Raw genomic sequence first — 53,503 nt, forward strand, 5'->3', positions numbered from 1 at the left:
TCTTTGAAGCCAATAAAATAGTAACTTTAATAAATATTTAGAGTTTAATCCTGGGATGGAAATAAGGCTATAAATCTTCACATAAGGGATGAACACAAAATAAACCTTCAGTACCATGGATACAAAACTGGATAAAAGAACAGAAAAACTGGAAAAGTATGATTCTCGGGGAGTTCAGACCCTCTTCAGAACCCTTTCAAGAAATCATTACAACCTTTTAAAAATGGTTGATAATAAGGCCAGAATCGTTCTGACTGTAAATTCAATCATAACTTCTTTACTAATAGGAATTCAAGTGCTAAATGTCGAGAGTGCGGGGGTGAAGGAAAATTATGGAATAAGGATTTTAGTTATAGGTGGTTTATTATCGATGGTCATGGCTTTGTTGAGTATGTTACCGCATCGGTATCTTGGAAAATCCTTTAGGAAAAGTAATTACCAGGGAACCTTATATGCCGCCAATTTTTCCAAACAGTCATTGGAAGAATTCAGAAAGGAATTTGACCGAATAATGATAGATGGACAAAGCCTTTATAATGAAATGATCAGTGACTTGTATTTTCTGGGGAAAATTATCGCAAAAAAGCAAAGACTTTTAATGTTTTCCGTTATGATATTTCTTATTGGTTTGACAGCAGCCATTATTTATTTTTTAATGAATGAATTCATCTAAATAGAAGGGTTCCTATTCTCTTTTCGTTAACCTTTTAAAACTTGATGGCAAAGGAAAGCCATAAATCACTCTTGTGGTGAAACCGAAAATCGCGATGAAGAAATGGAAGAAGAAAATCTGGTTACTACAAAGGAAGTACCTGATGCTAATGAGGTCATAGAAGGCTGGGGCGATGCCTGGAACAGCAATGATCCTGCACAGGTGAGGGCAATGACTGCAGATGACGCTATATTGGTGTTGAATGGCAACGAATTCCCACAGGATAGTTTAAGGGGGTGGATTGATGCGGCCACTTCGGCTATGCAGGATCTCGAATTGCGAACCGTGAAGAAAGAAGTTACAGATTATGTGGCTTACGATACTGGCATTTATTCTCATACCTATACCGATGACACAACTCAATACGCAGGATCTTATACCTTTATCTGGGAGCGATCTGATGAAGAAAATGACTGGAAAGTAAAGGTGATGAATATTGCCGAAGCTCAGCCAGAAGAGGATTAGGCAAATGTTTGTAAATAAAACGTTAGATCCTTAAAGCAAGCTGTGCATTTGCCGGAATATAAGATCGAAATATGGATTGTATCAGGCAGAGAAAAATTGCTGGGATAAAATTAAAAACTGAAAGCGGGGAATTCTTTTAAAAAGTTCCCCGCTATTTTATTGACTTTCTTCTGAGCAACCCGGGACTGTTTGTAGTCGAACATAACTTGTACGTCTTTGCGAGGAAGCCCGTCACCCGGAGTGAAATACCCCATTTCTTAATTCAGCTTAGGCCTAAGCTGATAAAATTGAAAAAGTATATTTCTACTAATGCCCTTAGTACAGATCGGGAGTTACATCAATATGCAATACAAAGTCGCCGTTCTTATCATAATAATTATAGCTCATCGTGATATTATTATCTCTAAAATCTTTAAGGTCGGGGCTGGTTTTTACATTTTCAATGATACCCGGTCTTATATATTTTTCCACGGTATCTGAATCTACCTCTTTCTTCGACATATTTACAAGCGTATAATGATATTTGAAGATCTGGTCGCTCACGGTAGAGGCACTATCCAGCCTGGAATATTCATCAACCATCTTGGGGGAAATATTATTCACCTCCCTGGCAGCATCGGTTAACTGTTCTTCCAGGTTTTTGTCATCAAAGAAAAAATACTGAACAGCAAAGAAGGCTATTACAAAAGTAATGGCAAAAGAGAGGGTTTGTATAATTAAATCCCTTTTTGATTTTTCCATAGGTCCTGAATAAAATTGAAGTACGCTTTTTGAAAAATCTAAAGTATAATTTTTTATTGAAAAGCCTCTTTTTTTTGGTGAGCTAAAATAAATAATCCTGAACTTGAGGGGATTAACTGCTTCCTGCAGGTACGATCAGGTTACAGGATAAAAAATAAAGAAAGAATTAAGACGGCTTAAGAGATCATTAGACCATCATTAATTCTATCACCCTTTTTAAACTCCTTTGAGATTCGGGTTCTAAAACTTCGATATAATGTAGGTAATCTTTTAAGTGAGCCGGGTCAAATTTATTGCTATCGGTGATGAAATCAGTCAAATAACCATCAAAAGCGGGTCTGAATACCGGTTTTTCCAGGAATTTAATAATGTCCTGGTGCCGGGAATCTTTTATGATCTTCTCGTACAAAGGCTGGATAATTTCCTTTTCTCCCTCGATGAGTTGAAAAAAGCTTCTTTTGTTATACAGCAGGATACCAGTTATTTCCTGGCCTTTGTTATAAATATTTGTTTCGTTCATTATATCGTTTACTCCCTGCTGTTGAAGGTCTATGTTTGCTGTGCTGACGTAGGAAATAGCATATCTCATAATACATAATTTTAAAAATTCAGGACGGAGAATTCTATCCTTTAAAGATATTGATTGGTGATGCTGATGAAAAAAATAAAAAACCTTCCTAACGTATTAGATTACGACTTAAAAGACCATTTATATAAAACACCTTCCCAATTGGCATAAAAATAACCTCATATTGGAGGATTTATAAACAATTGAGAGCTAACCCTTTCTTATCAAGAAAATATTTTTAATGCTATTAACACTCCCGCCTTTTTTACCTGTTCGGTATCTTAATTGGAATGGTTAATAACCTGTTCATTACTTAATTGGGGTGAAATCAAATCAGCTTATATTTTTTTTAATTTAGTTATATCTATAAACAACAGAATTATAGAGTGCTTAGCGATGAGATTTTGGAAAATGTACGGAAGCAGCTTTGCCATTTCGATTAGATGTTAAACAAACCGGCTATACCTACTGCGTTGGTTGTTGTTATAAGATTAATTTTCCGGATCCCGGGTCACAAGGTGCTTCTTGTTAGACTATAATTAGTGCGAACAGACAAGAAATACCTTAGCGATACTTTTCCGGAACTTACTATAGCCCCAATGAAAAATAAATTCGATTGTTTGGTAATTGCCTCGCAGTACAGCGGTGCCAGAGAGGTGTTTGATCTTTTAAAACAGAATATAATAACCGGAACAGCTCCTGAAATACATCAGAATAAAGCTATCCTGGAGTGTAAATCGGCTAAAGAAGGTGAAAATCTACGGATAGGGATCTTTGAATTTGAAAGCCTGGAAGAACTCTGCAAAACCGATATTTCTGAATATTTATTGCTGCAGGCGAAGATTTATCTGATGCTTAGAAATCCTGTGTGGAGGAGTTTTGCTTCCTACCGGAAAAACAGGGAAGAAGGAAAAGAGCGTTCCAGTTTTATAGAAGCTGTAAAATGGGATAGCAGTCCGCCGGAAGTTGGGCTTGGTCCACAGAATACGAGGTATATTATCGCAGGAAAATATTCTGAAGGGATAAGATCTTTGCTGAAACAAACCGATGAGCACGAGCTTCAAATCCTGGAGTATGAGGAACTTCGGCGTGCCCCTTTTAAGATTTTGCAGGAACTAAAAGAAAGCCTTGGTCTTCAATTCAGGGTTTCCTCTGAAGAAATCGCACTTAATTTAAGCAAACAAAAAGTTGCCGGAAGAAGGTTGGGGATATTCAGATCTTTTCGGCATAACCCCGCTGAACTTGATGAGGAAACCGCGAAATATATTTACTATACCTATTTTAAAAGAGATATCGAAGAAGCGGAAGCATTGCTGTCAACCAGTTTTACCTCCTGGAAGTTTGCAGAGAAAGCTCTGGATGGGAGTTATATCGCCAGGTTTTGAAGGGCAGTTTGTGCGGGAGTAAAATGGCTCCTGGATTATGCCTTAATTAAAAAATTGGGATTTTCTAAGCTCTAAGCCTTGGAAGATTTGCTGTGGATCTTCTAGCCAAGCATAAGCCTTTCTCCCTTTTTAGCCGCCGATTCATAGATCTTTTCCAGGATCACGATATCCCGTAACCCATCTTCTCCAGGGACGAGAACCGGTGTTTTGTTTAAAATTGCCCGGGCGTCATCATCCATCTGCACCGCCTGCTGATTTTTACCGAAAGGAGGTAAGATGGTGCCATCACTGGCCTTACCTTTTACCCCGCTATAACTTTGAAAAGGCCTTAAATAATACCATCCGTTTTCGCAATTTATTTCCAGATTATTCAGGTTTTCGCCAAAACTGGTCTTGCATTTGGCGGTGATTCCGTCAGGGAATTCGAGCTCAAAACTGGTGGTTTCATCTACCTCTGTGAAGATCTCCGGACGGTTTGTGCTATGAGTTGCGCTAACCGCAATCGGTTCCATTCCGGTGCTGTACCTGGCTGCATTTAAAGGGTACACGCCCATATCATACATCGCCCCGCCTCCCATTTCTTTTTTCAGTTTCCAGGGATTCATCGGGGAACCATAATAGCCAGCTTCGGCTTCAAGACTTTTAATTGCCCCAAAAGGTTTGGTGTCTGCCCATTTGATTAACTTTTGCGTGTTGGCCTCGTGCTGCATGCGATAACCTATAGAAAGTTTCACCTTATTTTTCTCACAGGCATTAATTATGTTCTTGCATTCTTCTGCAGTACGCGCCATGGGTTTTTCACACCAAACATGCTTTCCGGTTTCAGCAGCTTTTATTGCATATTCCGCGTGCAAGCCGGTTGGCAGGACGATGTAGATTACATCGATCTCTTCATTATTGGCGATATCCGGCATATTTTCATAATTGTAAACATTGCCGTCTTTTATACCGTATTTTTTTTGCCATACCGGAATTTTTTGCGGACTTCCCGTAACTATTCCTCTTAATTCACAAAACCTGGTTTCCTGAAGAGCTGGTGCCAGCTGGCTGCTGCTGTAATTTCCCAAGCCTACAAGGGCTACGCCGAGTTTTTCTTTATTCTTCGGAATCAAATAATCCGGCAAGGGCAGGGTAGTAGCCGCAAGAAACAACCCCGACTGTTTAATGAAATGTCTTCTATTAGGCATAGTGGTGGGTTTTTGAAGTTATAATTTATAAAAAACGAGGCTCTTTTTCTCTGTATTGGGCTGGTTTTTAACGATTATTTAATCTAAATGCCTGATGGATTTAGTAAATTAAGCTTGCTTACTTTAAAATAATTTTATTATGAAAAAAATACTCTTCCTTACCGGCGATTTCGCTGAGGACTATGAAACTATGGTGCCTTTTCAAATGCTTGTCATGCTTGGCTATACCGTTCATGTAGTTTGCCCGGATAAAAAGAAAGGCGATAAAATAAAAACCGCTATCCATGATTTTGAAGGAGACCAGACCTATACTGAAAAGCCGGGTCATCTGTTTGAGCTCAATTATTCATTTGATGAGGTCATCGCTTCAGACTACGATGGGCTTATTATTGCCGGTGGACGTGCACCCGAATATCTGCGACTTAATAAGCGGGTACTGGAGATTACCAAATATTTCTTTGATCAATATAAACCTGTGGCGGCTATCTGCCATGCAATCCAAATACTTACCGTAGCCAATCTGGTAGAAGATAGAACCCTTACTGCCTATCCCAGTATAGGCCCCGAAATTGAACTTGCCGGTGGTAAATATAAAGAGGTAAAACCCACCGAAGCTGTAGTTGATGGTAACCTTGTTACTTCTCCAGCCTGGCCCGGTCACCCTGCATTTATAAGGGAATTTGTGAAATTGCTCGGAGCAAAAATTCAACTTTAGTATTATTTGACTTTACAGGGCAGAAATTGTTTCTTATTATTTCTGCTCTGTAACTTTTCTCTTCATCCCGGGAAGTTTTAAATTCTATTTAAAAGTATCGACTCTTTTTTCAGAAAAAACAGAGAAAACTGAATCTTCCCATCTTTCTGAAAGGTATTCATGCTAATGCCGACTTTAAGAAACCTTAACATTCTTGTTTAGTTCCGTAACCAGTTTTTATTTGTAGTAATAGAATTACTGGCACGCGCCTTGCAACAACTCTTAAGAAAATGTGAAAGTCCTATTGTTAGGACTTCTACAGGTTTTTACAAAAAAAAAAAGAAATGATATTGAAAATAAGAAGATCAACATCAGAATTACTCCCTGTACTAAGGAAAGGAAAATCCTGGTTTTACAATAAAGCCCATTATGTTTTCATCACTTTTTTTGTTTTTATCCTGCTGGCTTTTACCATTTGGCTGATTTCCCTTTTCTCCTGATTTTCAGTTCAATAATTCATGATAAATTGTTGCTTATTTCCACATATCTCCACGAAAATGTTGCTTAGGTTTTGTAACAACTGCATTTTTGTGTTAGCTCCTTTCAACAAATCAGATGAAATAATTTATTCAGTAATTTGGGATTTACTTTATCCAGAATCGGGAAGCAATCCGTTATTATATCCCCTGAATTCTACAGGTTTCTTCGAAAAATAAATTTTGGTTTTATTCATCTTATGGGAGTCAGAAGAAAAGCTTTGTTTTTGGAAGAGAAGTATTCTACTGCACCCAATCAAAAAAACCTGGAAGCACGGTCTAACTTGCAAATAATTTTTAACTTCGCCGGCTTGAATTTTAAAACTTTTGTGAATAGCAAGGGACTACGCCAATTTAGACTTCGATTAAACAACCAAAAAATGAAAAAGAACCTACTTTTTTTTACGATCTTATTTATGACTTTCGGCTTTGTCCGGGCACAGGAAAATCCGGAGCAACTTGAAGAAGTGACACTAACTGCAGGTCGAATTGACCTTCCTTTTTCAAAAAATTCCAGAACTATCAAGATTATTTCTTCAGAAGAAATAAAAAACAGTGGAGCCAATAATCTTGCTGATCTCCTTCAGCAGGTAACCGGAGTGGATATTCGTCGCAGAGGTACCGGCGGGGCACAGGCCGACCTTTACATACGCGGGGGAAGCTTTGACCAAACTTTACTGCTTATAGACGGGATTAAGGTAGAAGATGCGCAAACGGGACATCATACCCTGAACCTGGCTTTGCCAATGGAAGTTATTGAGCGAATTGAGATCATTAAAGGCCCGGCCGCCAGGGTCTATGGGCAGAATGCTTTTACAGGTGCCGTGAATATTATCACCAAAGATGCTGTGCAGAATGAAGTGTCGATAGAGTTGGAGGGCGGGTCTTATTCGCAGAAAAATGCTTCAGTAACGGTAAGCAGTAACCTGGAGAAATCTTCGCATATCGTAAATTATACCCGTCAACTTTCAGATGGTTATCGCTACAATACCGATTATGACAATCAGCAGTATTTTATAAAAAGTAAATTCGATACCAGGAGCTTACCCATAGAAATGATCGCTGCTTTTGCCGATCGGAAATTTGGGGCTAACGGGTTTTATGCTTCTCCTGAAGCTGTAGATCAATATGAAGAAACCCAGGCCAGCTTGCTTGGTTTTTCAAGTGAATTTAAAAAAGGAAATCTTAGCCTGAAACCACGGGTGTACTGGCGTAGGAATGAAGATGAATACATCTATTTGCGACAGGATCCATCGGTTTACCGGAATTTGCATATCAGTAACAAGGTGGGAGCCGAAATAAATGCCTCATATGTTTCCAGGCTTGGGGTGACCGGGTTTGGAGTAGATATGGCCAAAGTTTTTCTTTCCAGTAATAATCTTGGAGATCGGGAACGTTTTATGACCACTGTGTTTTTAGAACATCAGTTTAACTTGCTAAACGATCGTCTTGATATCACCCCCGGCGTAGCAGTAAATTATTTTTCTGATTTTAAATTTCACGCATTTCCCGGAGTAGATATAGGTTACCAGTTGGCAGACAGATGGAGAGCCTACGGAAATATGGGGTACACATACAGAATTCCTACCTATACCGATCTTTATTATGCTTCCCCAAACACCATTGGGAATGTAGATCTTGAACCAGAAGAAGCTATTTCAGAGGAAATTGGGCTTAAGTATATCGCTTCACAATTGCAGTTTTCTGTTGCTTTATTCAATCGCGATGCGCAAAATCTAATAGATTACGTGAAGGAAAATGAAGATGATCTCTGGCAGGCAAAAAATGTTCGGGATGTAAATTCAAAAGGAGTAGAAGCCAATTTTTCTTATGGGTACACCATTAAAAATCACCGGCAAAACCTTGAACTTGGATATACCTACCTAAAGGATGATGTAAAAGATCTTAATCTTGATTTTTCACAATATTCTATTAATTCTCTCAGGCACCATTTTACGGCGGCATACACCTCACAATTTATAAAAAATCTGAGCCACACTGTTATTTACAAGTATGCTGAGCGTACTTTGGGTGAATCTTACAGCGTAGTTGATTTCAACATTAGCTTAGGCCTGGACGAATTTGAAATCTATGCGACTGCCAATAATATCTTCAATACTGAATATACTGAAACCAACCTGGTACCTATGCCTAAAGGAAATGTGCTTTTTGGATTAAGGTTTACTTTCAGATAGTTGGATATTACTGCTTATTTGTCCTGACTTTGGTCGGAATCCTGGACTGTAGTTTTTTACATGGGTATAGGAAGTCAATAAAAGACTTTTAAAAACTTCAGGCGGTTTTCATAATAGGTTTTTCGGGAGGCCTGAAAGATTGTAAAATAAGATATTGATCTTTAATAAGGGTAAAAGAGGAAGGATAGAAATTAAGAATCGTCCCGGTTTTGTTTCTTACTGAACTTTACCAGAAGGTATAAGGTAACTCCTCCAATTGAAGAAGCTAATACAGCGACAAATATCAAGATATAATCCAATATAATAATTTTAAATACCCAATATTAAGAAACCTGCCGGTTTAATAATATGATGATAATTAGAAAACCGATACTTTCTTTTCAAATTTAGAAACTTTGAATACGCCAAGGCCGGATGCCGCCGTTAAATGAATGATAAAACTTAGAAGTAATTTGTAGCTAATCTATAAAATAAGGTCTTTTATCGAAAGGCCTGATTTTTACTAATATTTTCAGGTTTATTCTGAAAAGATTTCAGAATTAAAAAACGGGCGAATTGTTTTCAGGCTCAGAATCGCTTTGTAATCTTCCTGATCCAGAAATTTATCATTAAAACTAATCACTTGTGGGTAGGAAAGTGCTTTTTCTCTATCTGCTGGATATACTGAAGAAGTAAGCATAACCACAAAAATATTCTTGTAAGCATATAACTCATTGATCTGATCTAATACTTCCCAGCCACCCATTACCGGCATATTTATATCCAGGAAGATAAGAATGGCATTCCTCTCATCAATAACTCCTTGGAGATAATTCATTAACTCTTTCCCGTTCCAGAAAGTTTTTAAGGGAGAATCCACCAGTTTAACCAATTGCCTCTTCTGCAACTCGGTAATAAGTTGATCGTCTTCAGCGATAAGAATTTCAAGGGGAAATGTTTTGGTCATCTAGCCGGAAATTTACGACCTGCAGGTAAATCTGAAGGCCTGTAAAGGTATAAAACCAAAAGAATTAAATATAAATTTTTTTAGAAAGATGCAAATAAACTGACCAAGATCAGTGCAAAGGATCTTTTGGTACAATAATTTAAATTACTCCACCCTTGATCTCTTTTTTAGGTTTTCCTGGCTAAGGATTTAGCAGTCAATATTTATTTTAGATAATCAATATATACCCAAAATATGATTCCTGAAATTTTAATAAGGAAGCACTCGATTCATTAAACTATATAAACCGCTACCAAGCCGATTATCCTAAGTTTATAAGGCTGTTAGCTGTTAAAATCAGGTTGTTATTTATAACAAAACCGGATCAAAATGGTTTTTGTAAATTAGTAAACTAAACTTTATACTATGAAAAGGACAATCAATCTGGTTTTAATCGGGTTATTACTTTTTTCCGCAGGGAATCTGTTTTCCCAGGAGACTAAAATTATGGTAAGAGCTCAGGCAAAAGATGCCAAATTTATTGGAACCTCCATGGGTGGGGCTAAAATCATCATTAGGGATGTGGAAACCGGGAAAATTCTTGATGAAGGTCTTACCAAGGGGATTACGGGTGATACTGAGGTTATCCTGCTCTCACCCAGAGAGCGCTATAAAGAAATAACTACTGAAAAGACGGCTGGTTACGAGGCCAGTCTGAAACTGGATAAACCCACTTTCGTAAGTATAGAAGCCCAGGGGCCAATGAGTAAAAAACAGGCTAAAGTGGTGTCTTCAACCCAATTGTGGGTTATTCCGGGAAAAGACATTACAGGCGATGGCATCATTTTAGAAATCCCCGGATTTGTGGTAGATGTTTTATCGCCCCAAACGCATGAAACGATAAGTGCAGGAACCGAAATAGAAATAAGAGCTAATATAGTAATGATGTGTGGATGCCCCGTAACCGAAGAAGGCACCTGGGATGCATCTGGTTATGAGATTAAGGCACTTATTTCTTCCGAAGGGAAGGAGCACAAGGAAATCAATCTAAACTCTACAGATAAAGCGAGTACCTTTTCTGAAACTGTAAAGCTTGTAGAAGGCGATTATGAAATTGAAGTCTATGCCTACGATCCCAAAACCGGTAACACCGGTCTGGATAGGGTTAATATTATTGTGAATTAAACCGGATTTTTAATTGTAAAGCAGCCCCAGCTCTTCTATTGTTTTCAAAACCCCATTTTCATTATTACTATAACGGGTCACAAAATTACTGGCCTGTTTGATCTCGGGATGGGCATTCTTCATCGCGTAGCTGTATTTAGCGTTTTTCATCATTTCAAGGTCATTCAGGTAATCACCGAATACCAGGGTCTCTTCAGGCAGAATATTCAATTCCCGTTGAATATCCCTTATAGCATTTCCTTTGTTGGCGTCTAAAGCAGTAATATCTATAAAGACTTTTGCGGCAATGGCAACTTTAAACCTGTCGGTATAATTTACAAAATGCGGGTAAGTGTGTTCTTCAACTCCCTTATCATTGCAAAGGGTCACCTTTAAAATAACATCATTAACACTGGTAAGATCTTCAACGGGTTTTAGACGTTGATAAAACTGAGAAATATGAGCGATAAAATCCTGATCTTCAGTTTCCACATAAGCCGATTCTTTTCCGCAAAGTACCAGTTTGGTGTTATCCAGTTTACGGCCCATTTTAATAAAACCAATGGCGTCCTGATGATTTAGAGGATTAACGTAGAGTTCTTGGCCCTTATGAGAAACGTAGGTGCCGTTTTCTGCGAAGAACATCATCCTGTCCTTAATTGATTCGAAGTTAGATTCAAGATTATAGAATTGCCGGCCGCTGGCAACAGAGAACATAATACCCTTCTCAGAAAGCTTTTTTTCGATCTCCCAAAAATCAGGATGGATTTCGTGCTGATCATTCAGCAGAGTTCCGTCCATATCGGTAACGATTAGTTTTATATTCTTCTGGCCGTTAAGAGTTTCCATATTTTATTTTCTATTCTGCATCAAGCCGGTAAATATAGGATATCATTTGCCTAGGATTGTTAATTTTATATCAAATTTGTTTATATGAGTTTTAGATAAGAAAAAGATGCTTCGGAAACAAGAGTTTTCGAAGCATCAATAATAAAAAATGAGAATTAGCCTAAAATAAGATGGCGTCTACTATCCCTCCAACTATAGCGAGGATAATGGCCAGCCAGAGCGAGGGGAGAAAACCAACGGTTTTAAAATCTTTACTGAATTTATCGGCAATCTCGATAATTATCGCGTAGGCGATTACCCGGGTAATAAAGCCAAGACCCAGGAAATAAAATATTCCAAGGGTTGCCACATTCAGAATACCGGTGAGTAACCAGCTGAGTAAGAAGCTAAGTACTCCAATAATCAGGGCGACTATAATTGCGGTTTGAAAGCCTTTGAGTTCTACTTTGGGCATCATTTTAGCCGCAGCAAGTAACACCAGGGCATCAATGATAATATGGATTAGCCATTGAAACATATAGTTTGGTTTTAAGGTTAGTATTACTAAAGATACAAAAAACCCTTTAAGAAAATCTTGAATATTATAGCCTGTCTTCCAGGGTGGCAGGCTCTTTTTTCAAAAGCACTTCATAGAGCGCCTTCAAATTGGCCAGAAGCTCCCGGCGTTCTATTTTATTGGTGGTCTTATATGAATGGCTTCGGGCCGCAAATCCGGTGTAGGGAAGGTCCAGGCCTTTTGCGATAAAAATAGTACGGGGCAAATGGAATTTTTGTGTCACTACAATAGCGTCTTCTACTCCAAAAACGGCATTGGATCGGTACATACTGTCATAAGTATCCAGCCCGGCATGATCGAGGAGAATTTTGCTTTCGGGAATTCCCCGTTTCATTAAGTAATTCCCCATCGCGTTAACTTCATTGTAATCGTCGGTGCTGTGATCACCGGTAACCAGGAAGCGTTTTACCTTTTTATTTCGATATAGTTCAAGGGCGGTATCTACCCGGTCTTTTAAGATTGGAGATAGTTTCCCGTCAGAATGTACACTGGCTCCAAGAACAATAACCGTTTCTGAAGAGGGAACCAGGGAGATTTCTTCGAAAATGAGATGCTGGGTATCTCTTTCAATATAGGCTTTAAGACCCAGGACAATCAGGATGGCAATAACTAAGGAAAGTACTGAGGCGAGAATCACCTTTTTAACTTGTTTCATTTTCTCCGGCGGTTAAATAATATAAAGATAGTTCATATTATTTACCTATAGTTTTATTTTATTCCTTAACGTTTACCAGGCTTCTAACATTGTTTACCTTTGTTCTAAAATAAAAGCACAGGAATATGGGCAATATAAAGGCGTTGGAATGGCGTTATGCTACTAAAAAATTTGATGCTGAAAAGGAATTAACCAGCGAAAAGATCGAGATCCTTAAGAAGGCTTTTAACCTTACAGCTACCTCTTATGGTCTGCAGCCATTGAAGCTGGTGATTGTTAAAAACAAGAAGCTACAGGTGCAGCTACAGAATTTTTCTTTTAACCAGAAACAGGTGGGCACGGCTTCTCACGTATTAATTATCTGCATCGAAAAGAAGGTAGGGAAGGAGTTTATTGAAAACTACTTTAAACTGGTGAAGCACGTTCGGGAAACCCCTGACGAAATTCTTGCGCCTTTTAAAGAATTTTTAATCGGGGATTTTGAAGCAAAAGCTTCCGCCGAAATCACAGCATGGGCGATCAACCAGGCGTATTTAAGTCTTGGTAATTTACTTACGGTTTGTGCGATCGAAGAAATTGATGCCTGTCCAATGGAAGGTTTCCAGCCGGATGAATACGATAAACTATTAAACCTTGAAGAACGAAATCTTAGATCGGTGCTGGTGCTTCCGGTTGGTTACCGCGCCGGAGATGATATGTTTTCCAATTTTAAGAAAGTGCGTAGGCCCCTTGAGGATGTGATAATTGAAATAGATTAATAATTTACATATCTGGTAATTTCCAGTCCATATCCAATCATTCCCACCCGTTTAGTTTGCTGTGAATTTGAAAGCAGCTTGAACTTATGAATCTCCAGATCGTGAAGTATCTGGGCGCCTATTCCAAAATCTTTATTATCCATATGAATTGGTGGAGCTTTTGTCTGACCTTGCTTTTGAAGATCTTTCAGTTCAGAAAGCCTGTTTAGAAGGTTGAGAGACTGGCTGGCAGGATTGATAAAAACAATTGCTCCGCGCCCTTCTTCATTAATGGCCTGGAACATACTGTCCAGTTTTTTATCGGCATCATTGGTAAGGGTTCCCAGGATATCGTTGTTAACGAGAGTAGAATTAACACGCACCAGAATCTCTTCATCAGGCTTCCAGTTTCCTTTGGTTAGAGCGATATGCACCTGATTGTTGGTGGTTTGAAGATAAGCTCTTAGCCTGAATTTTCCGAAACGGGTTTCTAAATCGAAATCCTCTTTTTTCTCGATGAGCGAATCGTGCTGCATTCTGTAGGCAATAAGGTCTTCAATAGAGACCACCTTAAGATCAAAACGTTGGGCTACTTCTATAAGTTGCGGCAGCCTGGCCATGGTGCCATCTTCATTCATGATCTCTACAATCACTCCGGCAGGTTCGAAGCCTGCAAGACGAGCAAAATCTATTGCGGCTTCAGTGTGGCCTGTTCTTCTTAAAACCCCGCCTTCCCTGGCTTTAAGCGGGAAAATATGCCCTGGCCGGTTTAAATCGGTGGCTTTGGTAGATGGGTCTATTAGTGATTTTACGGTTTTAGCCCTGTCTGCAGCTGAAATTCCTGTGGTTACACCCTGGCCTTTGAGATCTACAGAAATGGTAAAAGCCGTTTCCAGGGGATCGGTGTTTTTGCCAACCATCATCTCCAGCTTAAGGTCCCGGCAGCGTTCTTCGGTTATTGGTGCGCAAATGAGTCCGCGTCCGTGGGTGGCCATAAAATTGATCATTTCAGGGGTTACCATTTCAGCGGCCGCAACAAAATCTCCTTCGTTTTCGCGATCTATATCATCAACAACGATAATGACCTTTCCTGCACGGATATCATCTATGGCATCTTTGATATTGTGTAATTTAATATTTTGCTGGGTTGAAGTTTTCTGCGGCATTCTTGCGGTATTTGGCTGTAAAGATATTTATTCTATTTCGGTTTTCCGGCGCAATAGTCCGGCTTTTTTAAGGCCTTTCTTAAAGGGGCCAATTAAATTATCGAAGGCAAAGAGACCCTGATCAGTAGTGGCCCTGTATGTGAGATAGATTCCAAGAGGCAACATGATGAGGGTGGAGAGCCAACTGGCAATAAAGGGACTTACACTACCGTCTTCAGCACTGTTTTTGGCAAAGATCCCGATAAAATGATAGGTAAGAAATATAAGTATAGCAACTACCATAGGTAAGCCCATGCCTCCCTTGCGAATTATAGCGCCAAGTGGGGCGCCCACAAAAAATAGAACGATACAGGCAAATGCCAGAACATATTTTTCGTGCAAAGCGATCTCAAACTTGTTAAGTTGTTTTGTCGCAGTCCTGAATTCGTTTTTCTTCATGATAAGATGAGACATAGAACCATTCACACTTCCTAATGCCAGGTTTACGATTTGTACAGCCTCATTATTGTCATATTCCTGCAGGATGGAATTTTCTATCACTCTTACGGTATCTACCGGCTGAAGATTGGTGTTTATATTTCGCAGTCCTGTGCGACTAAACATATTTTTCTTAAACTCTTTAATATTGGTATTATAACTGGTGGAAAAAGAATCTATACTTTGGTTTAATTCTGAAATCTTGAGCATTCCCTGGGTATTGCTATATGATTCATCTTCCAGATCTACATTGTTGATGTCTGAAAGATCCAGGTTAATGGTATATTCCCTAAAGTGACTCTTGGCAAAAGGTTTATTTCTTCGTTTTGAAAGATCTGAAGGTTGTATTTCATCGTAGTAGTTCCCATCTTTTAGGATAAGAGATAAAACATCAGAATCTGTACTCCCTACGAGTTCCCCTTCAACTGCTTTAATCACGGTAAAATTCCCGCTTTTTGCAGTTTTTTGATGGATGATCACATCGTCGAGGTATTGGTCGTTGGGCCCGCTTTTCTTATCTACTTTAATATTGATTGTTCCCACTTCATTAAAAACACCTTCGGTTATAGCCATCGCGGGTTTAAGTTGAGCAATATTTTTCCGAAGATTTATAGATTTGAATTCAGCGGCTGGAATAACGTTGTTTGCAAAGAAAAATGCTGTTAGGCTCACCAGGAGGATAAAAAAAGTGAGGCTTCGCATTGCTCTCTGCAGGGAAATTCCGGATGATTTCATAGCTGCAAACTCATAATTTTCGGCGAAATTACCGAAAGTCATAATTGAGGTAAGCAGGATGGTAAGGGGCAAAACCAGGGGGACTAGTTTTGGTGAAAAATAGAGCAGGAATTTAAGAATTATATCAACATCCAGGTCTTTACCAGCCAGTTCACCTATGTACAACCAAATAGTTTGGAGTACAAAGATGAACATAAGAATGATAAAAACTGTAAAAAATGTTTTGAGGTAGCTGATTAATATGTACCTGTCTAATATTTTCAATTTAGTCGAGCCTGTTTATATAATAGGAATCGTAACGATCTTCGTCAAAGGTAAACAGGTTTTGTGAAAGCGGTTGATTGGTTTTAAAACTTTTTACCGTAATCGTTATTTTGGTGTCGTTATCCTGGGTTTGAATTAGGTTATAGATGTGTTTTGTCTGGCCGTCTATTCCCAACAGGATATTTTTTACCTCAGCATTACTGTCCTTTGGCGTAAGTTTAATGTACTGTATCTGTCTTCCTTTTACGTTTTGAGCGACATCCCATTCGTAATTATAACCTTCTTCATAGAAACTAAACATCTTTGAAGGAGTAATGTTATTCTCGTTTTCTTCAACATAGGTAGAGATGTTTATCTCTTCGTCTTCCGGGATTATGGTATAGATCTTTTTTCCATCAAACATCTGGGTGGTACCCATTAGATTGAGAAGATATTTCTCTCCCTTAATGCTTACATCCCCACGGGTTTCCTGATTTACATTCTCGGCGGTGTTTTCAAGTGAATATTTAAAGTCTATTACCATATTATCGTAAGCTTTCACTTTTGAGGAAACCTCATTTAAAAGCTTTTCGGCTTTTTGTGAATTCTGGGCGCTAAGGTTAATGCTTACCAGGGCTGCGATAATAAATACTAATTTTTTCATTACTTTTTTATGTGTTTGGTTCTTCATTTAATAACTGATCCAATGCAACGAGATCAGTAACCAAAACCTGGCGGGCTTTACTCCCTTCAAACGGGCCAACGATTCCTGCGGCTTCCAGCTGATCTATAATCCGGCCGGCACGATTGTAGCCAAGTTTTAATTTGCGTTGCAATAAAGAAGCCGAGCCTTGTTGAGCTGTCACAATCACTTCTGCGGCCTCCCGAAAGAGTTTGTCTCTCTCGCTCACATCTATATCAACTCCTGTGCCACTATCTTCTCCTTCGTATGCGGGAAGTTGGTAGGCATCTGGATAGGCCTTTTGGGAACCAATAAATTCTGTAATCTTATCAACCTCTGGGGTGTCTACAAACGCACATTGCAATCGTTTCAATTCATTACCCTGGGTAAAAAGCATATCTCCCCGGCCAATTAACTGATCGGCGCCCTGGCCGTCCAATATTGTCCTGGAGTCTATTTTAGAAGTAACCCTGAAGGCGATCCTCGCAGGAAAGTTAGCTTTTATAATACCCGTAATCACGTTCACCGATGGACGTTGGGTTGCGATTATTAAATGGATACCGATAGCACGGGCCAGTTGAGCCAGCCTGGCAATAGGGGTTTCTACTTCTTTACCGGCTGTCATGATCAAGTCGGCAAACTCATCTACCACCAATACGATATAAGGAAGGAACTTGTGGCCATTTTCAGGGTTAAGCTTGCGGGCTTTGAATTTGACATTATATTCCTTGATGTTTCGCACCATCGCATCTTTAAGTAGTTCATACCTGTTGTCCATCTCGATACACATGGAATTCAGGGTATTTATTACCTTGTTGTTATCAGTAATAATAGCGTCTTCAGTGTCTGGTAATTTTGCCAGGTAATGGCGCTCTATTTTATTGAATAGGGTAAGCTCGACCTTTTTCGGATCTACCAGCACGAACTTCACTTCTGCAGGATGTTTGGAATACAATAACGAGGTAAGAATAGCATTTAATCCTACCGATTTACCCTGACCTGTGGCTCCGGCCATAAGCAGGTGAGGCATTTTTGCCAGATCTACCACAAATGTTTCGTTGGAAATAGTTTTCCCAAGGGCCATAGGAAGCTCCATTTCTGCATTTCTGAATTTTGAAGAAGCGATCACCGAGCGCATAGAAACTATAGAAGCATTTTTATTCGGAACCTCGATCCCGATGGTCCCTTTCCCCGGGATGGGAGCGATAATTCTTATTCCAAGAGCCGAAAGTGAAAGTGCAATATCATCTTCCAGATTTTTGATCTTGGAGATCCTGATGCCTGCTTCAGGTACGATCTCATAAAGGGTAACCGTTGGCCCTACCGTCGCTTTTATTTGAGCGATCTCTATTTTGTAATTCTTTAACGTATCTACGATACGGTTTTTGTTTCCTTCTAGTTCTTCCTGGTCTACGGTGATAGTGCCGCCGTAATCCTTTAATAATTCCAGAGTAGGGAAAGTGTAGTTGCTAAGTTCCAGGGTAGGGTCAAATTCACCAAAATCCTCTACCAGTTTTCTGCTTTGCTTATCATCCTCCACTTCTTCTTCGGGCGGAGTTTCAACTTCCATAGCCACTTCATCATGAGATTCAGTTTTATCCTCTTTAGAAACCCGGGTTTCTTTCTTTTTTTCCTTAGAAGGATCCGGATCTAGCTTCACTTCAGAAGTTTTTGGTTCCGGTTTATTTAAGACCTCTTCTTTCCAGCTCAACTCCTCATCGGTCTCTGAGGCTTCAGGGGTATTGGTTTTAAATTCGTTTTGTAAGCTCTGGTGCTTTTTACTTATAAATCCGCCCACCATTTCGGGAGTAATTTTCAATCTTAAACTTAAATAGGCGATAAGTAAAAACAGCATCAGCAAAGCTGTGCCGAAGAAACCAAGGTAATCCTGAAGGAAATCGTTGGTTTCGAAACCAACTCTTCCGCCTAAAAGCGCATTGCTTTCAGCAAAAAATCCAAAAAATATGGAAATCCAAAGCATTACCAGAACGCCCCAAAACCAGTAGATCCCAAGTCGTAGGGATTTCAGATTAAAAAAGAGGGATATCCCACTTATGCCGATTAAACCCGCAAAAACGAACGCGGCCAGCCCGAAACCTTTGTAAATGAAGAAATCACTCACCAAAGCTCCAAATTTGCTTAACCAGTTTCTGGCTTCTATTTCCCTGTTTCCAAATTCGGAAAGCGTGCTTTGGTCGGCATGCCAGTTGAATAAAAAGGAAGTAAAAGCTATGATTAGGGCAATGCCAAATAACATTAAAAAACTCCCTAAAACCACTTTTTGCTGCCTGTTTAATTTGAGCGAGACCTTGTTGCTTTTGTTTGTGGTGGTTTTTTTGTTTTTAGTTTTTTTTCTGGCCATATAAGCTTTGAGAGATTTTGGGCAAAAATACAAATTAGATCATCTAATGTACGGAAAAGCTATTTTGTATTTAAAATTAACATTTTAGATATATGATTAACTCAAAAATTCCAGAAATATGACACTGTGGATTTTAAATCTTTTTGATGAAAGAGAGAAGATAGTATTTAATAAGCTGGAAATAAATTAATTATATAAGTTTTAGTTCTTCAGAATTAAGCTTGAATATAACTTCGGAGGATTTTAAAGAAAATGAAAGAAGGCTTTCCTAAAGAGTGGAAAGAGAATAACCGAAAGGAAAGTAAAATGTGATAAAGTAATTATCAGCTCTAAAAAATATAGGGTAAATAAATAAAGCCACCGATAATCACAGCAATTAATGCGGCAAAGAAAACTCCACCGGCTGCCACATCCTTAATATGACCTATTTTACTGTGGAGGTCTGGATGCACGAAATCTGCCAGGGCCTCTATGGCACTGTTAAGGCCTTCGGCAGCCATCACCATCCCGATGGCTGTAAATTGAAACAGCCATTCGGTTTTAGTGATTTCAAAATAAATTCCTGAAATCGTTACAATGATGGCTATCCCAAACTGAACCTGTATGCTGGCTTCGTGCCGAAGTAACAGCCAGGCTCCTTTTATGGCATAACCACCTCCTCTTATGCGTTTTCCGAGAAAAGAATCCCGCATTATAAAAGGTTTTTTAGTGCCGCAAGATAATCTGGTTCTTCGGCGATCTCCGGCACCTGTTGGCTGTGAATTACCTTTCCGTTCTCATCCAGAACAATTACGACCCTGGAAAGCAAGCCTTCCATCGGACCGTCTATCATTTCAAGTCCGTAATCTTTCCCAAAATTCCTATCTCGGAAGTCTGAAAGATTTATCACATTTTTTAAACCTTCGTCATTTACAAACCTTTTTTGAGCAAAAGGTAAGTCTCTCGAAATACATAGCACAACAGTGTTGTTGAGCTCAGTAGCTCTTTGATTGAATTTTCTTACTGAAGTGGCACAAACCCCTTGGTCTACACTGGGGAAAATATTCATAATTACTCTTTTGCCCTTGAAATCCTCCAGGGTAGCGGTTGATAGATCGTTCTTTACTAATTGAAAATGCGGGGCTTTTTCTCCTTTTTCAGGAAGACTACCATAGGTGTTAATACTCTCTCCTTTTAATGTTATCTGAGACATATTATATTTTATTGGTTAAGGGAGATAAATTTAGGACTTATGCGACAGGCTTTTACTAAAATTATCATAAAAACAAACAGGCCGCTTCTTTCGAAAGCGGCCTGTTCTTAAGGGTTTTGAAGAATGCTTATTGATCTATAGAACCAATTACCTTCTTCATAAATCCGTTGGCTGCATCTTTTTCGTCAAGGCCGTCAGCAATCATTTTCTGCACTTCTACAGCTCCACAAAGGTTGGAAACCAGTTCCCCGATCACGTCCATTTCATCATCTTTAACAGAGCGGTGTTCGGTATAGTTTTCCAGGACCTCTATAGCATTTTCAAGCTTTTCCAGCTCGTTATTGCGCTGTAGGTGCCTAATTATTGGTAACTTCATTTACTAAGTCTTTTAAGGGCTCGAATTTATTGGTCTGAACCTGGTTTTTGAAACTTCCGTTCTTAAAAGTCGCGAAAGTTGGCAGGTTGTCCACCTTAGCCAGTTTTCTAGACTCCGGAAATTTTTCAGCATCTACCATAAGAAACGTAGCGTTCTCATTTTCTGAAGCCAGTTTCTTGAACTTAGGCTTCATCAAGCGGCAGTTGCCACACCATCCGGCCATATATTGTACAACTACGGTGTCGTTGTTCTCAATAATCTCGCCCAGGTTATCCTGATCTAATTCTTTTACCATAACAGTATTTGAGTTTTTTTAGTTTAAGCTTAGGTAAGAGGCAACTCCATCGCGGTCAGCGTTCATCGCTTCTTTACCTTCTTCCCAATTTGCCGGGCAAACCTCACCTTTTTCCTGTACGTGCGTATAAGCATCTATCAATCTAAGGAATTCAGCAACGTTTCTACCTAGTGGCATATCGTTTACTCCTTCGTGGAAGATCTTTCCTTCCTCATCGATTAGGTATGTGGCACGGTAAGTTACATTGTCGCCTTCTAAAGTAAGATCTCCGGTTTCTTCGTCATAAGATTCTCCGGTGATATCCAAAATACCAAGACGTGAACTTAGGTTACGGTTAGAATCTGCAAGTATTGGGTAAGTTACACCTTCAATACCACCGTTGTCTTTTGGAGTATTTAACCAGGCGAAATGTACTTCAGGAGTATCACAAGAAGCTCCTATAACCATTACATTTCTTTTCTCAAATTCTTCCAAAGCTTGTTGGAATGCGTGTAATTCAGTAGGGCAAACAAAGGTGAAATCTTTTGGGTACCAGAAAAGCAAAACTTTTTTATTGTTTTTCTGAGCCTCCTCAAGAACGTTGATCTGGAAGGTATCTCCCATATCATTCATTGCGTTTACGCTAAGGTTTGGAAATTTTTTTCCTACTAATGACATATCTGTTTAATTTTTAAAGTTTAATTTATTGGTTTATTCCGGCTGCAAATTTACAGAATGACTTCAAAGTTAATACAGATTCAAATTTTTATTGTTTATCTGGCTATAAGTTTTGTTTATGCTGAAATCATCAATGAATAGAAAAGCTCTATTTGTTAGTTAGGCTGATTTTTCTCTCAATTGTTTGATCTTGATTCCGAAGGCAGCGAAGAAGAGTGTCATAAACGGACTCAAATAATTAAAGATTGCATAGCCGAAGTAAGAAGCTACCGGCACACCCAGCACCCCGCTGTGATAAGCGCCACAGGTATTCCAGGGTACTAAAACTGAAGTTACCGTACCAGAATCTTCCAGCGTACGGCTAAGATTTTCGGGAGCAAGGCCTTTATCCCTATAGGCTTTAGCAAACATTTTACCGGGAACCACAATGGCCAGATATTGATCTGAAGCGGTAGCGTTAAGTGCGAGGCAGCTAAATACCGTACTTGCAAAAAGTCCGAAGGTGGTATGGAATAAATTCAGCAAAGCTTTACTTATACGGGCAAGAGCGCCAATGGCATCCATAATTCCTCCAAATACCATCGCGCAAATGATAAGCCAGATGGTACCAAGCATTCCCGCCATTCCCCCAGCCGAAAACAGGTCGTTAAGATTTTCATTATCGGTTTGAACCGCGGTATCTACGGTAATAGCCTGCATCACTCCTTTATAACCGCTTATAAAAGTGAGATCGTCAGCTCCTGCAATTTGTGCGACTATTCCGGGTTGGAAAATTAGTGCAGCTGCCGCTCCCAAAAGGGTTCCCAATAAAAGTGCAATGAGTGGGGATACCTTTTTAACGATCAAAAGAATTACCAGAAGAGGTACCACAAAAAGCCAGGGCGAAATCGTGAATGAATTTTTTATAGACGCAAGAATAGAGGAGGTGTCGGTAATTCCGGTTGGTTCCAGGTTTAAGCCAATAATTACAAACACCGTAATTGTAATAAGAATTGTGGGTACGGTGGTAAGGGTCATATACCGAATATGTGTAAAAAGATCGGTTCCTGCCATTGCCGGTGCAAGGTTAGTGGTGTCGCTTAAAGGGGACAGTTTATCACCAAAATACGCCCCCGAAAGAATAGCCCCTGCCGTCATTCCTACCGAAATTCCCAGGGCTTCAGCAATACCAATTAAAGCAATACCAACCGTAGCCGAAGTAGTCCAGCTACTCCCGGTTGCGACCGAGATCACCGAACAAATCACCACGCAGGCTGCAAGGAAAATAGTAGGATTTAAAATCTGTAATCCATAATAGATCATTGTGGGAATAATACCTGAAATGAGCCAGGTTCCGGCCAGTGCTCCAACCATGAGAAGAATAAGGATTGCTCCCGCAGTGCTCTGGATATTAGAAGCCACCTCATCTATCATTTTGTCATACTTCGTATTATTGAAGTACCCAACAATAGCTGCAACCGCACCGCCAAGTAAAAGTATAAACTGGTTAGAACCGCTCAAAGCATCATCTCCAAATACATAAACGTTAAATGCAAGCATCGCAATAAGGGCAAAAACCGGGATAAGGGCTTCCCAAATATTAAGTTCTCGGTTTTCTACAATTTGTTCATTTTGAGGGCTGGTAGGTTGGTTTTCCATTCGGGCTTTTTATAATAAAATCTTCCGGAGAATTTTAAACCCGGGAAGATTTGATTAAAATTTAAGTTTCTGCCCGTAATTTTACGATTTTACTGCAAAACCGGCAAGTTTTAAGCAAGTCGATAATTAAAAATTATACCCCATACCAAACTGAATGCCTAAACCTGAAAGTTTGGAGTGGTGGTCTTCTTTCTCAAAGGGAATTAATGCATAATGCCGAAAATTGGGATTAATGAACATCTGGAAGTTCCTGATATAATGGTTTACACCTATCCCAAGGCTAAAACCAATACCTGATTGGGAATCAAAACTATTGTCCGAATTTTGAAAATCCAGAACCGGTCCGCCATTGAAAAAGAAATAATCCAAAAATCTGTAATTAAGTAAAACGGGAATAGAGGTGATTTGAAGTCTTTCTCTTCTGGAAGTTTGCTCAGGTATTGGGGCCGAAGTTATTTTTATATCTCCCGTATAGAAACCCACTCCGCTTTCAAGACCAAGACCGTTAGGCAATCTCAGAATATATCTGATACCAAGTTCATAACCGGTTTCCGGATCATAACTGGCACCACCATCAAGACTTTGATTACTGTTCAATTCGTAGGAAGAAATACCATAATATCCGCGAATTTCACTTCGGTTCTGAGCTGAAATATTAGGTATAGTAGTGATTAGAATAAGAAGGATAAGGCTGAATTTTATAGTCTCCATTACAAGTGAAATTAAGAATGCGAACTGCTTATTTTTTATTTAAAGGTAATGAACTAAAATAAAAGACCCCATCGCGCAGTAACGATGAGGTCCTTATTAATCAATGATTTTAATTCAATTAAGCGGTTCCCTTCTTAAGAACTCCTACTTCAAGCATACATTCCTTCATCGTTTGAAAGGTTCTTTCAATATCATTGTCTAAACCAATGCTGAAGCGAATAAGGCCATCGCTTAGTCCCATTTCCTTTTGTTCTTCCTCTGGAATTTCAGAAGAAGTGGAACTTCCTGGTGCGCTGAACAGTGTTTTATAAAAGCCTAAACTCACTGCCAGGTAACCCAGATTCCTTTTCTGCATCAACTCCATAAGTTCGTTGGCTTTTTCAAGGCTTCCCACATCGAGAGTAAGTAAACCACCAAAACCATAATCTTCATTCATCATCTTTTTGAAGGTCTCGTGGCCGGGGTGCGATTTTAACCCTGGATAAACGGTTCTAAGCCCCTCTTCCTGGAATCTTTTGGCAAGATACATTGCATTGTGGCTGTGTTGCTTTATTCGGATATGAAGCGTTCTTAGATTCTTCAGAATAGAAGCAGCTCTCATACTGTCCATTGTTGGACCTAAAAGCATATTCGCACCGTCGTTTACACTTCTAAGAGAATCTATAAATTCCTGACTTCCGCAGGTAACTCCGCCAACGGTATCACTACTTCCGTTTATGAATTTTGTCAAACTATGTATTACGATATCGGCGCCAAGTTCTTTGGGACTAATAGAGAGGGGAGAAAAAGTATTATCTACCACGAAAGTAAGTCCATGTTTTTTGGCGATTTTAGCCAATTCCGCAAGATCAGCCACTTCCAGCAATGGATTGCTTATGGCTTCGCAATACAAAACTTTAGTGTTTTCGGTTATGGCAGCTTCAACCTTTTCGGCGTTGGTGATATCGACAAAAGCGGTGTTGATATTCAGTCTTGGTGCGAAATTTTTCAGAAATGCATAAGTTCCGCCGTAGATAGTACGGCTGGAAACAATATGGTCTCCGGCTTTACATAACTGAAGCAGCGCAGGGGTGATAGCGCCCATTCCGCTGGCGGCAACGTTTGCAGTTTCGGTGCCTTCCATAGCCGCAAGAGCTTCACCCAGATAAAGGTTGGAGGGAGAAGAATGCCTGGAATAAAGATAACACCCGTCTGCATTCCCTTCGAAAGTGTCAAACATTGTTTTTGCTGAAAGGAAAGTATAAGTAGATGAATCGGAAATAGAAGGATTCACGCCTCCAAATTCTCCAAAGTATTGTAAGTCCTGGATTTTATCTGCTGGTTTGAATTTCATGGTGTTTTAAATTTTTAGATTATATCAAATAACAACTATTTCGGAATAAAAATCAACTGTAGTGTCAAAATTCAGTAAAATAAACTATGATAATACATATAATAAGAATAATAATCTTAATTTGTGTATGTTTGGTTTTAAGAATAGAAAATTTTTCCGAATATGAAACTTGATGAAAAGGACCTACAGATCCTAAAGCATTTGCAACGGGATAGCAAAATGACAAATAAGGAGATTTCGGTGAAATTGGCCCTGTCAATAACCGCGGTCTATGAACGCATCAAGCGCCTGGAAAGGGAAGGGGTGATCTCAAAATATGTTGCCCTGTTAAATCCTGATAGAGTTGATAAAGCCTTTACGGTTTTTTGCCAGATAAAACTTATTCAGCATACCAAAGATTATCTTACCCGTTTCGAAACTGAAGTCACGAGCCTGCCCGAGGTTTTGGAATGTTTCCACGTGAGCGGTGAGTATGATTATATTTTAAAAGTTCTGGTGAAAGATATGGCTGCCTATCGTGAATTTATGGTGACCAAACTCACCACTCTGGATCATATAGGTAGTACGCAAAGCACCTTTACCATTGAAAAGGTAAAGAATACCACTGCAATTAGCCTTTAATTCTTAAAGTTTTGCCAGGAACCTGCTCTGCATTGGTCATTGGCGTGAATAGTTGTACTTTTGTGTTCAATTTGTTAAAAATTCAAACATTAAATTATGAGTAAATATGATGTTGCAGTTATAGGTTCTGGCCCCGGAGGATATGTGGCCGCTATACGCTGCGCGCAACTGGGAATGAAAACTGCTATCATAGAGAAATATTCAACTTTGGGGGGAACCTGCCTGAATGTAGGTTGTATTCCGAGTAAAGCCTTACTGGATTCTTCGCATCATTACCACGATGCCGTAAAGCATTTCGAAGACCACGGAATTGAAATTCCGGGTGAGGTAAAGGTAAACCTTGAAAAAATGATGGAGCGTAAATCATCGGTGGTAAGTCAAACCTGCGACGGAGTGAAGTACCTGATGGATAAAAACAAGATTGATGTTTTTGAAGGTGTTGGTTCTTTTAAGGATAAAACCCACATCAATATTGAAAAGAACGATGGCGAAACCGAAACCATTGAAGCTAAAAAAACCATTATTGCTACTGGTTCAAAACCGGCCAATCTTCCGTTTATAGAACTTGATAAAGAAAGAATTATAACTTCTACTGAAGCTTTAAAATTAAAGGAAATTCCTAAGCATATGATTGTGATTGGTGGTGGAGTGATTGGCCTGGAATTAGGTCAGGTTTACCGCCGTTTAGGAGCTGAGGTTACTGTAGTAGAATTTATGGACAGAATTATCCCTACTATGGATAGTGCACTTTCTAAAGAACTTCAAAAAGTACTGAAAAAACAAGGCGTGAAATTCCATACTTCTACTAAAGTGAAATCTGTTGGGCGCAATGGTGACGAGATCATCATCAAAGCAGATGATAAAAAAGATAAAGAAGTAGAGTTTAAAGGAGATTACTGTCTGGTTTCAGTGGGTCGTAAACCTTTTACTGACGGATTAAATGCCGATGCTGCCGGAGTTAAAGTGACCGATAAAGGAATGATCGAGGTAAATGAACATTTGCAAACCAACGTAGAGAATATCTATGCTATTGGGGATGTTGTTCGTGGCGCTATGCTGGCCCATAAAGCCGAAGAAGAAGGAACCTTTGTGGCTGAAACTATCGCAGGGCAAAAACCGCATATCGATTATAACCTTATTCCCGGGGTGGTTTATACCTGGCCAGAAGTTGCTGCGGTAGGGAAAACCGAAGAAGAACTTAAGGAAGAAGGCGTAAAATATAAAGAAGGGAAATTCCCAATGCGTGCTCTTGGACGTTCCAGAGCCAGCGGAGATCTGGACGGATTCGTAAAAATCCTTGCCGATGAAAAGACCGATGAGGTGCTTGGCGTACATATGATAGGCGCCCGTACTGCCGATCTTATTGCTGAAGCGGTAACCGCGATGGAATTCCGCGCTTCTGCTGAAGATATTTCAAGAATGAGCCACGCGCATCCAACCTATGCTGAAGCCGTTAAGGAAGCTGCTCTTGCTGCTACCGATAACCGCCCTTTGCACGTATAGTTGATCCTGAAGCCAAAATTTTAAAACCCGGAAATCGAGAGATTTTCGGGTTTTATTTTTATTTCCGGTGTATTAAATTGGTATCTGTTCTTTACCTATCTTTATGGGGTTAAATTAAACATAGAAAAAATGTCAAAAGAAAAATCACCCTCGAAGAATTCGGCTAAAAAAGAGCCGGTTTTGAGTTTAAAGGAAAAACGTGCCGCCAAGGCCGTAAAGAAAAAGAACCGAACTTAAGAAAAGATAAAAAAATCCCGCACCTGTGGGATTTTATATTTTTAGATAAAAGTAAGCTAGTTCTGAGATAAACGCTTAGTGAATATTAATCACATAAGTTGCCTGATAAACTTCTTCTGGTTCCAACTGCTCGATACCTTCTTTTGTTTTCAGGTTTTGGTCGGTGCCTTCCACATCGGCGATACCCAGCCAGGGTTCTATGCAAACGTATGGTGCATTTGGTTTAGCCCATATTCCAAGGTTTTTAAAGTCTGAATATTCCACGCTTAAAACAGCTCCCGAATTTTTGCTTTTAAGGACCACTTTCTTTGAGGGAATATTTTTGAAAATAAGTGCGTCATTCTCAAAGAGGTCCTTCTTCAACCAGATTTTATTCTCATTATCAAGAATTCCTTCGGTTCTTTCGCTCACCAGACCTTCTTTATTAAGCAAATAACTGCGTAGATCTAGCTTTTGGTCAAATTCCAGGTAATAATCTTCGTAATCCTCATTCTCTGATAGCGGAGCATTAAATGCCGGATGACCGCCCAGAGAGAAATACATAGTCTTTTCATCTAAATTAGAGACCTGGTGAGACACTTCCAGGTTTTTTCCATTTAATTTGAATGCGATTTCAAAATTAAATTTAAACGGATATTGCTTCAGACTTTCTTCTGAAAATTGTAATTCAAAAACCAGTTCATTTTCGGTTTTTGATTTTAACCGAATATTTTTGTTGTAACGCACAAATCCGTGTTTGGGCATTTTATAGGTTTTGCCTTCAAAAGTATATTCGCCGTTTTTCAACACGCCAATTACAGGGAAGAGGTTCGGTGCCTGACTAGCCCAGATTTCGGGATTGCCTTGCCAAAGATGTTCAATGCCGGTTTCCAGGTTTTTGATGCTTGAAAGTTCGGCCCCTACAGGATTTACTGTTATACTTAGAAATTCATTTTTTATTTGATGCATCTTATTTCTTTCTTCTTCGGTTAGCATTTTTATCGCCCCTGGTTTTAGGCTTTTTATATTTCTTCACGATTTCCCTTCTATAGGATCCGCCCAGATTTTCTTTTCTGTTTTTCTCCTTTTTCTCGTGGAAAGCAGGGCCCGGAGCATCGGCATCGGAAGTTTTTGAAGGATTGTTGGCTTCAAAGATTCTGGGTTGTTCTTCAGGGATCAGTTCCGTAGAGATCTCAACTTCATCCGGAAGCTCCTTTCTAGGAACTTCCATTTTCATCAAAGCTTCAATGTTTTCAAGATATTCGGTTTCGGCTTCGGTGGTTAATAAAATGGATTTTCCTTCTTTTTCTGCCCGACCCGTTCGGCCGATACGGTGCATATAATTTTCGGGATATTTCGGGGTGTCGAAGTTGATTACGTGGCTCACCGATTCAATATCCAGACCCCTGGCCATCACATCGGTTGCAACCAGGATCCTGGAAAATCCGCTGCCGAATTGCTTAATGCTTCGCAGCCTGTAATTCTGCGTTTTATTGGAGTGAATTACCGTACACTCTTTGGGAAAATGCGATTCAAGTTCCTGGTGAAGCCGATCGGCCATCCGCTTGTAGGCTACAAAGATGAGCACCTTGGAATAGGTTTCTTTATCCTGAAGAATATGTTTCAGGAAATTGACTTTGGTATTAAAATTCGGGATTCTGTAGCCGGTTTGTTCGATGTTGTCCAGGGGAGTTCCACTGGCTGCAACCGAAATTTTCTCCGGACTCTTAAAATTAGATTCGATTAAAATCTCCACATTTTCAGTAATTGTAGCCGAAAACATTATGTTTTGTCTGTTCTCCGGAAGCAATTCGAAAATATTATTGATCTGAAATTTGAAACCCAGGTCCAGCATGACATCTACTTCATCGATCACCAGTTTCTGGATAGATTTTAGCTGAAGCGCCCGTCTAAGAACCAAATCGTAAAGCCTTCCCGGTGTAGCCACTACGATATCCTGACCTTGCATAAGATTTTGTTGTTGGGTATTCATATTCACCCCGCCATAAATCCCTGCTATGCGAACATTCATATAAGCGGTAAGCTTCTCAATTTCCTCCAATACCTGAACTACCAGCTCCCTGGTAGGTACCAGAATGAGCACTCTGGGATTTTTTTGCTCTGAGTATTTAAGCATCCTTAAAATAGGAAGCATATAGGCAAAGGTCTTTCCTGTTCCGGTTTGGGCGATTCCCACCATATCTCTACCCGACATAATGGTAGAAAAAGTTTGTTCCTGAATAGGGGTTGGGGAAGTAATCCCGAGATCATCCAATGCATTTCGCAAAGGCGTAGTAATATTTAAATCCTGAAAAGTCACAGTTTGAAGTTTTTATGGGCCAGCAAAGTTAGTGAAACTCTGTTTTAAAATTGCCGAAGGCAGCATTTAAAACAGTTAGTTGAACTAATCCCGACGGAAGTCGGGATCCCATTGACCCCATCAGCCTGTAAAGTGTTCCTGTCTCCATTTTATTTTAATGCCGAAGGCATCATTTAAAACAGTTAGTTGAACTAATCCCGCCGCAGGGCGGGATCTCATCGGTTCTGCAAGTTTTTTATAAGGTTTTATTTTTTCTATTTATAGTAACCCTGCAAGGGCTCCAAGCCCTTGCAGGGTTTTCGGACTACCGCAATAAAATTGTTAAGGAAAATAACAAAATCAGGCTAAAAAGCTTTAGTTTCTATATTTTTGGACATAAGCTTAACCAACTATGAAAAAGATACTTGCCTTTACAGGCTCCAACAGCAGTACGTCTATCAATTTGCAGTTATTGAACCATATCACGGGACGCATTCAGGGTCACGAGATCAAAACTATTAGTCTAACCGATTATGAATTGCCGATTTATTGCGCCGATATTGAGAAGGAGCGGGGGATACCTGTAAATGCAAGTATTATTAAAAACCAGATATCGCAGCACGATGGTCTGGTAATTACTGTCAATGAACACAACCGCAACATCTCTGCTTTTTTCAAAAATGTTATCGATTGGCTTTCACGGCTTGACCGCAATTTTCTGACCGGAAAAAAGATTCTACTTATGAGCACCTCTCCGGGAGCCCGAGGCGGAGCTGCAGCCCTGGAATATTGCAAGACTATTTTTCCGCGTTTCGGAGGGCAGGTAGTGCAAAGTTTTAGTTTACCCTCTTTCCGAGATAATTTTCAGGATGGAAAAATATTAAATGAAGTTCTGGAATTAGGAATCGAAGATGTGTTAACCAGTTTCTCCCAGGATGTGGAAGAAAGTCCGGATAACAACATTGAGGAATAATTATTTTTGGTTTATATCAAAAACCGACTGGATTAATTTCCACAATATTTAAAAAGCTTTGACAGAACCTTCATTCTTTAGCTTTCGTCTTTTTACCTTTGCCTTCCAAACCTAATTATTCGTGCGCAGCGTAAAACAATTTACATTAGAAAACCCCAAAGATTTTAAACAAAAGTTACTTCATTGGAGCCGGCAGTTTCAGGAGGTGGCATGGCTGGATAGCAACGATTACATCCAAAAGCATGGTGAATTCGATGCGCTACTGGCAGTGGGAGCCTTTACCGCTATCAAAACCGATTATCATAATGCATTCGATAAACTTCAGGAATATCAGGAAACTACTAAAGACTGGATCTTTGGTTATTTGTCATACGATCTAAAAAACGATGTGGAAAAGCTTTCCAGTAACAATTTCGACGGCTTAGGCTTTCCTGACCTGTATTTTTTTCAACCTCAGAAATTGTTTCTGCTTAAGGGAGAACATCTTGAGATGCACTACCTGAGAATGGTAGACGATGAGATGGAGGATGATCTTGTGGAAATAAAGCAAAGTGCTCCTGCCAGTGTTCAGCAGGAAAAAGTTGAAGAATCTTCTGCCAAAACCTCCAAAATTCAGGCCCGAACTTCAGAGCAGAACTACCTTGAAAAAGTCGGGCAAATGCTGAAACACATTCAGCGGGGAGATATCTACGAGGCTAATTTTTGCCAGGAATTCTTTTCAGAAAACCGGGTGATCGATCCCGTGCAGGTTTTTCAGGATCTCAATGCTATTTCGGGACCTCCATTTGCAACTTTTTTGCGGCTGGAAGAGCATTATTTGCTTTCAGCATCACCTGAGCGCTACCTGAAGAAAACAGGTTCCAAACTTATTTCCCAACCTATAAAGGGCACAGCGCGGCGATCTGAAGATTCCGAAGAGGATTCAAAAATAGCCGAAAATCTAAAGAATGATCCTAAGGAGCGTTCAGAAAACGTGATGATCGTGGACCTGGTGCGCAATGACCTTTCCAGGATCGCCAAAAAAGGAAGTGTGGAGGTGGAAGAGCTGTGCCGGGTATATCACTTTAAACAGGTACACCAGTTAATCTCCACGATTTCTGCAGAACTCGAAGAGAATATCCCGCCGGTGGAGGCTCTGCGCGTCACTTTCCCTATGGGGAGTATGACCGGCGCGCCAAAGATTTCCGCTATGAAGATCATCGAGGAACTGGAAGATGCCAAACGCGGACTATATAGCGGCGCAGTGGGATACTTCACTCCAAACGGCGACTTCGATTTTAATGTGGTGATTCGTAGTATCCTTTATAATTCTGAAAAAGAATATGTTTCTTTTTCGGTTGGTGGAGCGATAACGGCGCAGTCAATTCCGGAGAAGGAATATGAAGAATGTCTTTTAAAGGCAAAAGCGATGCGGCAGGTGCTTTCTTAAATCAGGCTTTTGTATCTTTGAATTGATATGGAAAAAGCCTTTAAGAATCTTATCAGAAACGAACTTTCTTACCTTTGTAATTCCAGGTTATTGCTGGCAGTTAGTGGCGGGTTAGATAGTGTAGCACTTCTGCATTTGTGCAAAGAGGCCAAACTGGATTTCGCTGTTGCCCATTGCAATTTTAATCTCCGTGGAAAAGAAAGCGATGCAGATGAACGCTTCGTTAAAGAGCTGGCAAAAGAGACGGAAACCGAGGTCTTCTCCCAGAATTTTGATACCGAAAAATATGCTGAGGATAAAGGGTTTTCTATCCAAATGGCTGCGAGGGATTTGCGTTACCACTGGTTTGAAGAGTTAAGACTTCAGCATAAATTTGATTTTGTACTCACCGCCCATCACGCCAACGACGATTTAGAGACTTTTCTTATAAATCTTGTTCGGGGGACCGGGCTGGAAGGCCTTTCGGGAATAAAAACGGAGAATAAGAAAGTAATTCGCCCCTTGCTTCAATTTTCAAGGAAAGAGATTGAAGCTTACGTGAAAGAGCAACATATAGAATGGCGGGAAGATAGCAGCAATGCCTCTATCAAATATCTTCGGAATAAAATAAGGCACGATATGGTGCCGCTTTTTGAGGAACTTAACCCTGAGTTTTTAAAGTCTTTTTTGCAAACCCAGTCTCATCTAAAGGAAAGTCAGGACCTGGTGGAGGACTACATCAGCCTTATCTATCCCGAAACGGTAAAGAAGGGAAAGTTGGGTTATGAACTGGATATTGCTTTCCTTCAGAAGATCCCAAATACCAAATCGGTTTTATATCAATTGTTGAAATCTTTTGGTTTTACTGAATGGAACGATGTTCATAATCTCCTGAGGGCTCAACCGGGTAAGATGGTTTTTTCGGCTACACACAGGTTGATAAAAGACCGGGAGAAGCTTATACTTACTGAACTACCTTCAGAAACCCACAATCAGGATTTTCTGATTGAGGAAAATGAAGAATTTGTGATGCTGCCTATAGGTACTTTTACATTTTCTGAAGTTAAGGAAATAGAGGAGAAGGCAAAAAATTGTATTTATGTTGATCCGGAGTTGCTTGAGTACCCGTTAGTTGTGCGCAAATGGCGAAAAGGAGACTACTTTTATCCTTTTGGAATGAAAGGAAAGAAGAAGCTTAGCGACTTCTTTAAGGACAAAAAATTATCCATACCCGAAAAGGAAAACAGCTGGTTGCTGTGTTCGGGAGAAAAAATAGTTTGGGTGATCAATCAACGCGCCGATAGCCGGTTTGCAATAGGTTCACCAGATCAGAAAATATTAAAAATCACCTGTAATTTATGAGGTACCTGGCAAGTCTGTTTCTATTAGTTTTTTCATTCACAACGGCTAATGCACAGTTTTTTGACGACAATGATCAAAATTATCAGTTTTCAAATCCAATAAGCTGGGAAGCTGAGGTAGAACAGGAGAACGATAGTATTTACAACCTTATTTTTACCGCCAAGCTGGAAGAAGGCTGGCACCTGTATTCTCAACAGGAAGCCGACATTGATATCGCACCAATCCCCACTAAATTCACCTATAATAATACTCCAGAAACCTATGAACTTATAGGTGAGACCGAAGAGCCCGAAGCCGAGCCTTATTATGATGAAGTCTTTGGCGCAGATATTATTTATTTTGAAGATGAAGTGGTCTTCACTCAAAAAATTAAGGTGATTAATCCTGAAGGACCTGAAGTAGTTGCTGAGGTTTATTTTTCGGTTTGTGATGATGAGCAATGTTTGCCCCCGGAAACAGAGCGTTTCACCATATCCCTCCAGGACAAACAAGTAACCGCTGGTTTTACCGATCTTGAGATTTCTGACAGGGATCAGGAACTCGCCGATGCCCTGGATATGAATCTTAAGGGGATGGAGGCTTACCATACCGAAGAGGAAGACGGGGGGAGTAATTTTACCAATATATTTTTATTAGGATTTCTTGGAGGTCTTATCGCCTTGCTGACTCCCTGTGTATTTCCTATGATTCCCTTAACGGTTTCATTTTTTACCAAAGGAGCGAAAAACCGAAAAAGAGGAACCATTAATGCTATATCATATGGATTTTTTATTGTTCTTATTTATCTTTTACTGAGCTTACCCTTCCATCTTCTGGATAGTGTAAATCCAGAATTACTGAATAATATTTCCACCAATGTTACGCTGAATGTTCTCTTCTTCGTCATCTTTATAATTTTCGCTTTTTCCTTCTTTGGATATTATGAAATAACCCTGCCCAGTTCGTGGAGCAGTAAAATGGATGATAAAGCTTCCAGTGTAGGAGGATTCATCGGGATTTTCTTTATGGCACTAACCCTCGCCCTGGTTTCGTTTTCATGTACCGGACCAATTCTCGGTTCTTTGCTTGGAGGTTCGTTAACCAGTGATGGTGGTGCTATGCAGCTTTCAGTAGGTATGGGTGGTTTTGGCCTAGCCCTGGCTTTACCATTTGCTCTTTTTGCCCTTTTCCCTAACTGGTTAAATTCGCTGCCAAAGAGTGGTGGATGGCTTAACACTGTTAAGGTTGTCCTTGGTTTTATAGAGCTGGGACTTGCCTTTAAATTCCTTTCCAATGCCGATCTTGTACAGCACTGGGGGCTTTTAAAACGTGAAATATTTATTGGGATCTGGATCCTTGCAGGTTTAGGTCTGGTGGCTTATCTCTTCGGATTGCTTCGCTTTCCACACGATGGACCTAAGCAAAGAATAAGCAAAGGCCGTTTTGGAGTAGGAGTGCTTGTACTCCTGTTTGTGATCTATTTAATTCCCGGACTAACTAATACCAGCCACGCAAATCTGAAATTGCTGAGTGGATTCCCACCTCCATTATTTTATAGTGTGTATGATAAAGGCACCGAAGCACCCCTTGGCCTTGAAGCTTACAAAGACTGGGATAAAGGTCTTGAAGCAGCAAAAAGAGAAAATAAACCAATAATGATAGATTTCACCGGCTGGGCCTGCGTTAACTGCCGTAAAATGGAGGAACAGGTTTGGAGCGAACCTGAAGTTTTTGAGACTATTAGAGACGATTATATTCTTATCTCCCTGTATGTAGATGACCGTAAAGATTTGGAAGAGGAGGAGCAGTTTAATTACATAAGGCCAAATGGCAGTATTAAACCAATAAAGACTATTGGTGATAAATGGGCCACTTTTCAAACCATCAATTTCCGTAATAACTCACAACCTTTTTATGTGCTGGTAGATCCTGAGGTGAATATGTTGCATGAACCCGTAGGTTATATGCCAGATGCCGATAAATATTACAAATGGCTGCAGGAAGGACTGGAAAAATTCAAGGAGACTTCTAAAAATTAAATTTTCTTCTTGTTTATGCGGGTAATTTCTATCTTTAGGAACTTAAAAAAATATTCTTAAGATGAATTTACTCCGAAATTTTTTTATTGTATTGTTTATCAATGGTCTTAGCCTGCAACTTGTTGCTCAAACCGAGGAATTTAAGGTAAAAGAGCATTACAATAAAACAGAAGTAACTATCCCGATGCGGGATGGTGTTAATTTGCATACCACTATATATTCACCCAAAGATACTTCTAAAGACTATCCAATTCTTATGCAGCGAACTCCGTATAGTTCGCGTCCCTACGGGGAAGATCAGTTCCGTTCGCTTATAGGACCCAATAAATTCCTGATGGAGGAAGGCAATATTATTGTCTATCAGGATGTGCGGGGCCGATGGATGAGCGAGGGGAAATATGATAATATGAGGGCTTATATACCCGAAAAAACCGGAAATCAAACCGATGAATCTAGCGATACTTACGATACCATTGAGTGGCTTATAAATAATATTGAAAACAATAACGGTCGGGTTGGTACCTGGGGAATTTCTTATCCCGGGCATTACGCGATAGCTTCTTTACTGGATGCCCATCCCGCCCTTAAAGCTGCTTCTCCCCAGGCAGGGATCGGGGATTTTTATTTTGATGACTTTCATCATAACGGAGCTTATCTTCTAAGCTACTGGAGAGCAACCGCACTTTTTGGATATCAGAAAGATGGCCCTACTGATGAAGCCTGGTATGAACTTCCCGGTCTCGGTACCCAGGATCAATACCAGTTTTTTCTGGATGTTGGGCCATTGAGCAATCTTGATGAATATTACAGAGAAGACAATGAATTCTGGCAGCAGTTAAAGGAACATCCTAACTACGATGAATTCTGGCAGAGCCGCGGGATCATTCAGCATTTAGAAGATATAGAACCGGCCGTGATGGTAGTAGGCGGACTTTTTGATGCTGAAGACTTGTATGGTCCCTTTGAGACCTATAAAAATATTGAAAAACGAAGCGATAACTACAACACTATGGTGATGGGGCCATGGAGCCACGGAGACTGGGCACGCTTAACCGAAAGACAGGCTGTAGGAAATGTTTATTTTGGTGATAATATTTCAAAAGATTATCAGCAGAATATAGAGACTAAATTCTTTAATCACTTTTTGAAAGGGGAAGCAAATGATAATTCCGGCTTGCCTGAGGCTTACTTATATGACACAGGAGACCGCGAATGGAATACCTACGACCAGTGGCCTCCAAAGGGTGAGGAAAAAGTGTTTTTCCTGGGTGATGACCAGAAGCTCACTAATGAGGCTTCAGAAACAGAGAAAAGTTTTGTAAGCGATGTAAAGAAACCGGTTCCTTATAACGATGAGATCAAGGCGGTTTTCACGCCACGAGAATATATGACCGGCGACCAGCGCTTTGCTGCGAGAAGGCCCGATGTGCTTATTTTTGAAACCGAACGTCTCGAGGAAGATATGAAGCTTGCCGGAGAAATTGAAGCCATTTTACAGGTAGCCACCACGGGTACCGATGCCGATTGGGTAGTGAAGGTGATTGATGTTTATCCTATGGATTCTGAAAATTATGAGGAAACTATGCCGCATCTAAATATGGATAACTATCATATGATGGTGCGAAGTGAGGTAATGCGCGGGCGTTTCAGAAACAGTTTTGAAAATCCTGAGCCTTTCACTCCAAACCAAAAAACCGAAGTGGCTATTAAACTCCAGGATATAAACCATACCTTTAAGAAAGGTCATAAATTGCAAATTCAGGTGCAGAGTACCTGGTTCCCACTTATAGACCTTAATCCACAAACCTTTGTGCCTAATATTTTTGAAGCTTCAGAAGAAGATTTCAAAACGCAAACCCATACTGTTTATGGTGATTCCAGGATTAAATTCACCGAAGTAAAAAATTAATTTCTTAATGAATTTCAGAATAAAAAAACAATATATAATTATACTTCTGTTGACGGTTTTTGTTGCCTGCGGAGAAGAAAAAAACAATTATTCGGAAGCTGAAAAAGAAAAAGCTTCAGCTGAACTCAATCAGTATTTTGAAAAGGAATTTCAGAAGGATGTAGATGATTCCCCCATGTTGCAAACGCGTCTGGGCTATAAATCAAATTATGATAAATGGGATGATTTTTCCCACCTGAAATATGCCGAAGATCTCAAAAAAGCAAAAAAACGCCTTGAATATCTTAAAACGGTTGATGTTGAAGCCCTGAACGAAGAAACCCGGTTAAGCTTCAGGTTGTATAAACAGCAAATTGAAAATGAGATCGCCGACTATGATTATCGCTTCTACAATTATCCTGTAAATCAGATGCACGGCTACCAGTCAGAATTGCCTGCTTTTCTTATCAACATGCACCGCATCGATTCGGTGAGTGATGCCCGGGATTATATTTCGCGTCTGGAAGGTTTCCCGGGTTTGATAGAAGATATCATTGGGAATATTAAAATAAGGGAGCAGAATGGAATAGTTCCTCCAAAATTCGTCTTTGATAGAGTATTGGAGGACAGCAGGAATATTATTAAAGGGAAACCTTTTGGAAAAGCCAGTGAACAAAGTGTGTTTTTAAAAGATTTTTATACAAAAGTTCAGGCGCTGGATATTTCCGCGGAGGAAAAACGAAAGCTTATTAGCGATGCAGAACAGGCGCTTATCAATAAAGTGAAACCCGCTTACGAAAATCTGATCGCTACTTTGGAAAATCAGCAAAAGCGTGCGACTATTGAGGATGGAGTATGGAAATTCCCAAAAGGAATCGAATTTTATAACAATGCCTTAAAGAGATTCACTACCACTAATCTTACTGCGGAGGAAATTCACGAGATGGGAAAATCTGAAGTAGCCAGGATCCATGCCGAAATGGAGGTTCTTATGGAGGAAGTTGGATTTGAGGGGTCTATGCAGGAATTTTTCGATTTTATGCGGAATGATCCGCAATTCTATTACGAAGATTCTCCAGAAGGGCGGGCAAAGTACCTCGCTGAAGCCACCGATATTATCAACACTATGAAAGGACGACTCGATGAGCTCTTCCTAACCCAGCCCAAAGCCGATATTGTAGTAAAGGCAGTAGAACCTTTTAGAGAACGTAGTGCAGGTAAGGCTTTTTATCAGCAACCAGCAAAAGATGGTTCCCGGCCCGGTACTTATTACGCCAATTTATATGATATGAAAGCTATGCCAATCTATCAGATGGAAGCTTTGGCTTACCATGAGGGAATTCCCGGCCATCATATGCAGTTGGCTATTGCCCAGGAACTGGAAAATATTCCTGAATTCAGAAAGCACAGCTTCTATACGGCCTATATTGAGGGATGGGGACTCTATAGCGAGCTTGTTCCAAAAGAAATAGGCTTTTATGAAGATCCATATTCAGATTTTGGAAGGCTTGCCATGGAACTCTGGCGATCCTGCCGCCTGGTTGTAGATACCGGAATTCACGCTAAAAAATGGACACGGGAAGAAGGTATTGACTATTATAAACAAAACACCCCGAATGCCGAAAGTGATGCCGTTAAAATGGTGGAAAGACATATTGTAATGCCCGGTCAGGCCACGGCTTATAAAGTGGGTATGAATAAGATCCTTGAATTAAGGGAAACCGCCATGACAGAATTAGGTGATGATTTTGATATCAGGGAGTTCCACGATCTGATATTATTAAATGGGGCTATGCCATTAAATATTCTGGAGGAAAGAGTGATGGACTGGATAGAAGAGAAAAACTAATTAATCAGAAATATTGAGAACGATCACAGAAGAAGAACTGAAGACCATCCAATTGGTGAACAAACAGCAAAACAAGCTTGAAATTCTCAATTATGGAGCGGCCATTCTTAGTTTTATAATTAAGGATAAAAAGGGAAAACCCACCAATGTGATAGTTTCTCCCAAAGCCACTGAATTTGTAAAGCCGGTTTATAAAAGCCATAATAAATGTTTTGGGGCATCTGTAGGGCGTTATGCCGGCCGGATCTCCGGCGGAAAATTTAAATTGGATGACCAAACCTATGAGCTTCAACAAAAAGACGGAGTTCATCTTCACGGCGGAGATTATGGGTTTCCTTATAAAATTTGGAAAATAGAAGAACAGACATCCGGAGAAAACCCATCGGTTAAACTTTCTTACCTCAGTGAAGATGGGGAAGAGGGCTACCCCGGAAATTTAAAGGCAACAGTAAAATACACCCTCACCGAGGAAAATGAAATTTTAATTGAATACACCGCCTCCAGCGATAAGAAAACAGTAGTTAACCTTACAAATCATGCTTATTTTAACCTTAATGGGGAAGGTAGTGTGAGTGATCATTTTCTTCAAATTTCAGCAAAAAAGATTCTAAAGGTGGACGATCAAATGTTGCCAACAGGAGATCTGGTAAAACTTAAAAATCAACCAAAAGATTTTAGCCAGAGCAAACTTATTGGAAATCGCCCGTTAGACGATAGTTTTGTACTTATTAATGACAAAGATGAAAATGCGGCAGTGCTGTTTGCTCCACTAACCGGAATAAAAATGGAAATCAAGACCAATCAGCCAGCCTTGGTGGCTTATGTCCCTGAAGAATTACCGAATGATCTGGAGTATAAAACCCTGATTTCAGAGAAGTATCCCTCTATTTGTCTGGAAGCGGAAAATTTCCCCGATTCTCCTAATTTCAGAAATTTTCCATCCAGCATACTTAAACCCGGAGACTTATACTATAACCGGATTTCCCTGAACTTTAAGGTAGTTTCCTGATATATAATAATAACCGTATTTATTACTGTTATTAAATATTAAATTTTATATTTAACAAAAATTTCACAAGCTTTCTGGGGCATTAAAAGCTATACATAATAATAGAATAAGGTATGGAGTTTGGATTTTTAGATCAGGTGGTTTTTGTTGTTTATGCATTAAGCATCGTTGCGATTGGATTGTGGGTTTCCCGGGGGAAGGGAAGCACTTCTGAAGATTATTTTCTGGCAGGTAAATCGCTCCCCTGGTGGGCTATTGGAGCCTCGTTGATAGCTGCAAATATCTCTGCAGAACAATTCATAGGAATGTCGGGCTCTGGTTTTGCTATAGGCCTCGCCATCGCTTCCTATGAATGGATGGCGGCTTTAACCTTGCTCATTGTAGGTAAATTTTTCCTGCCAATTTTCATAAAGAAAGGGTTGTATACTATCCCCGAATTTGTGGAGGTCCGTTACGGTACAAGTCTCAAAACCATTCTTGCCGTATTTTGGATTGCGCTCTTTATTTTTGTTAATCTTACCTCGGTACTATACCTGGGAGCTACTGCGCTGGATACCATTATTGGAGATGGCGATGGTTCCATTTTCCTTTATTCAATTTTCGGACTTGCTCTTTTTGCTGCAGCTTACTCTCTCTATGGAGGGCTGTCGGCGGTAGCCTGGACCGATGTTGTCCAGGTTATTCTACTAATAATTGGTGGTTTGATAATGACTTATATAGCTCTGGATAATGTTACTGATGGGGGCGGAGTAATAAATGGAATGGTTTCTATTTATGAACAGGTTCCAGACAAGTTTTCGATGATCCTCGAAAAAGGCGAGATTATCACGCCCAATGGAAAAGATGCTTGGTGGGACCTTCCGGGTCTGGCCGTACTTATTGGTGGGATGTGGGTAGCCAACCTTTATTACTGGGGTTTTAACCAGTATATAATTCAAAGAACCCTGGCGGCAAAAAGCTTAAGGGAATCTCAGAAAGGTATTGTTCTGGCTGCTTTTCTAAAGCTGGTTATACCTCTTATAGTTGTAATACCCGGTATTATCGCTTTTGTAATGAATACCGGACCAAACGGAGAGATCTCTTCTGCATTTACCGACATTTCTTTCTTTTCAGGGAATGGAAATGTAATTAACGATAATGCAGCTCCCTGGTTGATCAAGGAATTTATTCCGGCAGGACTTAAAGGCCTCGTTTTGGCTGCCCTTGCTGCGGCCATCGTATCTTCTGTAGCTTCTATGCTTAACTCTACGGCAACCATTTTTACAATGGATATATATAAGCCCTATTTCCAAAAAAGAAAATCTGAAAAAGGTCTTGTTAAAGTTGGTCGTATCTCTGCTTCTGTTGCCCTTATTATCGCGGTAATACTGGCGCCCCAATTAAAGAATCTTGGGCAAGTATTCCAATACATTCAGGAATATACCGGAGTTGTGAGTCCGGGAATTCTGGCAGTATTTATGCTGGGACTCTTCTGGAGAAAAACTACGAATAAGGCTGCCATTTATGGAGTACTGGCATCCATCCCAATTGCATTTTACTTCAAAATAGGACCGAACGGATGGATTGATAGTCCGTTCTTTCTTAATATTCCATTTATGCATCAAATGATGGCGACCTGGATTCTTACCATGGCACTAATGGTCGTAATAAGCCTGGTGGAAGGCAAGGGTAAAAACCATGAGAAATCTATTCCTTTAACCAAAGACTTATTTAAAACTGGTCCGGCTTTCAATATTGGAAGTTTTGCCGTGCTGCTTATCGTGGTAATGCTTTACGCCTTATTCTGGTAAAAACCTTTTAAATTTACCGGAAGGAGTAATGTTCATCCGGTAATTCTCTTAATCTTTGTGCAGCTTGTTCCGCTGTGATATCGCGCTGCGGACCTGCAAACATTTCATAGCCTACCATGAACTTCTTAACCGTTGCCGAGCGTAACAGGGGCGGATAAAAACTCATATGAAAATGCCATTCGGGGTGTTCCAGGCCATCGGTGGGGGCCTGGTGTATCCCCGAAGAGTAAGGAAAAGAAGTCTCAAAAAGGTTATCGTATTTAATGGTAAGCTTCTTTATTATTTTGGCAAAATCTACTTCCTCTTCTTCGTTTAACTGCCCGATGTGCTGATAATGGTTTTTCGGAATTATCATGGCCTCAAAGGGCCAAACGGCCCAGTATGGTACCAGTGCAACAAAATGTTCCGTTTCCTCAAGGATTCTTTCCTTTAATTTCAACTCCTGTTTCAGGTAGTCTGAAAGCAGGCTGCGTTTATTTTCTAACCAATATTTTTTAAGATGTTCAGATTTTTTCTGAACTTCTGTCGGAATAGATTTCTGAGACCAGATCTGCCCGTGAGGATGTGGGTTGCTGCACCCCATTATATCCCCTTTATTTTCGAATATCTGTACGTAGTTTATGTTTTGCTTTGCCCCTAGATTAGCATATTCTTTTTTCCACAGTTTTACGACTTCAGTAATATCTTCAATTTTCATTATTGGAAGGGTGAGGGAGTGATCTGGTGAAAAACACACCACCTTACAGATGCCGCTTTCAGGTTCGGCTTTTAGAAGATCTTGTTCAAAGGCTTCCGAAGGATTTTTCGGCAAAAGTGCCGGGAAGTCATTTTCAAAAGAAAAAGGCTTTTTGTATTCAGGATTGGTTTTTCCGCTATTACGTGTATTACCAGGACACAGGTAACATGTAGGATCGTAGGTTTCCCTTTTTTCGGTGGTTTGTTTCTCGGTTTTCCCCTGCCAGGGTCGTTTGTTCCGGTGTGGAGAAACCAGGATCCATTCCCCGGTGAGTATATTATATCTTCTGTGTGGAGTGGTATTGATATCTGTGTTCATGATCTTAGTTTTTGTAGATAATGGTACCTGCATCGGCTTCAACGATAATTGGTTCCGGGTGTATCCCGAATTCTTTGAAATAGGCTTTGTCAGCTTCCTGAATAAAATCATCAATTTTATCGACTTCGATAAGATTGATGGTGCATCCACCAAAGCCACCGCCCATCATCCGGGCACCGTGAATAAAATTCTTATCACGGGAAAGATCTACGAGGAAATCCAATTCGGAACAGCTTACTTCATACCTATGTTGGAGCCCATCGTGAGAGGCACACATCAATTCGCCAAATTTTTCGAGATCACCTCTTTTTATCGCTTCAGCAGCTTTTAGAACCCTGATGTTCTCTTCGATCACATAACTGCATCGCTCATAGATTTTGCCTGGTAATTTATCTCTGTGGCTTTCAAGCAATTGTTCATCTACGTCACGCAGACTTTTTACCTGCGGATTATCCTCAGCGATAATTCTTATACCTTCTTCGCATTCCTGCCTTCGGGTGTTGTATTCGCTATCGGCCAGGCTGTGGGAAACTCTGGTATTCAGCAGTAAAATTTTACAATTCTTGAAATCAGCCGGGATATATTCAGCATCGAGGCTTTCGCAATCAAGAAGAATTAAATGATCTTTTTTGCTCATCACCGAGGCATACTGATCCATAATCCCGCAATTGGAACCAACGAAATTATGTTCCGCACGTTGAGCGAGTTCAATGATGTCAATTTTGCTAAGCTGAAGATCAAAAAGTTCATTCAATCCACTGGCCAGGCCGCATTCTAAAGCTGCTGATGAACTTATTCCTGCTCCAATGGGTAATTCACTCTTTAAAACACAATCGAAGCCGCTGAGCTGTTTTCCTAATTTCTGTATTTCATTGACCACACCAAGAATATAATTTTCCCAGGCATTTTCGCTTTTTTCAATCTTTTCCAAACTAAATTCAAAAGAAGAATTATAGGTTTCACTATAAAGTCGGCAAAGGGATACTGGATCGTTTTTACGGAGTTTAAAATAGATCTTTTTGTCTATTGCCGTAGGCATCACAAAACCATTATTATAATCGGTATGTTCCCCAATAAGATTTATGCGTCCGGGAGATTCTATTTCAATCTGGCCCGAAAAATCTTTATAATTTTTAAAACTGAATTCGCTGTTCAATACTTAAAACTTTAGATGAGTTCAAAGGTAATAAATGTATAATTTACATTAATCCACTTATGAAGAAAATTTTCTTTTGCATATATTTATCAAAAATAAAATAGATGCCTGAAACTATTATCGATTTCTATCAGCCCAGTGAAAAAATGTATGTGGCCACAGATTGTTTGATCTTCGGTTTTGATGAGGGACAACTAAAGTTACTGGTTTTTAAACGAAGAGTTGAACCCAGAAAAGGAGAATGGTCTTTAATAGGCAGTTTTGTTAATTTGGATGAGGATGTGGAGGAAGCTGCTAAAAGAGTTCTTGCTGAAATAACCGGCCTGGAGAATGTTTATATGGAGCAATTAGGTGCCTATGGAGCTGCCGAAAGGGATCCCGGATATAGAACTATTTCAATTGTTCAATATGCTTTGATAAGGATAAACGACTATGACAAAAAGTTGGTGGAAAGTCATGGAGCTCATTGGTTCGATATAAACGAGGTGCCCGGGCTTGTTTTAGACCATGATAAGATGTTGGCTGATGGTCTTGAGAAATTACGAAGAAAGGCCCGCTATCAACCTATTGGTTTTGAGCTTTTACCCGAGAAATTCACCATTCCCCAGTTGCAGAAACTTTATGAGGTAATCTACCAGAAGGAGCTGGATGGAAGAAATTTCCGAAAAAAACTTCTTTCCCTGAATGTGCTTATAAAACTTGATGAAAAAGACAAGTCAAACTCCCGTCGGGGAGCATTCCTTTATAAGTTCGATCACAAAAACTATCAGCAATTACTAAAATCGGGATATAACTTCGAAATAGCCTGATAAGTATCGCTGAATGTTAAATCTAAAAGTTATGTTAAAAAATTAAGAGTAAATTTTTTGTTTTTAGTAATATAATTGTAAGATTTACATTTATAGAAATTCTGAAAAAGAAAAGAGTTATGGGTGATAAATATTCAAGGCGTGATGCCCTTAAAACCTTGGTGATTGGTTCAGGAGCGCTTAGCATTGGGGGGGTGGTTTCATCCTTTGCAGCCATTAATTTTATCGACAAGCACCAGGCTGATAAAAATAGCAGGAATATTAATCATTCTGTGTGCCGTTGGTGTTTTGCAGATATTCCTTTAGATAAATTCGCCCAGCAATGTGCAGCTATGGGGATAGGCGCTATAGATCTTTTAAAACCTTCGGAATGGGATACCGTGGAAAAACACGGCCTTGTTTGTTCTATGGCTACCGATGATTTTGCGGATATAGAAAATGGATTTAATGAGACTGAGAATCACGAAGTACTTCAGAAGAATTATAAGGGACTTATTGATAAAGCTTCAGAACACAATATCAAAAATGTTATTGTGTTCTCCGGAAACCGCCGGGGAATGGATGAGAAATCCGGGATAAAAAATTGCGTAACTGGTCTCAGACCACTCCTTGAATATGCCGAAAACAGAAATGTTAACCTGGTAATGGAACTTCTTAACAGCAAGGTGGATCATCCTGATTATATGTGCGACAACACTGAATGGGGAGTTGCGCTGGCCGAAGAACTCGATGCGCCTAACTTTAAACTGCTATACGACATCTACCATATGCAGGTGATGGAAGGCGATATAATCGCTACTATTAAAAAGCATCACAAGCATATTAACCATTATCACACTGCCGGTGTTCCCGGTCGAAATGAGATCAATGATAGCCAGGAACTTAATTATTCGGCAATTATGCGAGCAATTGTGGAAACAGGCTTTGACGGCTATGTCGCCCAGGAATTCATTCCAACCTACGATAATAAAATGGCGGCTTTGCAGGAAGCTATAAAAATTTGTGATGTCTAAAACCCTAAGTTAAATGTTTTTAAGATTACTTGTAATTTGTTTGGCTGTTTTTGTTTCAGACATCGCTTTTTCCCAGGAAAAGGGAGATGTTTACGTAGATGATAACGGACTTATGCACTGGAGCGATAACGGGGAAGAGGTTAGAGGCTTTGGAGTAAATTATTCGGCACCTTTTGCTCACGGATATCGTTCGGCGCAAAAACTAGGTGCAGATCTAAAGGATGTTATAGACCAGGATGTATATCATTTTTCACGGCTTGGCTTTGATCTTTATCGCATCCACGTTTGGGACACGGAAATTAGTGATGAAGAGGGTAATTTGCTGGAAAATGAACACTTGGAAATTTTCGACTATCTTCTAAAACAATTAAAAGATCGGGGGATAAATTTTGTGATTACTCCCATTGCATATTGGGGGAACGGTTGGCCTGAACCCGATGAAAATACTCCAGGCTTTTCTAATAAATATGGAAAAGCTGGAAGCCTAACCAATCCTGATGCTATAAAGGCCCAGGAAAATTACCTGGCGCAGTTTTTAAACCATGTGAATCCTTATACCGGAGTTGCTTATAAAGATGAGTCCAATATTATTGCTTTTGAAGTTAGTAATGAACCACACCACAGAGGCGAACCGGAGGAGGTGACAGCCTTTATTCAGAAAATGGTAGATGCAATGCGCAGTACCGGTACAGGAAAGCCGATTTTTTACAATGTTAGCCACAGTATCAACCTGGCTGAAGCCTATTTTGATGCCGATATTCAAGGGGGAACCTTTCAGTGGTACCCGACCGGGCTGGGCTTTCAGAAGGAACTGGAAGGCAATTTACTGCCAAATGTGAATGATTATCATATTCCATTTGATGACGTGATAGCCAAAAATAAGGCGGCTAAACTGGTTTATGAATTCGATGCGGCCGATGTGAATAAATCCTACATCTATCCCGCGATGGCCCGTAGTTTCAGGGAAGCCGGAATCCAGATAGGGACTCACTTTGCCTACGATCCTACTTACCTGGCTCACGGGAATACGGAGTACAATACGCATTATATGAATTTGGCTTATACACCACAAAAAGCCCTTGCCTTGATGATTTCAGGGGAAGTATTTCGCCAGGTTCCTGTAAACAGCGATTTTGGTACTTATCCCGAAAATCTCAAATTTCAGGATTTTGAGGTCAGTTATGAGGATGATCTGGCGGTTTTAAATTCCGAAGAAAAATTTATCTATACCAATAGTAATTCCCTTTCGCCAAAATCTGGAGATGATATTAAGCTCATTGCCGGTTTTGGAAATTCAGAACTGGTAAAATACGAAGGAAAAGGTGCTTATTTCCTGAATAAATTACAGGACGGGGTTTGGCGGTTAGAGGTTATGCCCGATGCTATTTTGATAGATAATCCGTTTGGAGCTAATAGCCTGGAAAAAACCGTTGCCGTCATCAACTGGAACGAATGGGAAATGAGCCTGGATTTGCCAGGACTTGCAGATGGCTACAGTATTGAGGCTTTAAATGAAGGCAATGATTTTAAACCTGAAGTTTCAGAGGAGAGTTTTAAAATTAAACCCGGAACCTATCTTCTGAAAGCTCCGGGAGTGAATTTCGATAAAACTTCAGCAGATCTAGAAAATTTCAGCCTGGATGAATTTAGTGCGCCGGAGTCTACTGTGGAAAGAACCTATGTGATTCACGAGCCGGTTAGGGAAATCTCTTCAGCTTTAGAATTACAAATTTCCGCAGAGATTGTTTCTAATAAAAAGATCGAAAAAGTAGAAGCCTGGTTGCAAAACGGCAATACTTACGAAAGTATTGAATTGAAAAATAGAAAGGACTACACATATTCAGCTGAGGTTCCGGAAAACCTGCTGGCTCAGGGTTTTCTGGAATATCGAATAATTGTAACAACCGATTCGGGAGATTTTACTTTCCCGGGAAATGTAGTAGGCAATCCCGGGGATTGGGATTTTCATGCTGCTGAAGAATATAAAGTGAGGGTAGTGCCGGAGGATTCTCCAATAGTTCTTTTTTATGCGATGGAAGACGAAGATTATGTAGTAGGAGAGTGGTTGCCGACACTAAATTTGGTGCCAACAGCCAACCCGAATGAAGCCGAATATCAGGTAAATGTAGAGGAATTATTCAGAAAAGACATTGAAAATCCCGAAGCATCTCCAATTTATGATTATTCCTTTAAGTATAATTTCAACAGAAAAACTCAGGGGCGAAGAGCTGAATTTTCCGAAAAAGACAAACTTATTGTGAAAGCCAGAGCTTTAAATGAGAAACCCACAAAACTACAGGTTGCCTTATTGATGAAAAACGGAGCTGCTTTTGGGACGATTCTCAGCCTGAACCCTGAAACCCAAGAATATGAAATCTCCCTGAAAGACTTAAAACCGGTAAAAACCGTTACGCTACCAAGACCTTACCCTACATTTTTGCCCTATTATTTTGAGCATAATAATTCAGATGATTTTAATATTGAGGAAGTTGAAAGCCTTCAGTTTTCTATCGGGCCCGGCCTGGATGAAGAAGAACAATTGGAAAAGCACGGGGTGGGAATTATCCGCGTTCTGATGAAATAATTAATTTAATCTTCCCCAAAACAAAAAGGTCTTTCAGAATTACTGAAAGACCTTTTTTAATCTAATCTTACAAGAGTTTGCTATCCACATTTGGAAGAACCGCAGTCCTGACAGGTAAGGCAGCCTTCCTGGTACATAAGATTAGATGATCCGCAATTGCTGCATTTTTGTTTTTGAGCGAGGGTGCCATCGGCAACATATCGCTTAAGGGCCCGGGCTACACCGTTTTTCCAGGTGTTTATAGACTCGCTGTCTAATTGCAGACTATTGATGAGGTCTACCACTTTTTCTATAGACATACCGTGGCGCAGGGTACTTGAAATAAGTTTTGCGTAATTCCAATATTCAGGATTAAATTTATGAGATAATCCTTCTATGGTTGTTTTGTAACCGCGTTTGTTCTCATATTGGAAGTCATACCTCGAAGTCCCATCTTCATTTCTGTTCTTGATGATGAGTCCGTCGTTTACCCAACGTGGGATAAGAATTCCATCTTCATCATCAGAAAATCCGGTGAAGATCTCGTAAGGTCTATCGTCTATTAATCCTATAAAGGCGATCCATTTATCCTTGTTATTCTGGAACCTAACAACATCAGCGGTAAGAACTTCCGGCCTGGTGGTTGGGAAAGGGGAATGACTTGCTGTTTCTTGCTCTTCTTTTTTATCTTCATTCGATAGAAGAACTCCGCTTCGGGAGCCATCGCGATATACGGTTACTCCTTTACAGCCGGCTTGCCAGGCTTCAAGATAAAGTTGACCTACCAATTCTTCGGTAGCATCGTTTGGAAGGTTAATGGTTACACTAATGGAGTGATCTACCCATTTTTGAACCGCTCCCTGCATACGCACTTTGCTCAACCAGTCTACATCGTTGGAAGTGGCCTGGTAATATGGAGATGCTTTAACAAGTTCATCAAGTTCAACCTGAGTGTAAGAACGGTCTATGTCGTGGCCTTTAATTTTCATCCATTCCTTGAAGCGGTGATGGAAAACAACATATTCTTCCCAGGAATCACCAACTTCATCTACAAAGTCAATTCTACTGTCTTTATCGTTTGGATTAACCTTTCTTCTACGTTTGTAAACAGGCAGGAATACCGGTTCGATTCCAGAAGTAGTCTGGGTCATTAAGCTTGTAGTTCCGGTGGGAGCGATGGTAAGTAAGGCGATATTTCTTCGGCCGTACTCCTGCATTTCATAATATAGTTTTTCATCGGCATCTTTAAGTCGAAGGACGAATGGGTTGTTCTTCTCTCTTTCTGAGTCGAAAATTCCGAAAGCACCACGCTCTTTTGCTGCATAAACCGATGCGCGATATGCTTCAAGAGCGATGGTTTTATGGATCTCTGTTGAGAAATCTATGCCTTTATCGCTTCCGTATTTAATGCCAAGAGCGGCCAGCATATCACCTTCAGCAGTGATACCTATCCCGGTTCTTCTTCCTTCTTTAGCTTTCTTCTGAATATTTATCCATAGGTTACGCTCAACACCTTTTATCTCAAGCCCTTCAGGGTCGGCGTCTATTTTTTCTATGATCTTGTCTATTTTTTCCAGCTCAAGATCGATAATGTCATCCATAATTCGCTGAGCTGCTGCGATATGTTTTTTGAAAAGATCGAAATTGAAACTAGCCTTATCGGTAAAGGGATTCTCTACGTAAGAGTAAAGGTTGATCGCTAAAAGCCTGCAGGAATCATAGGGACAAAGCGGAATTTCCCCACAAGGATTTGTTGATACTGTTTTGTAACCTAGATCGGCATAACAATCCGGCACCGATTCGTTTATAATGGTATCCCAGAAAAGAATTCCCGGCTCGGCCGATTTCCACGCATTATGAATAATTTTTTTCCAGAGTTTATTAGCTTCAATTTCCCTGGTGATCTTTGGATTTTCACTGAATATTGGATATTTCTGAACGTAATTTTTGTTATCCTTTACCGCACGCATAAATTCATCATCTATACGCACAGAAACGTTGGCACCTGTAACTTTGCCCTGCTCCATTTTAGCGTTGATGAAATCTTCAGAATCAGGGTGATTAATAGAAACTGAAAGCATAAGTGCACCGCGTCTTCCATCCTGAGCCACCTCACGAGTAGAATTGGAATAGCGCTCCATAAAAGGAACAATTCCGGTAGAGGTAAGGGCCGAATTCTTTACAGCAGAACCCTTAGGGCGTATATGAGAAAGGTCATGGCCAACACCACCGCGGCGTTTCATAAGCTGTACCTGCTCCTGATCTATTTTCATAACCCCACCGTAGGAATCTGAATTCCCATCGTTCCCAATCACAAAACAGTTTGAAAGAGAGGCGATCTGGTAAGGATTTCCAATACCGGCCATCGGACTTCCCTGCGGAACGATATATTTGAAGTCTTTGATCAGGTCAAAAACCTCGTTTTCGCTCATCGGATTTGGATAACGTTTTTCGATTCGGGCAATCTCTTTTGCGATGCGGCGATGCATATCGTTTGGAGTAAGCTCATAAATATTCCCTTCAGAATCTTTCAGGGCATATTTGTTTACCCATACCCGGGCAGCTAAGTCATCTCCTTTAAAATACTCCAGGGAAGCCTTGAAGGCTTCGTCCTGATCGTAAGTTTTTGGAGGGGCGGTAGTTGTTGGCGCGCTCATACTCTATTTAAATTTTTCAGGTTAGTAATCCAGTTCTTGAGAAACTGTTTTGTAAATATAGAGAAAGATAAACAACAATTTGCATCATGAAAATAAAAAGTTATCAAAAATTAATTGTTAATAAGCTGAAAATCAGAAATATAATAATTTATCAACAGCAAAAAGTTTACAAATTTTGAAAAAAATGTAAATTAAATTTGGTAAGGGATAAGCTGCTGAATTTGAAGCAAAAAAGAGGCCGGCTAAAAATTAAGCCGGCCTTCTTTGAATTAACACCTATGAAAATTCAAAATAGATTCTTATTTTGAAACAGACCAGATGGCATATCCATTTGCAGGAGCTTCCAAACTAGCTGTTCCGTTTTCATCGGAGGTAGGGATGTATGTTGAGTTACCACTGTAATCTAAAAGGGTAACATTTTTCCAATTTGTTTGAACGTTTCGGCGTTTGGTATTCTCGCCGGTGCTAATATATATAATTAATCCGGGGTTTTCATTATTCCCGTTTCTTTTCATAATATATTCATCTTTATCTACATGGAGAATTTCAATGTCACCTACGGCCAAACTGTTATGAATCTCAATTAACTGCTGGATCTCGGCTTGAAAATTTTCATTTTCATAATCTGAATAGAAAATAGTGGGATATCCGGGATGCGTTAAAATAAAAGCATAAGCCTTCATTTTATTTTCTACGGAAATATTATTATCCTCATTATCGTCTTTTTCGGTATCATGATTTGCCGTAAAGGTTACTGCTTTATCAGGATGGGTTTTCCATAACATGTCTCTTTCCAAAAAAGTAAGATCGTCATGACGGTCAAAAGCTTCATCGAGTTTGTAAAAAGTTGCAAAATCGAAAGCCCCGCTTCCCGTTTCTTCTACATAATTGGCAAGATTTGATGCATTTCCATCCCAAAGCTCGGCTACAGAAAATCCGCCAACTTCGTCTAACCAGGCCTTAACCACCCAGGGTTCAAAACCGGCTACATAATCGAATCTCCAACCATCGAAGCCCATCTCATTCATATAATATTTAGCAACCGAATTCTCCTTTTTCCATAACCAATCCTGTACATACTCCTGGTTGTGATCAAGGTTTGTTTCTTCGTAGAACAAACTACCGTCATCATAGGGACTGGTACTGTTTGGATAGAAATTCTCATAATTTCTGTTAAACCATCCTGAAGCATTCCCGTTTTCTTCATTGAAAAGGGTCCAGGTATCCTTATCCCGGTACGGGTTATATTCTTTTCCTCCTCCTGAATTATGGTTTATCACAATATCGGCGATAACCTCAAGTCCCAGGTTATGAGACTTTTCGATAAGAGCTTCCAACTCAGTTCGTGTTCCAAACCTTGTTGGTGTGGTTTGTTGCTGATAATATTCCCCAAAGTCGAAATAATCTGAAGGATCGTAACCCATCGAATAACCACCCGATTGTCCTTTGGTAGCTACCGGAAACCATAAACGGTCTATTCCTGCATCTGCCCAACCTTCAACTTTATCTGAAAGTGTGGTCCACCATTCGTGGCGCGGTTCAACGTCCCAGTAAAAAGTTTGCATCATTACTTTTTGCCCGCTTGAGTAATTTCTCAGCTCCAGTAATTCCGGCTCATTTGGTTCCACGGGAATCTCTCCCGAATTATCATCACCGGGATCCACTATTTCATCATCATCTTTGGAACAGGAGCTGAAACTCAAAACGAGTCCCAAAAACACCGGGAGTATTAATTTTATTTTTTTCATCTTTTTAGAATTAAAAAAGAGGCCGTCTAAAAAGTAATTTTTGGGCGGTTTTTTTCTTTTGTGTTATTTGATCTGTAGGCTCTGGTCAGTTTTTCCTATTTTTTTAAGAATGAAAAATAGAAGTAGTATCTTTTCTCTTAGGCTATACTAAACTTCTTTAGGTTATGGGCCATTGCTATAAGCCCCATTTCGGTAGTTATTTTATCCATTCCCCGAAGCATAAACCTTTTGAAGCCCATATTTTGCTTAATATTCCCAAAAACGGCCTCTACATCCCAGCACCTTCGCTTACGATGGGCAATTCCTTCTTCACTGAGTAGCAGGCGCTTTG

At 40.0% G+C, this 53,503-nt stretch carries 46 protein-coding genes; 20 read left to right on the forward strand and 26 right to left on the reverse strand.

What is annotated here, in order from left to right; translation table 11 throughout:
* The first annotated feature begins 115 nt into the window (after positions 1-115).
* Both BM266_RS15045 and BM266_RS15050 read left to right on the forward strand, forming a co-directional pair.
* Entirely contained in the window at positions 116-673 is a 558-nt protein-coding gene (locus BM266_RS15045) for a Pycsar system effector family protein (RefSeq protein ID WP_093411161.1), read from the forward strand.
* Positions 674-775: 102 nt separating this feature from the next.
* A complete protein-coding gene (locus BM266_RS15050) occupies positions 776-1,177 on the forward strand; it encodes a nuclear transport factor 2 family protein (RefSeq protein WP_093411162.1) in 402 nt (133 codons plus the stop codon).
* A 315-nt stretch (positions 1,178-1,492) separates the two neighbouring features.
* Here the strand turns inward: BM266_RS15050 and BM266_RS15055 are convergent, their stop codons facing one another.
* Positions 1,493-1,918, reverse strand: a complete 426-nt coding sequence (locus tag BM266_RS15055) for a hypothetical protein (RefSeq protein ID WP_093411164.1) — start codon at positions 1,916-1,918, stop codon at positions 1,493-1,495.
* A gap of 187 nt (positions 1,919-2,105) precedes the next feature.
* The gene (locus tag BM266_RS15060) at positions 2,106-2,507 is read right to left on the reverse strand and encodes a BLUF domain-containing protein (RefSeq protein ID WP_093411165.1); all 402 of its coding nucleotides are present in this window, start codon (positions 2,505-2,507) and stop codon (positions 2,106-2,108) included.
* A 521-nt stretch (positions 2,508-3,028) separates the two neighbouring features.
* Between BM266_RS15060 and BM266_RS15065 the strand changes: the two genes are divergently transcribed.
* Positions 3,029-3,871 carry a sulfotransferase domain-containing protein gene (locus tag BM266_RS15065; RefSeq protein WP_139220667.1) on the forward strand — a complete coding sequence of 281 codons (843 nt, stop codon included), beginning with the start codon at positions 3,029-3,031 and terminating at the stop codon, positions 3,869-3,871.
* Positions 3,872-3,972: 101 nt separating this feature from the next.
* On the opposite strand, the gene BM266_RS15070 is transcribed toward BM266_RS15065, so the two are convergent.
* Positions 3,973-5,058, reverse strand: a complete 1,086-nt coding sequence (locus BM266_RS15070) for a Gfo/Idh/MocA family protein (RefSeq protein WP_093411168.1) — start codon at positions 5,056-5,058, stop codon at positions 3,973-3,975.
* 139 nt (positions 5,059-5,197) lie between these two features.
* On the opposite strand from BM266_RS15070, the gene BM266_RS15075 reads away from it, so the two are divergent.
* Both BM266_RS15075 and BM266_RS15080 read left to right on the forward strand, forming a co-directional pair.
* Positions 5,198-5,773 (forward strand): DJ-1/PfpI family protein, encoded by a 576-nt coding sequence (locus tag BM266_RS15075; RefSeq protein WP_093411170.1) that lies wholly within the window; start codon positions 5,198-5,200, stop codon positions 5,771-5,773.
* A gap of 895 nt (positions 5,774-6,668) precedes the next feature.
* The gene (locus tag BM266_RS15080) at positions 6,669-8,483 is read left to right on the forward strand and encodes a TonB-dependent receptor plug domain-containing protein (protein WP_093411232.1); all 1,815 of its coding nucleotides are present in this window, start codon (positions 6,669-6,671) and stop codon (positions 8,481-8,483) included.
* A 517-nt stretch (positions 8,484-9,000) separates the two neighbouring features.
* Here the strand turns inward: BM266_RS15080 and BM266_RS15085 are convergent.
* Complete coding sequence (locus BM266_RS15085; RefSeq protein ID WP_093411172.1) at positions 9,001-9,429, reverse strand: response regulator; 429 nt, start codon at positions 9,427-9,429, stop codon at positions 9,001-9,003.
* A 405-nt stretch (positions 9,430-9,834) separates the two neighbouring features.
* Here BM266_RS15085 and BM266_RS15090 point away from each other — a divergent pair, with 405 nt between their 5' ends.
* Positions 9,835-10,593: a hypothetical protein gene (locus tag BM266_RS15090; protein ID WP_093411174.1), complete on the forward strand. Its 759-nt coding sequence runs from the start codon at positions 9,835-9,837 to the stop codon at positions 10,591-10,593.
* A 9-nt stretch (positions 10,594-10,602) separates the two neighbouring features.
* On the opposite strand, the gene BM266_RS15095 is transcribed toward BM266_RS15090, so the two are convergent.
* The 3 genes from BM266_RS15095 to BM266_RS15105 all read right to left on the reverse strand — a co-directional run bounded on the left by BM266_RS15095 (position 10,603) and on the right by BM266_RS15105 (position 12,632).
* Positions 10,603-11,421, reverse strand: a complete 819-nt coding sequence (locus tag BM266_RS15095; protein ID WP_139220668.1) for a Cof-type HAD-IIB family hydrolase — start codon at positions 11,419-11,421, stop codon at positions 10,603-10,605.
* A 160-nt stretch (positions 11,422-11,581) separates the two neighbouring features.
* Positions 11,582-11,938 carry a phage holin family protein gene (locus BM266_RS15100; RefSeq protein WP_093411176.1) on the reverse strand — a complete coding sequence of 119 codons (357 nt, stop codon included), beginning with the start codon at positions 11,936-11,938 and terminating at the stop codon, positions 11,582-11,584.
* Between the two features lie 64 nt (positions 11,939-12,002).
* Positions 12,003-12,632: a SanA/YdcF family protein gene (locus BM266_RS15105; RefSeq protein ID WP_093411177.1), complete on the reverse strand. Its 630-nt coding sequence runs from the start codon at positions 12,630-12,632 to the stop codon at positions 12,003-12,005.
* A gap of 125 nt (positions 12,633-12,757) precedes the next feature.
* On the opposite strand from BM266_RS15105, the gene BM266_RS15110 reads away from it, so the two are divergent.
* Positions 12,758-13,390 (forward strand): NAD(P)H-dependent oxidoreductase, encoded by a 633-nt coding sequence (locus BM266_RS15110; RefSeq protein WP_093411179.1) that lies wholly within the window; start codon positions 12,758-12,760, stop codon positions 13,388-13,390.
* Here the strand turns inward: BM266_RS15110 and ribB are convergent.
* The 12 genes from ribB to BM266_RS15170 all read right to left on the reverse strand — a co-directional run bounded on the left by ribB (position 13,387) and on the right by BM266_RS15170 (position 25,236).
* Complete coding sequence (gene ribB, locus BM266_RS15115; protein WP_093411180.1) at positions 13,387-14,535, reverse strand: 3,4-dihydroxy-2-butanone-4-phosphate synthase; 1,149 nt, start codon at positions 14,533-14,535, stop codon at positions 13,387-13,389. The two genes, BM266_RS15110 and ribB, sit on opposite strands and share 4 nt — an antisense overlap.
* A 27-nt stretch (positions 14,536-14,562) precedes the next feature.
* Positions 14,563-16,011, reverse strand: coding sequence for an LptF/LptG family permease (locus BM266_RS15120; protein WP_093411182.1), 1,449 nt, complete (start codon positions 16,009-16,011; stop codon positions 14,563-14,565).
* 1 nt (position 16,012) lies between these two features.
* Positions 16,013-16,654, reverse strand: a complete 642-nt coding sequence (locus tag BM266_RS15125; protein ID WP_093411236.1) for an outer membrane lipoprotein periplasmic chaperone LolA1 — start codon at positions 16,652-16,654, stop codon at positions 16,013-16,015.
* Positions 16,655-16,661: 7 nt separating this feature from the next.
* Positions 16,662-19,034: a DNA translocase FtsK gene (locus tag BM266_RS15130; protein WP_093411183.1), complete on the reverse strand. Its 2,373-nt coding sequence runs from the start codon at positions 19,032-19,034 to the stop codon at positions 16,662-16,664.
* Between the two features lie 329 nt (positions 19,035-19,363).
* Positions 19,364-19,726 (reverse strand): diacylglycerol kinase, encoded by a 363-nt coding sequence (locus tag BM266_RS15135; RefSeq protein WP_093411185.1) that lies wholly within the window; start codon positions 19,724-19,726, stop codon positions 19,364-19,366.
* Positions 19,726-20,226, reverse strand: coding sequence for a thiol peroxidase (tpx, locus tag BM266_RS15140; RefSeq protein ID WP_093411187.1), 501 nt, complete (start codon positions 20,224-20,226; stop codon positions 19,726-19,728). The genes BM266_RS15135 and tpx overlap by 1 nt, the downstream gene beginning before the upstream one ends.
* Positions 20,227-20,353: 127 nt before the next feature.
* Positions 20,354-20,602: a DUF6952 family protein gene (locus BM266_RS15145; RefSeq protein WP_093411188.1), complete on the reverse strand. Its 249-nt coding sequence runs from the start codon at positions 20,600-20,602 to the stop codon at positions 20,354-20,356.
* Entirely contained in the window at positions 20,583-20,897 is a 315-nt protein-coding gene (locus tag BM266_RS15150; protein ID WP_093411190.1) for a thioredoxin family protein, read from the reverse strand. Before BM266_RS15150 ends, BM266_RS15145 begins: the two co-directional genes overlap by 20 nt.
* Positions 20,898-20,915: 18 nt before the next feature.
* Complete coding sequence (locus tag BM266_RS15155; protein WP_093411191.1) at positions 20,916-21,554, reverse strand: peroxiredoxin; 639 nt, start codon at positions 21,552-21,554, stop codon at positions 20,916-20,918.
* A 159-nt stretch (positions 21,555-21,713) separates the two neighbouring features.
* Complete coding sequence (gene nhaC, locus BM266_RS15160) at positions 21,714-23,192, reverse strand: Na+/H+ antiporter NhaC (RefSeq protein ID WP_093411193.1); 1,479 nt, start codon at positions 23,190-23,192, stop codon at positions 21,714-21,716.
* 126 nt (positions 23,193-23,318) lie between these two features.
* The gene (locus BM266_RS15165; protein ID WP_093411195.1) at positions 23,319-23,903 is read right to left on the reverse strand and encodes an outer membrane beta-barrel protein; all 585 of its coding nucleotides are present in this window, start codon (positions 23,901-23,903) and stop codon (positions 23,319-23,321) included.
* Positions 23,904-24,021: 118 nt separating this feature from the next.
* Positions 24,022-25,236 (reverse strand): aminotransferase class I/II-fold pyridoxal phosphate-dependent enzyme, encoded by a 1,215-nt coding sequence (locus BM266_RS15170; RefSeq protein ID WP_093411198.1) that lies wholly within the window; start codon positions 25,234-25,236, stop codon positions 24,022-24,024.
* A gap of 162 nt (positions 25,237-25,398) precedes the next feature.
* Here BM266_RS15170 and BM266_RS15175 point away from each other — a divergent pair, with 162 nt between their 5' ends.
* Positions 25,399-25,857, forward strand: a complete 459-nt coding sequence (locus BM266_RS15175; RefSeq protein ID WP_093411200.1) for an Lrp/AsnC family transcriptional regulator — start codon at positions 25,399-25,401, stop codon at positions 25,855-25,857.
* 96 nt (positions 25,858-25,953) lie between these two features.
* Positions 25,954-27,360 (forward strand): dihydrolipoyl dehydrogenase, encoded by a 1,407-nt coding sequence (gene lpdA, locus BM266_RS15180; protein WP_093411202.1) that lies wholly within the window; start codon positions 25,954-25,956, stop codon positions 27,358-27,360.
* Between the two features lie 312 nt (positions 27,361-27,672).
* On the opposite strand, the gene BM266_RS15185 is transcribed toward lpdA, so the two are convergent.
* Both BM266_RS15185 and BM266_RS15190 read right to left on the reverse strand, forming a co-directional pair.
* Complete coding sequence (locus BM266_RS15185) at positions 27,673-28,572, reverse strand: aldose 1-epimerase family protein (RefSeq protein ID WP_245760466.1); 900 nt, start codon at positions 28,570-28,572, stop codon at positions 27,673-27,675.
* A complete protein-coding gene (locus BM266_RS15190) occupies positions 28,547-29,896 on the reverse strand; it encodes a DEAD/DEAH box helicase (protein WP_093411204.1) in 1,350 nt (449 codons plus the stop codon). Before BM266_RS15190 ends, BM266_RS15185 begins: the two co-directional genes overlap by 26 nt.
* Positions 29,897-30,287: 391 nt before the next feature.
* Between BM266_RS15190 and BM266_RS15195 the strand changes: the two genes are divergently transcribed.
* The 8 genes from BM266_RS15195 (at position 30,288) to BM266_RS15230 (ending at position 42,172) form a co-directional block, all read left to right on the forward strand.
* Entirely contained in the window at positions 30,288-30,848 is a 561-nt protein-coding gene (locus tag BM266_RS15195) for an NADPH-dependent FMN reductase (protein WP_093411206.1), read from the forward strand.
* 121 nt (positions 30,849-30,969) lie between these two features.
* On the forward strand, positions 30,970-32,277 hold the full coding sequence (gene pabB / locus BM266_RS15200; RefSeq protein WP_093411208.1) for an aminodeoxychorismate synthase component I: 1,308 nt from the start codon (positions 30,970-30,972) through the stop codon (positions 32,275-32,277).
* Positions 32,278-32,304: 27 nt separating this feature from the next.
* On the forward strand, positions 32,305-33,618 hold the full coding sequence (gene tilS / locus BM266_RS15205; protein WP_093411210.1) for a tRNA lysidine(34) synthetase TilS: 1,314 nt from the start codon (positions 32,305-32,307) through the stop codon (positions 33,616-33,618).
* The gene (locus tag BM266_RS15210) at positions 33,615-35,636 is read left to right on the forward strand and encodes a protein-disulfide reductase DsbD family protein (protein ID WP_093411211.1); all 2,022 of its coding nucleotides are present in this window, start codon (positions 33,615-33,617) and stop codon (positions 35,634-35,636) included. Before tilS ends, BM266_RS15210 begins: the two co-directional genes overlap by 4 nt.
* A gap of 61 nt (positions 35,637-35,697) precedes the next feature.
* Positions 35,698-37,545: a CocE/NonD family hydrolase gene (locus tag BM266_RS15215; protein WP_093411213.1), complete on the forward strand. Its 1,848-nt coding sequence runs from the start codon at positions 35,698-35,700 to the stop codon at positions 37,543-37,545.
* Positions 37,546-37,552: 7 nt separating this feature from the next.
* Positions 37,553-39,373 (forward strand): DUF885 domain-containing protein, encoded by a 1,821-nt coding sequence (locus tag BM266_RS15220; RefSeq protein ID WP_093411214.1) that lies wholly within the window; start codon positions 37,553-37,555, stop codon positions 39,371-39,373.
* Between the two features lie 13 nt (positions 39,374-39,386).
* A complete protein-coding gene (locus BM266_RS15225; protein WP_093411216.1) occupies positions 39,387-40,382 on the forward strand; it encodes an aldose epimerase family protein in 996 nt (331 codons plus the stop codon).
* Between the two features lie 113 nt (positions 40,383-40,495).
* A complete protein-coding gene (locus BM266_RS15230; protein ID WP_093411218.1) occupies positions 40,496-42,172 on the forward strand; it encodes a sodium/sugar symporter in 1,677 nt (558 codons plus the stop codon).
* Positions 42,173-42,185: 13 nt separating this feature from the next.
* Here the strand turns inward: BM266_RS15230 and BM266_RS15235 are convergent, their stop codons facing one another.
* On the reverse strand, positions 42,186-43,226 hold the full coding sequence (locus tag BM266_RS15235; protein ID WP_093411220.1) for a UDP-glucose--hexose-1-phosphate uridylyltransferase: 1,041 nt from the start codon (positions 43,224-43,226) through the stop codon (positions 42,186-42,188).
* Positions 43,227-43,230: 4 nt separating this feature from the next.
* Complete coding sequence (galK, locus tag BM266_RS15240) at positions 43,231-44,382, reverse strand: galactokinase (RefSeq protein ID WP_093411221.1); 1,152 nt, start codon at positions 44,380-44,382, stop codon at positions 43,231-43,233.
* Between the two features lie 104 nt (positions 44,383-44,486).
* Between galK and BM266_RS15245 the strand changes: the two genes are divergently transcribed.
* The 3 genes from BM266_RS15245 to BM266_RS15255 all read left to right on the forward strand — a co-directional run bounded on the left by BM266_RS15245 (position 44,487) and on the right by BM266_RS15255 (position 48,788).
* Entirely contained in the window at positions 44,487-45,191 is a 705-nt protein-coding gene (locus BM266_RS15245) for an NUDIX hydrolase (protein ID WP_093411223.1), read from the forward strand.
* Between the two features lie 119 nt (positions 45,192-45,310).
* A complete protein-coding gene (locus tag BM266_RS15250; RefSeq protein ID WP_093411225.1) occupies positions 45,311-46,204 on the forward strand; it encodes a hydroxypyruvate isomerase family protein in 894 nt (297 codons plus the stop codon).
* Between the two features lie 13 nt (positions 46,205-46,217).
* The gene (locus BM266_RS15255; RefSeq protein WP_093411227.1) at positions 46,218-48,788 is read left to right on the forward strand and encodes a cellulase family glycosylhydrolase; all 2,571 of its coding nucleotides are present in this window, start codon (positions 46,218-46,220) and stop codon (positions 48,786-48,788) included.
* 80 nt (positions 48,789-48,868) lie between these two features.
* Here the strand turns inward: BM266_RS15255 and BM266_RS15260 are convergent, their stop codons facing one another.
* The 3 genes from BM266_RS15260 to BM266_RS15270 all read right to left on the reverse strand — a co-directional run.
* Entirely contained in the window at positions 48,869-51,424 is a 2,556-nt protein-coding gene (locus BM266_RS15260) for an adenosylcobalamin-dependent ribonucleoside-diphosphate reductase (protein WP_093411229.1), read from the reverse strand.
* A gap of 299 nt (positions 51,425-51,723) precedes the next feature.
* A complete protein-coding gene (locus BM266_RS15265) occupies positions 51,724-53,172 on the reverse strand; it encodes an alpha-amylase (RefSeq protein WP_093411231.1) in 1,449 nt (482 codons plus the stop codon).
* Positions 53,173-53,309: 137 nt separating this feature from the next.
* A partial coding sequence (locus BM266_RS15270) for a transposase (RefSeq protein WP_139220669.1) occupies positions 53,310-53,503 on the reverse strand: 194 nt, incomplete at its 5' end.

The organism is Salegentibacter flavus (genome assembly GCF_900115145.1).
Taxonomy (GTDB): Bacteria; Bacteroidota; Bacteroidia; order Flavobacteriales; family Flavobacteriaceae; genus Salegentibacter; species Salegentibacter flavus.

Bases quoted from the DNA above. Each gene is read 5' to 3' on its own strand.
- tpx (WP_093411187.1), bottom strand. From the start codon at position 20,226: ATGTCTCAGATAACATTAAAAGGAGAGAGTATTAACACCTATGGTAGT.
- lpdA (WP_093411202.1), top strand. From the start codon at position 25,954: ATGAGTAAATATGATGTTGCAGTTATAGGTTCTGGCCCCGGAGGATAT.
- BM266_RS15185 (WP_245760466.1), bottom strand. From the start codon at position 28,572: ATGCTAACCGAAGAAGAAAGAAATAAGATGCATCAAATAAAAAATGAA.
- BM266_RS15105 (WP_093411177.1), bottom strand. From the start codon at position 12,632: ATGAAACAAGTTAAAAAGGTGATTCTCGCCTCAGTACTTTCCTTAGTT.
- BM266_RS15245 (WP_093411223.1), top strand. From the start codon at position 44,487: ATGCCTGAAACTATTATCGATTTCTATCAGCCCAGTGAAAAAATGTAT.
- BM266_RS15125 (WP_093411236.1), bottom strand. From the start codon at position 16,654: ATGAAAAAATTAGTATTTATTATCGCAGCCCTGGTAAGCATTAACCTT.
- BM266_RS15145 (WP_093411188.1), bottom strand. From the start codon at position 20,602: ATGAAGTTACCAATAATTAGGCACCTACAGCGCAATAACGAGCTGGAA.
- BM266_RS15110 (WP_093411179.1), top strand. From the start codon at position 12,758: ATGGGCAATATAAAGGCGTTGGAATGGCGTTATGCTACTAAAAAATTT.
- BM266_RS15075 (WP_093411170.1), top strand. From the start codon at position 5,198: ATGAAAAAAATACTCTTCCTTACCGGCGATTTCGCTGAGGACTATGAA.
- BM266_RS15175 (WP_093411200.1), top strand. From the start codon at position 25,399: ATGAAACTTGATGAAAAGGACCTACAGATCCTAAAGCATTTGCAACGG.
- nhaC (WP_093411193.1), bottom strand. From the start codon at position 23,192: ATGGAAAACCAACCTACCAGCCCTCAAAATGAACAAATTGTAGAAAAC.
- BM266_RS15095 (WP_139220668.1), bottom strand. From the start codon at position 11,421: ATGGAAACTCTTAACGGCCAGAAGAATATAAAACTAATCGTTACCGAT.
- BM266_RS15135 (WP_093411185.1), bottom strand. From the start codon at position 19,726: ATGCGGGATTCTTTTCTCGGAAAACGCATAAGAGGAGGTGGTTATGCC.
- ribB (WP_093411180.1), bottom strand. From the start codon at position 14,535: ATGCCGCAGAAAACTTCAACCCAGCAAAATATTAAATTACACAATATC.
- BM266_RS15170 (WP_093411198.1), bottom strand. From the start codon at position 25,236: ATGAAATTCAAACCAGCAGATAAAATCCAGGACTTACAATACTTTGGA.
- BM266_RS15255 (WP_093411227.1), top strand. From the start codon at position 46,218: ATGTTTTTAAGATTACTTGTAATTTGTTTGGCTGTTTTTGTTTCAGAC.
- BM266_RS15085 (WP_093411172.1), bottom strand. From the start codon at position 9,429: ATGACCAAAACATTTCCCCTTGAAATTCTTATCGCTGAAGACGATCAA.
- BM266_RS15260 (WP_093411229.1), bottom strand. From the start codon at position 51,424: ATGAGCGCGCCAACAACTACCGCCCCTCCAAAAACTTACGATCAGGAC.
- BM266_RS15210 (WP_093411211.1), top strand. From the start codon at position 33,615: ATGAGGTACCTGGCAAGTCTGTTTCTATTAGTTTTTTCATTCACAACG.
- BM266_RS15060 (WP_093411165.1), bottom strand. From the start codon at position 2,507: ATGAGATATGCTATTTCCTACGTCAGCACAGCAAACATAGACCTTCAA.
- BM266_RS15150 (WP_093411190.1), bottom strand. From the start codon at position 20,897: ATGGTAAAAGAATTAGATCAGGATAACCTGGGCGAGATTATTGAGAAC.
- BM266_RS15165 (WP_093411195.1), bottom strand. From the start codon at position 23,903: ATGGAGACTATAAAATTCAGCCTTATCCTTCTTATTCTAATCACTACT.
- BM266_RS15045 (WP_093411161.1), top strand. From the start codon at position 116: ATGGATACAAAACTGGATAAAAGAACAGAAAAACTGGAAAAGTATGAT.
- BM266_RS15050 (WP_093411162.1), top strand. From the start codon at position 776: ATGGAAGAAGAAAATCTGGTTACTACAAAGGAAGTACCTGATGCTAAT.
- tilS (WP_093411210.1), top strand. From the start codon at position 32,305: ATGGAAAAAGCCTTTAAGAATCTTATCAGAAACGAACTTTCTTACCTT.
- BM266_RS15230 (WP_093411218.1), top strand. From the start codon at position 40,496: ATGGAGTTTGGATTTTTAGATCAGGTGGTTTTTGTTGTTTATGCATTA.
- BM266_RS15250 (WP_093411225.1), top strand. From the start codon at position 45,311: ATGGGTGATAAATATTCAAGGCGTGATGCCCTTAAAACCTTGGTGATT.
- BM266_RS15235 (WP_093411220.1), bottom strand. From the start codon at position 43,226: ATGAACACAGATATCAATACCACTCCACACAGAAGATATAATATACTC.
- BM266_RS15055 (WP_093411164.1), bottom strand. From the start codon at position 1,918: ATGGAAAAATCAAAAAGGGATTTAATTATACAAACCCTCTCTTTTGCC.
- BM266_RS15220 (WP_093411214.1), top strand. From the start codon at position 37,553: ATGAATTTCAGAATAAAAAAACAATATATAATTATACTTCTGTTGACG.
- BM266_RS15130 (WP_093411183.1), bottom strand. From the start codon at position 19,034: ATGGCCAGAAAAAAAACTAAAAACAAAAAAACCACCACAAACAAAAGC.
- BM266_RS15090 (WP_093411174.1), top strand. From the start codon at position 9,835: ATGAAAAGGACAATCAATCTGGTTTTAATCGGGTTATTACTTTTTTCC.
- BM266_RS15215 (WP_093411213.1), top strand. From the start codon at position 35,698: ATGAATTTACTCCGAAATTTTTTTATTGTATTGTTTATCAATGGTCTT.
- BM266_RS15100 (WP_093411176.1), bottom strand. From the start codon at position 11,938: ATGTTTCAATGGCTAATCCATATTATCATTGATGCCCTGGTGTTACTT.
- BM266_RS15155 (WP_093411191.1), bottom strand. From the start codon at position 21,554: ATGTCATTAGTAGGAAAAAAATTTCCAAACCTTAGCGTAAACGCAATG.
- BM266_RS15070 (WP_093411168.1), bottom strand. From the start codon at position 5,058: ATGCCTAATAGAAGACATTTCATTAAACAGTCGGGGTTGTTTCTTGCG.
- BM266_RS15080 (WP_093411232.1), top strand. From the start codon at position 6,669: ATGAAAAAGAACCTACTTTTTTTTACGATCTTATTTATGACTTTCGGC.
- BM266_RS15265 (WP_093411231.1), bottom strand. From the start codon at position 53,172: ATGAAAAAAATAAAATTAATACTCCCGGTGTTTTTGGGACTCGTTTTG.
- BM266_RS15195 (WP_093411206.1), top strand. From the start codon at position 30,288: ATGAAAAAGATACTTGCCTTTACAGGCTCCAACAGCAGTACGTCTATC.